Origin of the sequence: Dyadobacter frigoris (genome assembly GCF_005280585.1) — a bacterium.
GTDB lineage: Bacteria > Bacteroidota > Bacteroidia > Cytophagales > Spirosomataceae > Dyadobacter > Dyadobacter frigoris.
This window is the reverse complement of record NZ_SZVO01000003.1, coordinates 461370-519040: the sequence shown is the minus strand read 5'-3', so window position 1 is coordinate 519040 and position 57671 is coordinate 461370. Positions and strand designations below refer to the sequence as shown.

Here is a 57671-nt window from a genome sequence, read left to right as displayed (position 1 = left end):
TTGAATGAATGGGCCTGTGTGTCCCTGGAAATCAATTGATTCTTCCGGGTTGAAAAGCATTCTTTTCTTAGGATCAACTTTCAAAAGATAATATTTCAATGCGCCAAGCGCCAGGGTATGGTACAAAGCCGTTGCTTCTTCACTGTCAAAATCATCAATTTTCCCTAGTTCCTGCGTACGTTTAGCAGCCGTTTCAATCATCTGGTTTACAAGATCATCAGCATCCACAACCGTACCTTCGCGGGATTTCATTTTTCCGGATGGCAAATCTACCATACCATAGCTGATGTGATAACAACCGTCTGCATACGGGCGGCCAAGTCGTTTCAAAATGGCAAACAAAACGTTGAAATGATAATCCTGTTCGTTTCCAACAACCCACAAATAACGGTCATTATGGAAATCAGCGAATTTCAATTCCGTTGTCCCGATATCCTGGGTGATATAAACAGAAGTTCCGTCACCACGCAGAACCAGTTTTTCATCAAGTCCTTCTGCCGTAAGATCAATCCAGATAGAATCATCTGCTTTTTTAAAGAAAACTCCTTTTTGTAATCCCTCCTCAATAATATCTTTCCCTAAAACATAAGTATTAGACTCATAGTATGTTTTGTCAAAAGTAACACCAATCTGTTTATATGTCTGATTGAAACCGTCATACACCCAGTTGTTCATTTTTTTCCAAAGCGCAACCGTTTCTTCATCACCTTGTTCCCATAACAAAAGCAATTTCTGAGCTTCCAGAATCCACGGTGCTTTTTTCGCGGCTTCTTCAGCTGTCATGCCGCTTTCTACGAGCTCACCTATTTGTGTTTTATATTCTTTGTCAAAAAGAACATAATATTTTCCGGCTAAATGATCACCTTTCAGACCCGAAGATTCCGGCGTTTCTCCGTTTGCAAGTTCACGGTAAGCAAGCATGGATTTGCAGATATGGATTCCACGGTCATTTACCAGACAGGTTTTTACAACATCATATCCGCAGGCTTTCAAAATCCTTGCAAGAGAATCGCCCAGGAAATCATTGCGTAAATGACCTAAATGCAAAGGTTTATTGGTGTTTGGCGACGAGAATTCGATCATCACAGATTTCCCGTTCGCCGGCGAATCACCATAATCAGCGTCAGAAATAATATCGCCGAATAAATTCAGCCAGGTCTCATCGTTAAGGCTGATGTTCAAAAATCCCTGAACGACATTGCAGCTGTCAACAATCGATGAATTTTCTTCAAGATCAGCGGCAATGATCTGTCCGATTTCCGCAGGAGCGCGGCGTGTAGCTTTGGTTAAGGAAAATGTTACGAAGGTGTAAAATCCGTCAAATTCCTTCTTGGTAGGCTGCAAAAGGATATCATCGACTGTGATATCGAAATTTTTCAGGATCGCTTTTTGAATGTCTGCTTTAATTATGGCTTCAATCGTCATGAATATTGTTTTTATAGTATTTCAGATTGTTAATCAAAATCGACATAACAATCATCTAAGTTTTTATTTGAATAAAAATATTTATATATTAATGATTATGTTATTCTTTTTGATGCAAAATTAGGGTAAATATTGAACAGACTTACACCCCGGAGCAAGAACTTATGAAGAACCGTTTACTATTTGTGATTCAAAGTTGTCTGATCATACAACTTTGGCTGGCCGTACCTTCCAGGGTTTGGGCACAATTAGAACAATCCGATCGTCTTGAAATTCCAACAAGCTCCTCGCGTTCCGAGGTTTTTGAAGTTTTTACTTTGGGAAACGGAGGGCTGATATCTCTTGTTCGAGGGGATGATTTTATTGGAAACCGTAACGAAACCTGGGAATTTACTAAATACGACATTTCACTGAATCCTGTCTGGAGAGTTAACTATAAGCTCGATAACCGTTATACTCCTGTCATGGCCCATCAGGGGCAAGATCATGGATACTGGCTTTTTGCGCAGCCGGATACAGATCATTTCCTGTTTATCCAAATGAATTTTATGGATGGGGCCATTGAAACTTTCAAGGGAGATCTTCTCTCTGGAATAGATGTGCATCAGTTTAAAGTAATTGGCAGTAAGGCAGTTATAGCCGGTTATCACCGTTCACGCCCTGTGGTTGTGATACATTCTTTTTTCGATCATACCTCCAAAGTTTTACCGGGATTGTATGAAAAAAATACGGAGCTGAACAATGTTGATATTAATGAACAGGATGGAATTATTAACGTTATCACTTACGCTTACCGCAAGAAAAATTGTGTTTTTGAAATAAAAACATACTCATACGAGGGCAGACTTGTAAAGAAAACTTCGCTAAGCGATCCAAAGAACAGCTTTATTTCGGGGCAGATTGTCCCCTTAAATCAGGATGATTCTTATTTGATCGGAAATTATTCTGTTGGTTGTACACCTTATTCGCAAGGTTTATATATTACACATATTACAGATAACGAACCGGATGCTCCGGAATTTATAGAGTTTTCGGAACTTCAAAACTTTTTCAATTTTATGAAGCCAAAACGCCGGCAACGTGTGATGGAACGTATTGGAAAACGTAAAAGTCTGGGGAAAGAAAACCGGTTCCGCTACCGTCTGTTGGTGCATGAATTAATCCAGACAGAAGATGAAATTGTGCTTGTTGCCGAAGTTTATTATCCTAATCAGCGTGCAGGATCGCCAATCATTACAAATGGAATAAACAGGCCTTATTCAGGCCGCAGCATTGAAGGCTATCGCTACACACATGCCATAGTCTGCGGGTTTGACCGTAACGGGAAATTTAAATGGGATAATTGTATCCCAATAAAAGATCTGAATAGTTTTGAGTTACAGGAAATGGTTCAACTGACGCCTGTTAATGATTATTTCATTCTGGCTTATCCGCAAGAGGGAACAATTCATACGGAAGTTATCAACAGGAGTAAAGTTGTTGTAGAAAATGAAAAATTTGAAATAACGGCCAAATCAGAATCAGATAAGGTACTGACAAACGAAAATGCATATCTGGCACCCTGGTACGGACAATATTTTCTGGCCTATGGCATGCAGCGTGTCGGACCTTCAACAGTTGGCTTAGGGCGTGAAGTTTTCTACATCAATAAACTGACATACAAAACAGAAGGAATTCAGAAAGCTGAAAACCGCGAAAGTAATGATGTACCAAGGTAATTGTTAATGATTAATTGTTAAGGGTTAATTTTTAATGGTTAAGGCTTTTGAGCGGAGGTACATTAACAACTAATGCCTATATTATAAATAATTAGACTTTTTGAAGTAAGGTTTTAAAGAGAATCTTGAAGATCCGGTACCAGGGATTCGGCTATGCATTAACCCTTAACCATTAATAATTAACAATTAATCAACCATCCAGATATGATCGGCTTCAAAACCCTGTTCTTTCCATTCAACCTGTACGCGCTGACTTTCAACCGTGCTGACTTTCATGCCAACATAATCCGGTTCTATAGGTAATTCGCGGTTGTAGCGACGATCAATTAATACCATCAGTTCAACCATTTTTGGGCGGCCAAATGCGGTCATAGCGTCGAGGGCTGCACGTACCATTCGTCCGCTGGCCAGGACATCATCAATAAGAATGACGCGTTTGCCTTCAATTAAAAAAGGAACATTTGTTTTATTGGGCAGAAGAGGGGAGTCACGGCGGCGAAAATCATCTCTGTAAAAAGTAGCATCAAGATGGCCCAACGGAATATTTTTTCCGGTTCTTTCCCGCAATTCAGCAACAACGCGTTCTGCAAAGAAAATTCCTCTTGGCTGAAGGCCCATGATAACGGAATTATCAAAATCCTGATGATTCTCAATAAGTTCCTGGCACAACCGGCTGGTCATGATCTCTAAAAGAGGGCTGCTTAAAATAAGTCGTTTGATGGACATCTTGTAATTTTACTGAATTAAAGCCTAAATTAAGCTCACAATTATGAAATGTAAAACTTTTCGGTGCAATATGTACAACATGTCAATAAAGAATCACTCAATATTATCCTTTGGTTGGCAGTAAAAAAACGTCATTTAATAAGTTATTTTCTTTCTTACGGCTTATTCATTTAATTTTGGCCACAAATTCTCCCTGTTCCGTTTCCGGGAAATAATTGATAAAAATAACGATCTGCCACATACTTATTAATTTTTCCGCAGATCATAATAATTTAATAAAACAACAATGAAATACCTGATAGCAGGACTTGGGAATATTGGTCCTGAATATGCATTTACACGCCATAACGTTGGTTTCATGGTGCTGGACAGGCTGGCTGCACAAAATGATTTTAAGTTTTCTTTCGAAAAACTGGCATTTATAGCTGAATGGAAACATAAAGGACGGCAGTTTTATTTTATTAAGCCTACCACTTTTATGAATTTGAGTGGTAAAGCAATCCGTTATTATATGGATCAGTTTAAAATTCCAAAAGAAAACGTGCTGGTTATTGTTGATGAACTGCAATTACCCTTTGGAACATTGCGCATTAAACCAAAAGGAAGCCATGGCGGACACAACGGTTTGAGGAATATTGAGGAAATTCTGGGCACTTCTGAGTATCCCAGACTGAGATTTGGGATAGGAAATAATTTTCCTCGCGGAAGGCAAGTAGATTATGTATTAAAAGCATTTTCCAAGGAAGAAATGGCTGAATTGCCTATTTTTCTGGATAGTGCTGGTGAGATGGTTATTTCGTTTTGTACTTTGGGGATACAATATGCGATGAATAATTATAATCAATGATTGTACTTTTTAAAGATATATAAATATTTTAAGAATGTAATTTATTTGGTTTTTTGAATGCAGATAAAATAATATTCTATTTATTGTTTCATAAAGTGCTAAAAATGATGAAGTAGGCTTTTTTTTTAATCGTTTATTCCAAACATTATTTTGTTTTCAAGTTTTAATAGAATTTGTAATATCAAAATTTATTGTGATATTTGTATATCGATTTAAGGCGATAGGAATTGAATAAATCCATGAAGTTTCGTGCGGATAGTATTATATTTGTGCTTGGTTTAGGAATTAGGATTACTAGTTTATAGGTTTTTGAAGCCTCTTGATAAAAAAAATGGGGCATAATTATTTAACTTGTGAACTGAAGTTCGATTTGCTTCGTATATTGAATCAGTAAATATCTGATTTTGATAAGAAAAAAAATTGGAGTATTATTGAGATGAATGTGACTTTGTCTAATAAGGTAACGTCAAAGAAGGGAATCTTTTAAACTGAGAAATTAAATTTCAGAAATCAGTTTAAAATAAATTGACAAGGCAAGTCGGAAGGTGAACGTTGATATTGGAAAAGAGCTTTGTTATTTGGAATAGAAAAAATGATTTAACCTGAGTAGCAGTATATGATTAGTATGCTTTAATTTAGGTAAATATAAAGATAAGAAAAGGTTAAGGGTTTAGGAATAGTCAGTATAAAGCCGTCTTTATGAGATGGCTTTATCTTTTTATAGGCTCCGCCCAAACTTCAACCCGCCGGTTTAGTTTTCTTAATTCTTCCGACTGATTTTTTTGACTGGGTCTGGTCGAGCCGTAGCCCACACCCTGAATTCTATCATTTGGAATTCCTCTTTCCAATAAATAATTTTTTACAACCTGCACGCGCTGATTGGAAAGCAAGAGGTTTTTATCAAAATCTCCGATATTATCGGTGTGGCCTTTCAACATAATTTTAAGATCATTTCTTTTCTGAAAGTAGGAGACCAGCGAATCAAGCTGTGTTTTTGCAGGATTTTCCAGTGTTTCTGTGCTTTGTGTAAACAATAAAGTTGCCAACGGACTGTCAAAAGTTTCCGGACTCAGGCTGATCAGAGATTTAACTTCTGTTGCCCTGCCTGTGGTTCTTACCGGGATACTCTTTGTTTGATAACCTTGGGCCTGCACGGAAATTTTGTATGATTCATGCGGCTTCAACTGAAATGCATAGGAGCCATTATGAACCTTACTTTGTGCAACAAGCGAATCATTATTCATTTTACGAACCGAAACATCTGCATTTTCAACAGCGGCAAGATTCTTTCCTTCAAACACTTTTCCGGTAACCTGCACAAGATTGGTATTAATGACTGGTGTTTCTTTTTCAACTGGGTTGGCTTCTTGTTTAACAGCTTCAATTTCAGCAGTCACTTCTTTGGGTGCCCGGCTTATCGTCTGGTAACTTCTTCTGATAAAAACAGGGGTCATTACGCGGTCATAAACCCGGATCAAAGCCACCGAACCGGCACTTGCCTCATGATTTGCTACCAGATCGTCCTGAAAGAAATTCAAAACCTGCTCATTATCTAAAATGCCTTCCGTCCCGGGATCTTTAAATTCAACTTTTGAAATACCATTTACATACATTTTAATGGCTTTGGTATCAAAGTCGCGGGAATAGACATAATGGATATATTGATTGGCTTTTACCGGTGCTTTTTCACCAATGGCAAAATCGTAAAAATTTAATTTCCCGTCGTAAATGTAGCTTCCGTAATCGCTTTTACGGTTTTTAAAATCCAGAACGCGTTTCCAGCTATCAAGTTCATTCAGTTTGAAATAGATTTCAATCGTGAAAGATTTGTTCAGAAATCCATTCGCTTCTTTATTGTCAAATTGTAAACCGCTATTTTTTTCAAATTGATAAACCGTTCTTATAATTTCCGGAACACCTTTTTCGCCGCTTCCAGGAACTTTCTCTTTTATAAATTGCCCTGACTGACCGAGTTTATGCAAAACCGGGCCACCTTTTTCCATCGGAGAAAGGCCGTTATTGAAATCATAAGTCCACTGGGTCTGTGAAAAAACGGGATCGCAATAGTGGCTAAGAAGAAGAATTACAAAAAGCCATTTCGCATTTTTTTTACTAATCATCTTCAAAAATATAAAAAAGAGAGATCGAAGCCGAAATGCTTCTTGTATTTTTGAAACATAATTATGGTTTAAAGTGAAAAATATTCTAATCGGTCTTGTCTTTTCCATTCTGTGGGCCTCTGCTTCGGTCGCAACCAAGTTTGGTGTTCAGTCTGCTTCTCCTTTGATATTAGCAAACGTTCGTTTTTTTATTGCAGGTATACTACTGCTCGGTTTTTCTTACGGATTTAAAAAAGATCCGACATTTCGTCTTCCTGGTCGAAATGAATTCAGGCAGCTTGCTTTGTTCGGGTTTATGAATACAACGTTGTATCTCGGCTTGTACGTGTGTGCGATGAAGTACGCAGCTGCCGGAATCGGAAGTCTTGCAGTTTCGACAAATCCTCTGATCATTGTTTTATTATCTGCCTGGTGGCTTCACAGAAAACCGGCAAAAGCAGAATGGATGGGGATTGTACTTGGAATGGCTGGAGTGGCCGTTGCGACTTATCCCTTACTAAAAAACAGTTTCACAACATTGACAGGCATTTCCTTGCTTTTGATCAGTATGGTTGCCGTTTCCGCTGCCAGTGTATACTATGCAAGCGTGAAATGGGAATTGCCTAATTTGCTTATTAATGGCTGGCAGGTTATGTTGGGAGGTATATTTTTACTTCCATTCACTATTTCTTTTAGTGATTTTAGCGCAGCACATTGGGACATAACATTTTGGGGTTCTGTTTTATGGCTGAGCCTTGCTGTATCTGTAGTGGGTTTGATTTGCTGGTTTTATCTGCTTCGCCTTGACACTGTCCGTGCATCGTTATGGCTTTTTTTATGCCCGCTTTTCGGGTTTTTCTTTGCCTGGTGGTTAATGGACGAGCCGGTTACCATTTATACGGTTATTGGTACTGTATTGGTTATAGCAGGCTTATATGCGGGACAAAGATCAAAATTACAGGCCATAACAAAATAGTCATTTATCGTCCCAAAGAACAATAGATGATTATTTTAGAATTATGTTAAATCGAATTATTCGGTCTCGATTTCACCTTTCAAATAAAGGCGAGCCTGCCCGCCAATATTGACGCGGTCGCCATCCAGATCACATTTCAAAAAGCCGCCGCGTTTTGAAAGCTGTTTTGCAGTGAGGTCTGTTTTAGAAAGTTTTTCAGCCCAATAAGGGATCAGTGTTGTATGTGCAGAACCGGTTACAGGATCTTCATCAACACCGGATTGCGGAGCGAAAAACCGTGACACAAAATCAACATCGTCACCAGGTGCCGTAACAATAATGCCACGTGCCGGGATCGTAGAAAGTACGATTATATCAAAATCAAGGTCACGCACTTCTGCTTCGGTATCAAGAACAACCATGTAATCCGTTTTTCCTTTATAAACTTCCAAAATCGTAGCGTCGCTTAATCCTTCCATCAGGGCAGGAGGCGGTACAGCAATATGGTAGGGGTCGATAGGGAAATTCAGCGTCAGCCAGTTGTCTTTACAATGTACAGTTAACTCTCCGCTAAGCGATTCGAATTTGATAAGATCACCTTTGTAGCCCTGGATGTTAAAGATCACGTAACCAGCAGCCAAAGTGGCATGTCCACAAAGTTCCACTTCCAGTATTGGTGTGAACCAGCGAATGTGAAATCCATTTTCAGTTGGAACGTAAAAAGCAGTCTCAGCAAGGTTATTTTCGGCTGCAATACTTTGAAGTGTTTCATCCGGAAGCCAGTTTTCCAACGGTATTACCGCGGCAGGATTTCCTGAGAAAAGCTGATCCGTAAATGCGTCTATTTGGTATATATTAAGTTTCATGTAATTGGGCTCGAGGTGTTAATTTATTCCAAGGTATTAATTTTTTTTTCGATTAAACGTAGTCGGGTATGGAATTTTTCAAGATTAATATTAAAATCAGATAAATTATGCCCTAATTCTGGTTGGAACTTATTTGCCCAGAATTTCTTTAAAACTTTCTTTTCCTGCCGGTAATCTTTTAAGATTTTCAATTAATGTCACAGCACGCTCAATTCGCAGCTGACTGCTTTTGACCGCTGTAATATGACGAATGATAAAACGTCGTTTTCCGGCAACCAGCAGATTGAAACGTCTGTTTCCTTCATCGTCCTGGTCCAGTAATTCTTTCAATTCTTCGGGTACTTCCAGGCCGTATTCACTATCATCTATTTCCAGAGCCACTGTCAATGACTCACCTTCTTTCGCTTTTAATTGTTTGATCCGCTGTGCATTGATACTGATGTAAGCATCGCCAGTACCCAAAGCAACCAAACCACATTGCCATTTTACTTTTTCATTTACAGTGCACCAGAGCCGGACAGAAAATGAGCCGCCAAGCTTTTCAACAATTTCATTGGGAACGAGTAAATACCTTGTTCCGGCCAGGTGTTCAAGATGATGAATAGTTGACTTAAAAAGGACAGACATATTTATTTTCTCCTGTTTTTCATACGTAAATATACGCCGTTTGTCCAGCCAAAACCTTCCTGAACATCGTATTCTCCACCGCCAGCTTCCAGATTCGTATCCGAAACGTTGTATTTTTCCATCATTTTGCCTGTACGCTTAAATTCCTTTTCATTCAAAGAAAGCCATTCGTCACTCAGTTCATTAGCTGTTTTATGAAAATTATAATTGCGCAGACCTTTGTAAGTAATCCATTGCAGCGGTGCCCAGCCGTTTGGCGCATCCCATTGTTGTCCGCTTTTTAATCCCGTCGTAAGCAAACCGCCTGAACGCATAAAATTGAGACGGATATAAGCCCGAACATAATGCGACTGCTGTTTGCCTGCCAGTTTAAAAAATAAAGGAAAGGCTCCAGCCAACGTTACTGCTTTTGATTGCTCTTTTTTTGCGAAATTGTAATCCATATAATAATTCCGGGTGCTGTCCCAGAAATAGGTATCAATCGCTTCACAACGTTTTTTTGCCCGCAACTCAAAATCCTGGTAACATTCAAATTCTTCGTTTAACAAATAAGCTTCGGCCAATGTTTTTTCCAAATGATGCATTAAGCAATTCAAGTCAACCGGAAGTATATCAGTTGTTTGAATGGTAGAAAAATCGTTTTCATCCGCAAACCACCTTGTGCTAAAATCCCAGCCAGACTCTGCGGCTGCTCGTATGTGACGATAAATTGATTCTCTGGATACGTCATGTTTTTCAAAAGCTTCCTCGGCCAGTTCTACATCTTCCCGGAAAGCTTCCGGCCTTGGTGTGGCCTTATCATCCCAATATCTGTTCAATAAAACACCATCTGGAAAGCGAACAACACGACGGTTACAATTAAAGTCACCACTTTCGCAGTTTCCTTCATCCATCCAGTAGTCGTACTCTTTTCTCATTTGGGGCAAATATTTTTTCAGGATTTTTTTGCCTTCCATCTCGCTGTACAATCTCACCATCAATGAAAAGAACGGAGGCTGAGACCTGCTCAGATAATAAGTCCGGTTTCCGGTAGGAACGTGACCAAAAGTGTTAATAAGATAAGCAAAGTTGTTGATCATATTTTCGATCAGATCAACCCGTCCACATTCTTTCAAGCCGAGCATTGTAAAGTAGCTGTCCCAATAATAAATTTCCCGAAAACGGCCGCCTGGTACCACGTAGGGCAGCGGTAAAGGAATCAGCGAACCGCCCCGCTCCTGATCTTCTGGCTGGCGGGTAAGGTATGGCCACAATTTACGGATATGTTCTTCTGTTGTCAGCGTATTGTCCGTCACATAATCAACCTTGATTTCTGCGGGAATCCTGAAATTCTGCATAACAAAATCTTTCAGGTTGAAATCAGGATCATTTTTTTGCTGATAATATCTTTCAATGATCAATACCGGATCTTCCGTAGGAATACAGTCGGCAAAGGTTTTGGAGTCACTAAAAATATGACTGTTTTGAATATCGTTAAACAACGAGCCAAACAACTCTTCCGGAGATGTCAGTGATTGACCAAAAGTAACTGAGGGTGCAACAAATCCGAACAAATCCTGAATAGTTAAAGGTTCACAGTTTATTTATGTTATCAATATCAATGGATCAAAACATATTATTTGACTTCGGTAAATTCCAGTTTTGGCAATTTTATGGCGTTTTCAATGAGTTTTATTTCAACATTAAGAATACCAGCTTCTGATTTTACATCCACTTTTTCCGGGTCGTCCGAAGGTTTGTGATAGTCGTCATGGCCTCCCGTATGAAAAAACAGAACCGGAATTTGTTTCGCGTAAAACGATCCATGATCCGATCCTCCGCTTCCGGCAGTATCCGTAAAAAACTTGACATTACCTTTAACTTTCTCGAAAATTCCAGACCACTGCGGACTGGTACCAACGCCGCCAATTCCTACACCCCGATCCGGGTTATAACGCCCGATCATGTCCATATTACACATGAAATTAATCTTGCTTAATGGCAGTGTGGGATTGTTTACAAAATGTTTTGATCCCAGAAGTCCCAGTTCCTCAGCACCAAACGCGATGAAAAGAAAATTGTAAGGCTCCTTGACATTGTTACCTGAAAAATAACGTGCCAGTTCAATCAATCCCGCTACGCCGGAAGCGTTATCATCCGCTCCATTGTGAATTTTCCCCTCAGGATGATCATCTTTGGAACTTCCCTGTTTTCCAATACCGAGATGATCAAAGTGTGCTCCGATTACAATCGTGTACTCAGCGCCATTGTCAAGAAAGCCAATGATATTCTCCGTTTTTCTTAAACTGTCCGGAACGAGCACTCGTTTTACTTTGGCAGTAAAAGGTTGTTTAAATCCATCCGTTCCCAGCGGTTTTAGATCATATTTTTTGAACTGTTTGATGACATATTCCGCAGCTTTGAAATTTTCCTTACTGCCAGTTCCACGCCCTTTCATTTTGTCGGAAGCCAAGAAATTAACATGTTTTGAAATGTTTTCAGGAGAAGGAGTGAGGTTTTGGGCAAATGAGTTGAATAATAACGATGTAAGCAGGAGTGCAAGGAAATATTTCATTTGGTAAAATAGTATATTAGAAAGTTATCAGATTTGATAATTTTCCTGAATTGAACAAAAATTAGGTAATTTATTTTGGTGGGAAATTCTTATAAACAGTACCTCGACTGAGTAATCTTAATAATGTAATATCGGGATTAATATATTCGACTCCGATGCGCCAGTCTCCAACTCTTATGCGGTAATAACTTTCACCCGGTTTTTGACCTTCCATTTTTTTATAATCAACTTCGGCCGTTTCAAGGGAACTTGCGGCCTGGAGTTTTTCAACGATTAAGATTACTCTTTTTTGAATATCTCTCGGAGCATTTTTTAATTCCTTTTCAAATCTTTTAACAAACTCGACTACCATCCGAGACTCTTTTTCAAGTCTGAAACCGGAAAGCGAGGTTCATCTTTTTCGCTCCGCATAAGTTCAAGCATAAAAAAATCTTCCAGCCTTTCATTCTCGATAATGGCAAGTATTTTTTGAATTTCTGTTTCGGTCCAATTACCTCTTTGCTTTTTTACGCTGAATGTGGGTGCAGGAATTCCAATTTGTTCTGCCAGATAAGCATTTTTATAACCAGACTTGTTAATCAGTGTGGCCATATTTTTTTTTAGCTCAATATAACTTTCAACGATATTTAACATTATCAGTAGCGTTTCATAACAAAATCATTAATTTTTCTATTCAAATATAGCACTAATTGATTTAAAAACAGCAGAGGAGGCCATAGGACCTCCTCCAAAATAATTGTAAAAAGTTATTTTATTTATTTCTCAAAGCCTCATAAACAACGTCCATGATCGCCGTTCTGATATTAAGCTGGGAGATTTTTGGATTTTCTCTGGTTGGGTAAACCCGGTTTGAAAGAAATACATAATTCAGGTTATTGGACGGGTCAGCCCAAACCATAATCCCGGTAAAACCAGTATGGCCAAAACTCATCGGATGTGCATATTTTGGCGCGTTTCCTGAATATTTAAACGTTGGTTTGTCAAATCCAAGTCCACGGCGACTACCCATTTCCGGATATTGATAACGTGTAAATTCAAATAAAGCATCCTTGCTTAGTAACTGTTGACCGCCATAATAACCATTTTGCAAATACATTTGCCAAACTTTCATTACATCATTTGCATCTCCAAAAAGTCCCGCATGACCGCTCAGTCCTCCCATCATCGCAGCCGCTTCGTCATGAACCTGACCGTGAATTAAAGTCTGACGGAAAAATGTGTCCCTTTCCGAAGGAACGATATCTTCCAGTTTGTAAAAACGTTTTGGATTGAAAGTTAACGTAGTCGCACCCAGTTTGCTGTAAAAGTTATTTTTTAGATAATCTTCAAACTCAACACCGGTTAGGCTTTTTACGATTTTCGGATAAAGAAGGAAAGACAAATCGCTGTACACATAGCCTTCATCCTTATTAAGCGGAGAATCCTTGATGCCTTTGTAAAGCTTTTTAACGTAGTTTTTACGAATAAAAAGACTGTCACCTACAACGGACGTCGGATATTTGGATGACTGTTTGGTACTGAAAACTTGTTTTTTTAGTGTTCCATCCGGATTTTTTGCCTCTTTCCAGAACATGATATAAGATTTCAAACGGGCGCTATGCGTCAAAACCCTGCGCCATGTCAGATCTGCTTTATTTGATTTTTTGAAATCCGGAAGATAATCTTTCATCGTCGCGTCCAGATCAAATTTCTTCTGATCGTACAAACTCATCAAGGCAAGTGTTGAAGCCGTGATTTTCGTTACCGAAGCCAGGTCATATAAATCGTTCAGTTTTACATTGGCAGTTCCTTCATACGTATGTTTTCCATATGCTTTTCTGAAAAAAACTTTTCCATCTTTGGCAAGTTGAACAACACAGCCAGGCGTTGCCTTTTCATTAATAGCCAGGTTTGCAATCGAATCAATTTTAAAGGTTATCAGTTTGGAATCCAAACCAAGTTCTTCCGGAATGGTATATTTTAATCGTCCCAAAGCCTGCGTTTCAATTCCGGCCAGATAAGGAAATTGAGTATTAACGGTAACCGGTAATTTCCCTTTTGCCGGAATTGCGCCAAAAATAAGCTGGGCTGATAAATCCTGGGTATAAGGCGTAAGCTGATAAGCCATTACCAGCGCTTTGGCATTTTCAGCGTTTGGTATTTTGTTTAAAACATAAGGATTGCCAAAAATCGAAATTACAGCCTTTTTTGTGGCCATTAATTCCTGCAGCATGGAGCTCATCTGGTCGGTCAATCCGTAATTCACTTTTGGAGAAATACTACCCAAATGCACGCCAACCAGAAGTATATTATAGTCTTTCAACTTAGCCCGAACGATTTCCATTTGCGCCGGTGTCGCTTTTGACGGAATATAATAATGATCAACCTTGGTATACAGGTCGAGCGTTTTCTGGAAAGTAGTGATTGTATCAGCGCCGAGAGAAATCGAAGCAATTTTCATTGTATCAATTTCTCGCAGTGGAAGAACATTTCCATCATTTTTCAAAATTGTTAATGCTTTTTCAGTCAGCAAACGATTTGTCAATTCAGCTGATTTTGGATTAAGATCTTCGTATAAGTTAGTAAGATCGACCGGTTTGTAATGATTTAAACCAACCCAGGCTTTTGCTTCCAGGACTTTTTTACAGCGAAAATCAATTTCTGCCTGTGTTATTTTTCCTTCGGCAATACTTTTTTTGATTTCGGCGACTGCTTTGGAAACATCTTCTGTAAATTCCAAAACATCCATGCCGGCTTCTATTCCCATTGCATCCGCTTTGCCGTCAGCGAAATATTTCGTTACACCTTTCATATTCATGGCGTCGGAAAATATCAAACCCTGAAATCCCAATTTGGTCCGAAGCAAATCTGTAACAATTGGTTTAGATAAGGTTGATGGTAAATTCGGGGTATTATCTAATGCAGGAATACTAAGATGCGCGATCATCATGCCGCTCAAACCATTGTTCATTAAAACTTTGAAGGGATAAAGTTCAAGCGTATCAAGTCTTGTAAGATTATGTGGAATCACCGGAAGGTCAAAATGAGAATCTGTACCGGTGTCACCGTGGCCGGGAAAATGCTTGGCGCTGGTTAATAAACCATTATCCTGCATTCCTTTCATATAGGCAAGTGCTTTTTCGGCAACTTTATATTTGTTCTCTCCAAAAGAACGGAAGCTGATAACGGGATTGTCGGGATTGTTGTTGACATCGGCAACAGGTGCAAAATTGATATGCATACCCAGGCGTTTGGCCTGCTGCGCAACTTGTTTCCCCATTAGATAAATTAAATCATCATTTCCCTGAATTGCGCCCAGCGTCATTTGATAGGGATAACGAACAGTACTGTCAATGCGCATGGCTAAACCAAATTCTGCATCCATGGCTACCAGCAGCGGAACTTTCGAGATGGACTGGTAATAATTGGTCAGCTTCGCTTGCGGTACAGGTCCGCCCTGAAAAAATACTATTCCCCCGATTTTATTTTCACGGATCAGTTTTTCTATAAAAGCAGGATTACTGGTTTTGGGATCAATCACCGCTCGTTTCACATCCGAAACTGCGGCAACCATGATCAGTTGTGAAATTCGTTCATCCGGCGTTAAGGTGGCAAAAACGGAATCTACCCACTGCCGGTTTTTATTTAAAAATTGAGGCGGCGTCGTAATCTGGGCTTTTGTAAGGCTGAAAGCGAATAACGAAAGGTGAAAAACGAAGAAAATTATAGCTTTTTTCATGAAATGGAAAAGAATGGGATCAAGTGTCCAAAGTTTGGAAAACAAATGGATTAAAACAAAGCTTATGATTTATTAGATTGGATGCCGAAAGCCTGCCTTCGGATTGTAATTAAGAAATAAATAATCCCAGAAGAAGCCCCAGAATGATGAGCAGGTAGGAGGGGATTTTGGTAAAAAAGAGAATCAATAATGTAATAGCAACCGTAAGTACCGACTGCCAGTCGACGGCCATTGGTTCAAAAAGTGATATCGCGGCGGCAATAGTAAGTCCGCAGCTTGTGGCATGAAGGCCGTCCAGAGAAGCACGGATTCCGCGGTATTTTTTTAATTGTCCCCAAATTGGATAGGCGAAAAAGATAAAAAATGTTCCCGGTAAAAAAATGCCGGCTGTTGAAACAAAGCCGCCAATTATTTGTCCCGTTATGCCATAAGATTGCATCGACAAACTTCCGACATACGTAGCGACCGAAAAAACAGGGCCTGGAACTACCTGTGTCAAAGCCATTCCGGAAAGAAATTCCTGGTCCGTCAGGTAATGTTTAAATTCAACAAACTCATTATAAAGGATTGGAATCAAAACCTGCCCACCGCCGAAAACCATACTTCCGTTACGATAAAAATTCTCGAAAAGCCGAACCGGTAAAGATTTTGTAACCGTACCAATCCCGGCTGCCACCAGCAAAACGGATATCCAGAAAATGAGTGGCCGCCAGGTGATTTTAATCGGGCCTCTTTCCATTTTTTCATGCTGCCTGAAATTTAAAGATGCCGCTACACCGCCGGAAACGATAAGAAGCGGCGTCATATAAGGCGATGGGAATAAATAGGCCAAAATCGTAGAAATGATAAGAAAACTCCATCCCTGCAAATTATGGATTACTTTTCGGGCAATGGCATAAGCTCCATGCATCAAAAACGCAACGGCCATCGGGCCCACAAAACGGGTAAAGGAAAGTGAGATTTTCTTCTGTTCCAAAAGGTGAACACCGATTGCAGCAAGCGTCATCAGGAACATCGCTGGTAATGACCACACCAGCAAACTAAGATAAGCCAAAGGCTGACCACCAATTTTCAGGCCAATGGCTGTAACTGTTTGTGTGGAACTAGGGCCGGGAAGAATCTGGCAAAGTGCCTGTAATTCAAGTAGTTCTTCTTCGGTGATATATCTTCTTTTCTTGACCAGCCTTTCGATCATCATCATAAGATGTACCTGCGGGCCTCCAAATGCCGTAAACGATAGCAAAAGGATGTCCAAAAGATAAATGATATAACGAAACCTGCGGATGGGGTTACTCAAAGGTATTTTTGATAAAGGGTTCAGGATAAGCCAGTTTGTGATTTGCCATTGTCCATATTCAAATGTGGACATTGCTTTATGCGAACTGTGATTATTTTTTTAGTCCCAATTCACGCAAACGCTCATCCAGAAATTCGCCTGCGGTCATATTTACATACATTTTGGGGAATTCAGCACTTACGCAGCTTTCCAGGCAAGCCAGATTCATGTCAGCTCTTGGATGCATGAAGAAAGGTATTGAGAAACGTGAAGTTCCCATTTTTTCACGCGACGGATTTACAACCCGGTGAATGGTCGACTTTAATTTGTGATTGGTAAGGCGGTCCAGCATATCGCCCACATTTACAACAATCTGATCCGGCAGGGCAGTAATGGCAATCCATTTCCCATCACGACGTAAAACTTCAAGTCCTTCGGCACTGGCTCCCATTAGTAATGTGATCAGGTTAATATCACCATGTGCAGCTGCACGAACGGCTCCCTCTGGCACCAGATCAGGATTCTCAATCGGGAAATAATGAAGTGCACGAAGAATACTGTCGCCATTTTTAACTTTATCTTCAAAGAAATCTTCTTCCAGACCGAGGTAAATTGCGATGGCTTTCAGCAAGGTTTTACCGGCGTTTTCAAAAGTTCTGTACACTTCTGTGGTATATTTTTCAAATTCCGGGAATTCGTCAGGGAAAATATTGGATGCCATGTCACCCACAGGTTCCGGCTGTCCTATGTGATAAAATTCTTTAAGATCAGCGACCTTAAAACCTTTCGCGGTTTCTTTTCCTTTACTGATATATCCGCGTTGACCAAATAATTCAGGATGTTCGTATTTCTTCTTTTCAGCTTCCGGTAAAAAGAAAAAACGCTGAACGGCGTCATAGAGTTTTATTCTCAGATCATCGCTGAGGCCATGGTTTTTGATCGCAACAAATCCTATATTGGTAAAGGCAGAGCCCAGGTCCGCCACAAATTTTTCCTTTGTTGTCGCATCTCCCGAGGTGTAGTCTGCCAGGTCCAGCGATGGTACTTCGTTTAATAATGCAGGTTCCATAATGCTTTTTTATGCAAAGTATAAAACAATCTGTTGTTCATGCAACTAATTAACGTGAACATTCAATCTAATCATACGCAGATAAGGGGTACTTTGTTATTTTTGGATTTGTCAGTTTTTAACAGTTTCCGGGAAACAACCTGTTAGCTGTCAGACTATAATAGTAATATTGTTTCGGTAACCTTTTAATAGAAAAAATACGTGCTAAATTTAAAGAAATACGATATTTAAAGAGATAACTCTATATTTGCCCCCGCGTAAAACCCGAATTTGGTGCAGTTTTGTCTTGATTTGGATTGGATATTAACATTTACAACAAAGCAAATGCTCTTTAATTCATTACACTTTTTACTATTCTTTATTTTCGTTACCACACTATATTATACCATTCCATGGAAACTTAGATGGGTGCTTTTGCTTGCAGCAAGTGCTTACTTTTATGCATCTTTTATTCCGGTTTACTTAATAATTCTCGGTGTGGTCATTGTCATAGACTACTTTGCCGGTATCTGGATTGAAAACTCAAAAGGTCGAAAAAGGTTACTGCTTCTTGTATTAAGTCTTGTTGCCAATGTCGGGTTTCTGGCCTTTTTCAAATATTTCGATTTTCTGAATAACAATATAACGCACGTTCTTCAACTTATGGGCCAGAAGAACGAAATGCCTCCGCTCAGGGAAATGTTTCCCGCTTTAATTCTTCCGATCGGATTGTCTTTTCATACTTTTCAGTCGATGAGTTATACGATTGAAGTTTACCGCGGCAATCAGAAGGCTGAATATAATTTTGGGATATATTCACTGTACGTTCTTTTTTATCCTCAGCTGGTAGCGGGCCCTATCGAGAGACCCCAAAATGTGCTTTGGCAGTTTCGGGAAAAATTTGATTATGACTGGGAAAATATAAGAACGGGATTGACGCTCATTGCATGGGGTATGTTCAAAAAGGTAGTAATCGCGGACAGACTTGCTTTGGTTACGGACGTCGCTTATTCAGATGTTTCTCATCAAAGTGGTTCAGCACTTTTAATTGCCACTTTTTTCTACTGTTTTCAGATTTACTGCGACTTTTCCGGCTACTCTGACATTGCCATCGGAACGGCCCGGGTGATGGGTTTTAAACTGATGACAAATTTCAACGCACCTTATTTTGCCGAATAAATCTCGGAATTCTGGAAACGCTGGCATATTTCACTTTCCACCTGGTTTCGTGATTACGTTTATATTCCCTTGGGAGGAAACAGGCGGGCAAAAAGCAGAGTTTACTTTAATATTCTCGTTGTATTTTTATTAAGCGGATTATGGCACGGTGCCGACTGGAAATTTATTATCTGGGGTGGTATTCATGGTGTTTATCTGATCCTGGCACAAGTTTTCAACACGCATACCATCTTCAGACGCGAACATGTTGGAAAAGGAGGCCCGTTGCCTGTCAGGATTTTCCATATTTTATGGACTTTTTTGCTGGTTGCTTTTGCCTGGATATTTTTCAGGGCAAACAGCGTTTCCGAAGCTTTTGAAATAATTAAAAAGATCTTTGATCTTTCTGATTACGGGCTTCCTGATCTTGCTATGAATGTTGGGGAGTTTATTTTTTCCCTCGGATTGCTTCTTCTTTTAGTGATCAAGGATAAATATTTCGCAAGATATATTCCTGACACCCGACTGTTCTGGATTTTGTTTCCACTAATCTGTTTTTGCTGTTATTTGTTTGGTGTTTTCACAAGCAATCAATTTATCTATTTCCAATTTTAAGCCATGGGATATATTAATAAGTTGATCCGATATTCATTATTATTCGTTTCCGGAATAATATTCGTTGTAAGTCTTTCACCTGCAATTCAGCGTAAAATCGCTGCCAAAGGCCTGATTCCGGATCAATACCGCTTTGGTGACCTGTACAATACTTCTAATTTGTTGAAATTTAAAGAAGTGGATTTTGCAAAAAATACGTCTTTGGTTGAATCCGATAAACCCAAAGTAAAGTACAATGATGTTGATTTATATACGATTGGCGATAGCTTTACACCAATGGATACAAGTTATTATGCGGGAGCTAAAAACTACCATATCTGGATGGGCGTTAATGTCGATACTGTAAAACTGGATACTGCCAAAAAATCTATTTTGGTAGTAGAAATCATTGAAAGGACCATTCAGGAACGATTATTAAAAGAATACGAAGCATTATATATCAAAAGAGGTTTCCAGATTAAAGGTGATACCTATAAAACGGAAGTGGCAAACTCAGGAGCCGGGAGTTCTTTCTGGTGGGATAAATTTGGCGATCAAATTAATCAGCGGATAGAATTTCTTTTATTTAATTTTAATGCGTTTTTGAAGCTAAAAGAACTGAAATCCAGTATAATGCTCACCTGGTTTGATCGTACACATACCGGTGCAATCATTTCGAGAAATCATCAATATCTTTTTTATAGTGTTGAAGCAGATAAAAAAAGCGTTCTTTCTCCGTTTCATGAAATTACACCGGCCTCTGTCGATTCTGTTGTAACACACATCAACACAATTAGAAATTACTATAAAGGCCGGGGTTTCGCCGAAGTTTATTTTTGCCTTATCCCCAATAAAGTAACAGTCTGCGAAAACGACAGATTTGAGCATAACAATCAGATTTCTCTTGTTGAAAACAACCCTCTGTTACAAACGCCCATAATTTCAGTGCAGGCAACGATCCGAAAGCATCCGGAGTGGTTCCATAAAAGCGATGGCCACTGGAACGTTGCGGGCAAGCGTTACTGGCTCCAAAAAACCAATGAGTTGGTTAAGCAATGGAGTGAAGAGTAAATGAGTTAGATTCAGATCGAAAAAATAAAAAATTTCCAAATTCATATTTTGTCCCCTCGGTGTTTCTCAAAGGTCTTGAGATATATTAAGTCCTCTGTTAGAGTATATTAAACTAATTTTTTATAATGTTACAGGCGCTATTAGTGCTTGTAACATGAGTCTGGTAGAAAGTATACTAGTATATTGTAGAATACATTCTATTGTATTTTAACATATAGTTTTATATTTGCTTTTATAAATCCCTCCAAAGGACAGCTTAGCCTGTTTTAATGTATCGAATTGATAATGACATTTTTAACAAATGTTGTCCAATTCTGTATTTCCTGAAATTTCAGTTTTCAATTTCCATACGTCAGCGAAAGCTGATTTAAACTTATTGTGTTAATTTTTTTACTTATCAACTCCCACTAATTTGACTATGAAATTTTTACAAAAATTATTTTATGTATGTGCGTTTTTTTCGTTGGTGGCGGCAACACCTTATGACAGCCTGCAATCAAACCGGGTAGCCGCAGTGCAAGTAAGCTGCGGTGGGAGAATTTGGACTGATGGAGAATTGCTGGGGGAGGATAATCATGAAAAAGTCTGGACTGTTATTTTTGAAAATCGGGTTTACATCAGGAAGGAGAATAATCCTGCCAAGGTTCACAATAATAGTCAGGTTCTATATAATGTCTATAAAGATGGCATCCGTGTTTTTCCACCAGATCAGGCTACTAATCTAATTAATAGCTGTGTTAATGAAGAAGATCCGAGCACCATATCAAATGGCTATCTTCAGCCCCAGATAGGGAATGTAATTCGCTGCAATAATAAGCCCATAACAGACAAACTTTTCCTGGGTGACTACATCGGTGGAGATCGTGTAATATCTAGGCAGTATGCAAGAATCATTAATGGCCGCCTGAGAGTTAACTTGCAACGTGAAGGAAATCCTGTCAATTTTGATGGATTGAGTATGGCATTGATTCACCAGACTATTGATGGTGAAAATGGAAGTTATATGAACCCTGACATGGGTTTTACATTAAATCATGAGGAAATAAACAGCTGTTTCTGGAAAAACGAGCCGTTGCCTGCTACGCTCATTACAACAACGCCGGCCTGCACATCCGGCCCAACTTTGCAAGGCATTTCAAATATTACAAAAACATCACTTCGCTTTTCTTTTGCCGGAACTAATATCCCAAATGTTACCTGGAGAATTAAGTCAAATGGTACCACTGTAAGATCAGGTACAACGGGTGCCTTATCAAATGCAACCACCGTTGATCTGTCTTTTGCCTCACTCGATATGGGAAATTATACGTTGGAAATTGAAGGCGGCGATTGTTCATCAAGTGTTACCAGCCAGGCTTTCACGGTTACAGCGCCTGCATGTACAGGCGGACCGACAATTTCTTCGATCACAAATATTAACTCAACCGGCCTAAGTGTAAATTTTGCAGGAACCGGTATTACTTCTCTTAACTGGGCCATAAAAAATAGTGCAGGCACATCATTAGCCAGCGGAAAAACAGGAACCCTTACGTCTAATACAGCCGCTTTGACTTTCGGTAATATTGTAAATGGTACTTATACACTTGAAATACAAGGTGGTGATTGTACCTCCACTGTGAGTTCTCAAAGTTTTGTGATTAATATAAATTGTAACCGCGGACCTGTGGTGCAGGATATTGCTTCTGTTACAAATCAAAGTCTCAATTTCCTTTTTGACGGTGACGGAGTTTATGCTATCAGCTGGAAAATCATGAAAGCAGGTACAATGATTGCCCAAAATAGTGTCAGTCCGCAAAGTAACCGTCCAACAATAAATTATTCTTCTCTGGCCGACGGGGTTTATGAGCTTCAGATACAGGGTGGTTCGTGTAATTCGGCAGTAAGTGCAAAAGCTTTTGCTTTAAATGTACCGCTTCCAATTGAAGTTGCAGGTTTTCAGGCTACTTCTGTTTCAAAAGGTATAGATCTTTCCTGGAAAGTGTTGAGTGAGAAAAACGGTGAGGGATTTGAGATTATTCGTTTTAATGACAGTAAATTAAACGCATCTCAGACAATTGGAAAGGTCGCGCTGACGGAGCAAAGAATAGGCGATTATCATTTTCTGGACGAAAATCCTGAATCCGGAATCAATTACTATCAATTAAAACAAATCGATTATGACGGCACATTCACGAAAAGCAGAATTATTTCCGCTAAATTCGATCTGTTATCTGAAGCATTTGTTTCTCCGAATCCGGCTGTTGATTTTGTCAATGTTCAGTTCACTTCAAAAACTTCGGGCAGCAGTGGGATAGAACTGTATAACATGGCGGGAATTAAATTGTCCACTTCCAATATCAACATAACACAGGGCCAGAATTCGTATCGCATCAATGTTGGTAAACTTGGGCAAGGTTATTACTTTGTGAAAGTGTTACATGGCGATCAGAACGCCCATCTTCGCTTTATTAAAGCCAATTAGAATCTAACAACATAACAAAATCGAATGCCGTATCATAGTGCTCACCTTGATACGGCATTCGATTTTTTTTATACCTGCTACTTTAAAGAAAAGCTTGCGGACACCCGTTTTGAAAATTCAAAAGGTTATTCCTTCAGTCCTTTAATATAAGCAATAGTTTGAGGCACTTGTTTCATGAACGAAGGACTTTCATCTTCAATAAAATAATGTTTTATACCTGCCTTTTTAGCAGCTTTTAAAATAGCCGGAATATTGATCTGCCCTGTTCCAAGTGCCACATCATTTTCTACCGGGGTTCCTCCGGTATTATCTCCTTTAACACCTTTTCTTAAATCTTTAAGGTGCATCAGTTTCCAGCGATTTCCATATTTATTGAGTAACGCTACCGGATCCTGGCCTGGAAAGGCGGTCCAGAGCAAATCCATTTCAAAGGAAACATATTCAGGATTTGTATTTTTTACGATATAGTCAAACAGTGTTCCGTTTTCATAAGGAAGAAATTCGTAACCATGGTTATGATAACAAAGTGTGATACCGCTTTCTTTCAGTATTTTCCCTGCCTTGTTAAAATCAGCGACTGCTTTTTTTGCAGTTTCAATATTAAAATTATTTTTTTCATGAGGTATCCATGCGACCATCACAAAGTTGGCTCCCAGGATTTTTGCATTATCAATAGTTTCCTGTGGATTACTCACCAGCGATTCATAGCCTGCTCCGATCGATGGCATTTTTATATTTCTTTTATCCAGCTGTTTTCTTAATTCTTCGGTAGACATGCCTTTTTGTGGGCCGCCTTCCAATTCGGTGATTCCAAGAGATTGAATTGTATCGAGGGTTGCTTCAATTCCTTTCGGAAAACTTGATCGGAAAGTATAAGCCTGGGCTGCGACAGGTTTTGTGTATAGTGGCTTACCCGACTGAGCTATAACATTAATGTGTAGGAGCGCGGAGGCAAATATTACGCCTGTATAAATCGATATTTTATTCATAGATGACAAAACAAAAGGTTAAAATATGTAATGATGTGATTGATTATTCAAATGAAGAATATTTTTACAACATAGAAATCAAAAGGTAGGACTGAATTAAAAATACTGTTGATTGTTTTGTTTTGCGAATATGTTCTCGATATGTATCTGGCGTATACTTAGATTGTTTCGTCCTATTAAACGTATAGGATATGTCGGAATGTCTTTAGAAATTCTACATATGTATCAGTAATTTTATGATATGATGAAAAAACGTTTTATGTCACTAATCTAATAAATACTACATAACTGTGAATAAGTCATAATGCCGTTTTTTTTTAAAATTTTGCAATAGGTGTGAGCTAATAGATAGATTCTCTGCGGAAATTTTATTTTTCGCTAAAATTAATGAGAAATTTTAATTTTTTTAATTTCGATTTAATTGTCAGATACTAATAAAAAATATGTCTAATCAGGGTGAATACGCATTTGTTTATTGCACCTAAGTGATATTTATTGGTATATAATGAATATTTTGGTATTTGGCAAATAAAATATTGCAGATTTGACACTTATGGCAAATTATATTCTAAAAAAAAACCTTTTCGAAGAAGCTTGTATTAGTTATTTCTTTAATTAAATTTGGTTTTCAGTGCAGTATTATTTCTACCTAACTAACTAATTTGAATGAAGAAATTTTTACTACTGAGCATCCTATGGGTATGCTCATGCTCATCTCTTCTATGGGCTCAAGACAGGCAAGTTACGGGTACTGTAACATCTGCTGACGACGGATCGCCACTGCCTGGTGTTAACATTCTGGTAGGCGGTACAAATGTGGGAACAACTACAGACACCGAAGGAACTTACAAGATTTCGGCTCCTACCAAGGGGAAACTGGTTTTTAGTTTCGTAGGTATGCTGCCTCAGGAAGTTCCGCTTGGAAATTCTGCCATTATGGATGTGAAGCTTGTTGCGGATGCGCGTATGCTTAGTGAAGTTGTGGTAACAGGTAGTGGTGTTGCAACAACAAAGGCGAAACTTGGTATTTCTGTTGAAAGTATTTCAGGTAAAAATTTACCACAGACACCAACTGCATCCATTGACCAGGCGTTGATCGGTAAGATTCCGGGTGCTCAGATATCATCTGTATCAGGTAACCCGGGTGACCCTGTAAACATTGTACTTCGCGGTATTAATACGGTACAAGGTGGTACAAAACCATTGATCATGGTGGATGGGGTTCAGCTTGCTTCTACGGATATCAACTCGCTTGATTTGAGTAATGTTGAAAGAATTGAGGTAATCCAGGGTGCGGCTTCTGCTTCTATATATGGAGCACAGGGTGCAAACGGGGTAATTCAGATCTTTACTAAAAAGGGTAAAAAAGGTGCTCTTTCTGTAAACTTCTCAACAAGTTATTCTGCTAACACTTTTTTGAACACAGGTGATGTTCACAAAGCAAAATTGCATCCTTATTTGACTGATGCTAATAACAATATTGTAGATGCAAAAGGAAATGTTCTTGATTACAATGACATTGGATCTATTTCAGGTATCTCATATACAAATGGTGGGGCTGCGCGTCTTGCATTGTTAAACCCGTTGAACATTGCTGACAAGGCTTACAATGCTAATTTGAAATATTATGACCATTTCAAACAAGTATTCAAAACAGGGACAACTTTGAACAATAGCCTTAGCCTTTCAGGCGGATCAGACAAAAGTGACTTTGCAATCTCGGCTGCAAATAACCACACGGTTAGCCCGGTAATGAAAAACGGTTCAGTTGACAGAAGTAACCTTACTGTAAACGTAGGTACTGAATTATTTAAAGGATTTAAAATCCGATCTACCACACAATTGGTGTATACAAAAAATGACCTGGTACCAGGTCTTGGTGGTGCTGGTGGTGAAGATTATGGCAAAGGAAATTCCCTGGGTAGCAATGGTGGTGTTTTTAGCTTTCTTAATACGTCTCCTTTCTTCGATTTGACAAGAAAAAATGCGGACGGAACTTACCCTGGCTACCAAACCGCTGACTTTTTGAGTATCAACGCCGGTAACCCTTATTACCGCCAGGCTTATGCAAGCAGCATTGATAACAAAATCGATATTATCCAGAACTTCGATGCCAACTATAACGTCAACAAATTCCTTGAACTTGACGCTAAATATGGTATCAACTATCGTACTGAAAATTCAAGATGGACTTACAAAAACCAGTCTGAAAACTCAAACTCACAATACTACGACAACTATGTAGGAACTTATGCTCCTGATTTGTTAGGTGAAATTGATGAGTGGCAATACAGCTCGACGTTCCAGAACTTTTTGGCAACGGCTTACATCAGAACAGATTTCGAAAAAGATTTCCATATCAAAGTTCCTATCCAGACAAGTACTCAGGTTTCGTTCGATTATCGTAACAAAATGTACAAAGAGTACGATACTTACGGATTGGGTCTTTCACTTGCTCCTCCTACTAACTTGTCTGCAACGTCTTCTCAGGCTGTTGACAGAGATTATAAAGAGCCATTTGTTACTTATGGTTATTTAGTAAACCAAAAAGTAGATTTCGGTGATTTCGGGGGTATTACAGCAGGTTTCAGAAGTGACTGGTCTTCTGCTTTCGGTGGTGGTTCAAAACCATTTACATTCCCTCACTTTGACGGACACATTCTGCCACTTTCATTTATCAAGAATACCAGATTAACTGACATTCTTCCTTATTTCAAATTGAGAGCAGCATATGGTGAAGCGGGTATTCAGCCGGGTGCTTTCGACAGATATCCTGTTTTAAGTCAGCGTAACCTTGGAAGCCAGTTGATCTACACAATTCCAACTACGGCTAACAATTCAAACTTACAGGTGGAAGTTTCAAAAGAAACTGAATTTGGTACAGATTTTACCTTTAACGCTATTGAAGGAAGTCCCTGGTTGAACAACATCAACGGTTCGTTCACTTACTGGAAACGTAAAAGCGCTAATGTAATTTACACTGTAAGTGTAGCACCATCAAACGGTTCAACAGGCCAGTTGACTAACGCAATCGACATGTCGTCCAATGGTGTTCAGTTCTCTTTGAACTTACCGGTTTACAGCTCTAAAACTTTCAAATGGGATTTCACAACGAACTTCGGACATCAGATCTCAAAAATTGATGCGGTTGCGGGTGGTGCGGATATCATCCTTACATCGAATGCGGGAAGTACAGGTTTAGTGCTAACAGGTGGTCAGCAAATTGGCCAGCTTTATGGTTACAAAGCTTTGACAAGCCTTGATTTCAAAAGAAAAGACGGAACAAGATACATCGAAGCAGCTAACGAAGGCAATTACGAAGTATTTGACGGACGTGTGGTTAGAAAAGACAATTACCAAATCCAGTTTACAAATGAAACGTATGCTTTGACTAATCCAAACCCAAAATTCAACGCTTCGTTTATCAACTCTTTCACTTACAAAAATTTCCTGACACTTGGTTTCCAGTTTGACTGGGTTTACAAAAGCCATCTTTACAACCAGACAAAAGAATGGATGTATCGTGACGGTATCAGTGGTGATTTTGAAAAACCTGTTACAATCAACGGGAAAACAGGCGCATTCTCTTCTTACTATGGTAGCGCATACTACGCGCTTTGGGGTAGTGCAAGTGGTGCAGGTAACAATGCTACAAAAGATTACTTCCTTGAAGATGCATCTTTCATGAGATTGAGAAACGTTTCGCTTGGTCTTGACCTTGCCAAACTTTTCAACATTCCTAAGTTGAACAGATGTCAGCTTGTATTTACAGGAAGAAACCTTCTAACGTTTACAAAATACACAGGATATGATCCTGAGGTAAGTTCTGGATCTGTTAACTCATCTTTCGACAGAGGAGTGGATCATAGTACTTTGCCTAATACAAAATCGTATCAGGTTGGGTTGAATATTGGGTTTTAACAAGTAGCGGACGACCGCTCGGGGCGATAGAAGATGATGTCAGCAGAATCGCTGAAGCATTACTAAAATTTAAAACGCAGGATTCAGTAGTGGCCGGATTTATTGCTCACTACTATTTGTAAACTTTAAAATTTAAAAAAATGAAAATCAGGAATAAAAATAGATTTGTTCAAACGATTTTTGCAGCAACACTTATGCTAGGAAGTTTTAGCTGCAAAGACAAACTGGACGTTGGAAACCCTAACGCACCGACAATTGATGCCAATGTAAATACCGAAACCGGTTTGATATCTCTTGCTCAGGGAGGTGTTTACATCAACGGTTTCTATAACGGAGATAACTGGCTTGGAAACAGCTATTTTTCTTTACCCTGGGGATATAGCGAGCTTTTGGCTGACAACGTTTCAGCGGATGCATCCAACAACCAGGTTGCAACCATTGGTGTAGCTAATTATTTCATTCTGGACGACGGAACAAAAGTAACCAATGGTTCACCCAACATCAGTTTGATCAGAACCTACAATACACGAGCTGCTACCGGTGCTGGTAACAATGCCATCTATTATCAGTGGCTAAATATGTATGCACTTAATAATGCATGTAACACAATTCTCAGTCTGGTTGATAAAATTCCGTTTTCGGGTGATGCAGCTTCAAGAATTGCTACCGTAAAAGCATGGTGCTACTGGTGGAAAGGATACGCATATGCTTCCATTGGCTCACAATATTATGCTGGTTTGATCATTGACGAGGCAGGTACAACAAACAGTAATTATGTATTACACGATGCGATCCTTGCCAAATCGGAAGAGTATTTCAAACTGACAGCTACTACGCTTGACGGTATTTCCAGCCAAACTGATTACGAGGCGGTTCTAGGACAATTGATCCCTGAATTTACCCAGGTTGGAAATGGTGGAATTCCAGGCAAGGATGTTTGGAAAAGAAATATCAATACAATGTTGGCGCGTAATATCGTGGTAAACAAACTTGCTCCTTTTGTTAACGGAAATCCTGATGCAAAAATCACAAAATCATCGGCAACCACGATGACTGCTGCTGACTGGACTAATGTTTTAACATTGGCTACTGCCGGTATCAAAAAGGGTGATATCGTATTTACAGGAAGAAGTTCTGCAAATAATGTCATGTTTACTGCTACCGGCGGTACCGCGGCTTCATTGGCAACGGGTGTAAATACAAGTTCTACTTTCAAAGTTCAGGAGCGCTTTATTCAGAATTTTACAGCTGGAGACAAGAGGTTTACAAATAATTACAGTACTGCAACTACCTACAAAAATAACTTCTCATACACGACCCGTTACAACCAGATTGATGGTGGTGCAGGACAAGCCGGAGTTTATGTTTATGGAAGTAAAACAGTAGGCGCGTACGAAGTTATCATTGCCGGTAGCTACGAAGAAAATGCACTTATGCTTGCAGAGGCTAATATTCGCTTAGGTAATATCGAAACAGGTCTTGGTTATATTGATGCTGTGAGAACTTACTTTGGTGCAGGTGTTGCTCCTGTTGCGGGAACGGGATTAACATTGGCTGGAGCGCTTACGCAACTTGTTAAAGAAAGAAGAGTTGCGTTGGTTTACAAAGGATTGTCATTCTACGATAACAGAAGATGGGGATGGACTTATGACATCACAAATGGCGGTGGAAGTTACAACAATACTATCGTTACAACAGCGGGTGTGGTTAATACAAAAGCTACCATCAACTACAACTTCCTTGATTACTGGGATGTTCCGGCAGATGAATCTGTGCTGAATCCTTCAACTGGCGTTGCTACGGTAAACCCGAATTTTTAATTGAAGAATTGGGAAAATGTTTGATCTCAATGGATCAGTAAGGTAACAGGAAGGCAGTTCGCTGCCTTCCTGTCTTATTTTAAAAGGCTTATCTTTTCAACTCTGCTCAAAATGCAGTATTTTTTATTTTGATTTAAAACCCATACTTATGAAAAAAATCAACCTCGGTTTTCTGGCTTTACTAAGTCTGAGCGCTGTTTGTTCTTACGGCCAGGCGACGGTTACCAAAGAGCAGAAAGAAGTAATTGCGAATCTGGACAAGAAAAAAGACCATTATGGCGATGTGTCGAAAAAAATCTGGGATTTGGCGGAAGTTGGATATAAAGAAGTCAAAAGCTCTGCAATTCTGGAAGAGGAACTGGAAAAGGAAGGTTTTACGCTTGAAAAAGGAGTTGCAGGTATTCCCACTGCTTTTGTTGCAACCTATGGAAAGGGAAAACCGGTGATCAGTATTTTAGCTGAATATGATGCGCTTCCGGGTATGGCACAGGAAGCAGTTCCGGAAAGAAAAGTAATAGAAGGACAAAAAGCAGGTCACGCTTGTGGGCATCATCTTTTTGGAACCGCTTCGACCGCAGCCGCCATTGCAGTGAAGGACTGGCTCAAACAAAATGGAAAAACAGGTACTATCAAATTAATGGGCTGCCCGGCTGAGGAAGGCGGTTCGGGTAAGGTCTATATGGTAAGAGAAGGTGTTTTTAAGGATTCAGATGTTGTTTTACACTGGCATCCGGGAGATAGAAACTCGGCGAATCCTGCATCATCTTTGGCAAATATTTCAGCGAAATTCCGTTTTTACGGTGTAGCTGCTCATGCAGCAGGAGCACCGGAACGCGGACGTTCTGCCTTGGATGGGGTGGAAGCAATGGATTATATGGTGAACATGATGCGTGAGCATATTCCTCAGGAAACCCGTATTCACTATGTAATTACACGCGGAGGTGAAGCGCCAAACGTGGTTCCTGCCTTTGCAGAGGTTTATTACTACGCCCGCCATAACAACCGTGAGGTGGTAAAGGATGTTTGGGCTAGAATTGTAGAAGCCTCAAAAGGCGCCGCAATGGGAACCGGAACAAGGGTAGAAATGGAAGTTACCGGAGGTGCTTATGATTTGCTGCCAATTGAGTCGCTTTCCCGTGTTATGTTTAAAAATCTGGAAACTGTTGGTGGTGTTAAGTATACACCGGAGGAAATAGCATTTTCTGAAAAGATTATTGCCACATTACCTGCATCAACAGAGACCAGACCAAAATATACAGAAGCTGAAACTGTACCTGCTTTTTCAACAAAAATTGAAGGAATGGGCGGTTCGACGGATGTTGGTGATGTAAGCTGGGCAGTGCCGACGGTTGGTCTTTCAACAGCAACATGGGTGCCTGGCACTCCGGCGCACAGCTGGCAGGCAGTTGCAGCGGGAGGTACTGAAATTGGTAAAAAAGGAATGATGGTAGCGTCAAAAACACTTGCGTTAACTGCTATCGATTTATTTAAAGACCCGGCTTTAATCCAAAAAGCACATGCGGATTGGGAAAAAGCAAAAGGCGCTAATTTTAAATACGACGCCATGGTAGGAAATCGTAAACCTGCATTGGATTACAGAAACTAATAATTCGTACATCGGCTTTCGGCATTCAGCGATCGGCTAAAATGGCAATGACAAATTTTAGCCTTGAACGCACCACCGAAAGCCGATGATTATTTATTCATATCAAACTCATTTCCGGCAACCAACTGATAGCCGACTGCCGAAAGCTGAAGTCCTTTCAATATCCGTCTACCTTAATCTGCTTCTCAGTAACCTCTCCGTATTTCTTAATCTGCTCTTTGATATCTGCTGCCTTTCCAATCATAATAAATTGCAGATTATCTTTAGGGAAATATTGCTCAATGATCGTTTTGGCCTGAGCCGTTGTTAATCCATCCACTTTTGCCTGAAAAGTATTGATGAAGTTTTCGTCAAAGTTGTACAAAAACATATCCGTAAGTAAGCCAGCCAATGCTCCGGCAGATTCATAATCCGGTGGGAAATCTCCTTTTACATAAGATTTTGCAGACGCTAAAACCGTTTCGCTGATACCTGTTTTATGCAGACTGTCCAATACACTCAAAGCCATATCAACCGCAGGAACCGTTGTTGAATTTTTGGTAAAAGTGCTGATGTAAAAAGTCCCCGCCATTTTATACCTGCTAAACCGGCTGCTGGCGCCATAAGTAAGGCCGGAATTAACGCGTAATGCATCATTCAGCCAGGAAGTAAACCGGTCTCCCAGAATTGTATTTACAACCAGAACCGGAATATAATCTGGCGAACTGTATGGAATTCCTTTTCCACCAATGAAAAATGTAGTTTCTCTTGCATCATCTTTATTCACCAGTAAAACGCGGCTTTTTGTAAATGCAAGTTCAGGCACAGCACGTTTAACCATTCTGGCTTCGGCTGTTTTCCAGTCGCCAAAAAGTGCAGTGATTTTTTTCTTCATATCCACCGTTTTGAAATCACCCACAACGGCGATTGCAGCTTTTCCGGTTGTGTAATTATTTTGGTAAAATTTCTTTACCTCGTCATTAGTGATTTTTTCTACCGTCGATTTGGAACCACCGGTTGGCGTTGCATAAGGATGTTTATCGAACATGAACGCATTGAAATAATTGCCGATCACGTTACGTGGACGTTCTTTTATTTGTGTTAATTCCAGTAACGTCCGCTGTTTATGTTTATCAAATTCAACAGCATCAAAAACCGGATGAATGATGATTTGCTGCAAAACATCGAAAAGCTTATCTTGGTCTTTTACAGCAAATGAAGAGCGGATACTTGCTCCTTCTTTTCCAGCTGTGGTCGATAAATTTGCGCCGACATAATCCGTTATTTCTTCAATCTGGGCTTTTGTGTATTTCTGGGTGCCGAAAACCAAAGCGTCAGCCGTTAAATTGGCCAGGCCATATTGTTCGCCGTCATTAATGGAACCCGCGTCAAATACCGCAGAAACATTGATCAGCGGAACTTCATGCTGCTCCATCAGATACACGGTAAGCCCGTTTTTTAGTTTAAACTTTTCGTATTTCGGGACTTTAAAATTGTTTTGTGCGGCAACCGACAAAGTCGTTAGGGTGAGTAGCACAAGGAATATATTTTTCATCTTGAAATTTTTTAGATCATTACAAAAGATTTGAAACAAATGCTGAGCCGGTTATCAAGCTTTCTTTTCCGGTAACAAATAGCCAACCGTTCTGTTTCTGTCTGTAAAATATTTGGCAGCAACACGTTTAATATCGTCTACGGTTACTTTTTCATACAATTTGGGTGCATCAAACATTTTACGGTAATCACCGAAAAACACATCATAGGTTCCCATACTGTTTGCTTTGCCATTGATGGTTTCCATACTTCTGTAAAATTCCATCAGTTTCTGGTTTTTCACTTTTTGCAATTCGCTGTCGGTAACGCTACTTTTAACGATAAGATCAATTTGCGCCAAAATAAATTTTTCAAGCGTTGGTGCCGATACACTATCTCCCGCAACAGCATAAATATTGAACAGGTTAGGATCAAAACCTTCGCCCAGAAAAGTGAAAACCTGCGAAGCGATTGTTGTATCCATCACCAATGATTTTACCAATCTGGATGAATTTCCGGATGTCAGCAAGCTGCTCAACAAATCCAATGCATAATAATCTTCGTGACCGGTTTGCGGTGTGTGGTAAGAAAGCAAGACATTTGGCGTTGTAATATCCTTGTAGGTTGTAACGCGTCGCTCGCCATTTTGTTCGGGCTCAACCGTACGGATTTTTGGAGGAAGGCCTCTCGCAGGAATTGGCGCCATATATTGGTCAGCCAGTTTTTTAACCTGATCTACCGTAATATCACCAACCACAACAACCGTTGCATTGTTGGGCGAATAATAGGTTTTAAAATAATTTTCAAGATCGGATTGTGTCCAGGCTTTAATATCAGATTCAAATCCTATCACCGGAAACATATAGGGATGTTCCTGGAAAGCAACCGATTGTACCAGTTCGCTAAGTAAACGGTAATTACTGTTCTCCAATCCTGTGCTTCTTTCAGACAAAACTACGCCACGCTCGCTTTCAACCATTTTCGGATCAATCGTCAGATCGGCGATCCGGTCAGATTCCAGTTTGAAAATAGTTTCCAAAGCGTCTTTTTGGAACCAGTCGGTGTATACGGTAACGTTTTCAGAAGTGTAAGCATTATTCGATCCGCCATTGGCTTCCATAGTCCGGTCAAATTGTTTCGGCCCATAATTTTTTGAACCGTTAAACATCATGTGTTCGAAAAAGTGGGACAAGCCGGTAATTCCATGCACTTCATTCCGGGAACCAACTTTCCAGAACAGATACATATTGGCATTCGGGATGGAATGATCTTCGAGTACCAGGAATTTCATGCCGTTAGCCAGCGTGAAAGTTTTGACATCTTCGGGCTTACTTTGGGCATTGGCAAAACCAATTCCAGCCATTATTGCCGCTCCCAGCAATAGTTTGCGTAGCTTCATAGTTACGATTCAGTTTTTTGTTTTGTAATAATAAACAAAAAACCGGGACGGAAATCAGCATTTTGATGAATGGCAAAGGATGTATCGGTGGAGTGCTCCATAATATTTGTGGCAAAGCATATTTCAACGCAACCGAAAGGTGCAACGCATCATAATATTTGTGGCAAAGCATATTTCAACGCAACCGAAAGGTGCAGCGTATCATAATATTTGTGGCAAAGCATATTTCAACATAACAGAAAGGTGCGGCGTACCGAAATATTTGTAGCAATGTATATTTTTGTATAACCAAAGGTGCAGAGCACCGTAATATTATCGTCCTGAATCATGAAATCGATCCTATCCCTTTACTGTATTTTAATTGCATTTTCTACATTTAATGCGCGGGTTTCAGAGACTAAAAGTGAAGATCCGAAGCGAGCTTTGAGGATTATGAGTTATAATATTCATCACTGCAATCCACCAGAGTCTGCTGGTGGAAGAATTGACGTTGAGGCGATTGCGAAAGTTATTAATAATGCGAAACCCGATTTTGTAGCTTTACAAGAGGTAGATATCAATACGGAGCGTTCAGGGAAGGGATTAAACCAAGCAAAACAAATTGCAGATTTAACGGGTATGAAATTCTATTTTTCCAAAGCGATTGATCATCAGGGCGGCGATTATGGTGTTGCTGTTTTGTCTAAATTTCCCATTGTAGATTCTGCCCGGTTTTCACTTCCGATTAACAGGGATCTGGTTGAAGAAATGAGAACAATTGCAGCTATCACAGTGATGCTGCCATCAAAACAGAAAATTATCTTTGCCAGTACGCATCTTGGTTTAACTGAGAGGAACAGACTGTTGCAGGCAGAAACGATTATAAAATATTTTGGGGAAGAAAAATTACCTATGATTCTGGCCGGAGATTTTAATGCAGAACCGGGAAGTAAGGTCATAAATTATTTCGATAAGTATTTTAGCAGGACCTGCGCGGAAAGTTGTCAGCACACCATTCCTGTTGACAAGCCGGAAAAGACGATTGACTTTATCATGTCAAAACCATCGGGTATCTTCAAAGTGCTAAGCCATAAAGTGATAGACGAAAAATACGCTTCCGATCATTTGCCGGTTCTTGCTGAGTTGATGTTAGTCAAATAGTTTTATTTGAATTTTTAATAGCAAAAAGTAATAGAATTTATTCTATTACTTGATAATCAGTTTTCTATAAGAAAATCCCGTTGCCGGATGGATCCCGGTATCGGGATTTTTTGTTTCTGTAAGCGTATTTCGATTAATTAAAATAATGATAAAAGTCTTTGTTACCAAAGTGATTTTTGTGCGTCTGTAATGTTAATGTGCCGTCTTTAAACCCGGCTCAAAACAGATTTTACCTCTACAACGATCACTCACTTTTATTCATTGGTTTATGAGAAAACATTTTTTACTTAAAATCTTTCCACTGATTTTATCCAGTTTTCTATTCTCCGTTTCTTACGCGCAGGATATGAAAACTTCAAGTTGTCCGAACCCTGCCGGTGGGTGTGATACCGTAGGAATTGAACATCGGGTAAGTCCCTGGCGCGTTGGCGGCTTTATAGGGCCTGCCGTTGCATTTTGCGGAAAATGGTCAAGCACATTTAATTCGAATAAATATCGTGACAAATCGCTTTTCAATGGAATTGGCTACCATGCGAATTTAAATGCAGATTATTTTTTTCACACTAAGAAAAACAAACAGTTGAAATTCGGTGTCGGCGCCATTGCCGGTTTGCAGACTTTCTTTTTAAGAAATGACCTGGACGATTTTCTGGACAAAATTATTGCAGAATCGGGTTCAGGTAACGCCGTGATCAGAAAAGGCGCTTCCGAAGATCATTATCTCGTGGCCGGTCCGGTTCTGAGTTACGCTTTTGGTAAAAAATCAAGATCGCCTTTTATTGAAGCATCTGTTCGGGGTGGGCTTTTTAGGACAACGCCTGCGGCTATTTTTGTTTATGATCAGGCTACTTCAAATAATATTTATTCAGTTACTGCTACTGACAAACGTTATCATGCCGGTCTTCTAGCAACATTAGGACTGTTCTTTCCAAGTAAAAAAGGACTTTGGTCATGGGGTGTAGAAGCTACCGGTTTTCGTACAAAAGTGAATTACATTTTTCCGGGTGCTACCATTTACAGTTACCAAAGAAAACACGGCGGCTTCTCAGCAGGTTTGGCTTTTCGCCGTAATTTTGTACGTGATATTCCGTTCAGAAAAGATCCTACGCCGCCTTTGTTGTGTGAAGCACCTGATCTGGAATTGATGATGGGTGGGAAATCAATCAAAGGACTTGTTTTTAGTACACTGGATTCTACAAAGGCAGACAGTATCCAAATCAGCTGGAAAAGTCGCAGTGTTTTGGATAGTACCAAAAGTGAAGCTTTTACGGCACGCCTTCATCAGTTGAATGGAGGAATGGACAATGTAATTGCTCAGGTTGTTTGTCAGAAAGAAACAAAAATGGCCTGGCCGACAGGGTATTTAAATCCAACAACGGGCCGTCCGGTGGAAGGTCAATATTATTTGACTGTTCAAAGTCAGCAAATTTCTTCTTGTGCATCATGTACCAGCGAGGCCAGCACAACAGGTTTTTCTGTTCAAAAACCAGACAGAATTATCGATTCTGTTGAACGTTGTTTCAAACAATGTTTTCTGGAAGTTTATGCTTACAAAAAGGTTAAAGTCAAAAGAGTTAAATATGGCAAATCGCCAACATCTTGTGTAGGCTGTATTTGTCCGATTGATACAGTATCAAAAACCATTTCTCAATATCATCTTTTAGGAACCGTTAAAAGAGATAATTGCGATGCATCGAAGCTTGATTTGAATACTGAAACTTCTGGTATTATTATTCCGAAATGGGCTACAACAATTTATACCTCGGTTGAAACCATTGTGGCTGGTGACTGTGCCGGAATTCCTCAGGGAAAAAATAAAATCAATTATTCTGCTCCTGTGAAAAAAGGGAAAGCCGGGGTTTTCAACAGAGCTTATCAGAAAAAGTAAATCTGAATTTGGGTGTAAATGAAAAAGAACCTTTCAATTTTGAGAGGTTTTTTTCTGGTTTTTATATTTCTTCCTTAATCCATTTAACCCTGACAATTCTGCTTTTTATATCAATATTGGCAAAAAAGTGAAGCCAGTGCAATTGCCTGGAAGACAAATGATCGGTTGGGGATTTTATTTCAATAAAGGAGTATTCAGTTTCATCCCAAACCAGCAAATCCGGAAATCCTCGGGTATTTTCTCTGAGGTTTTGAGCCATTTCCAAAAGTACTGCATGGATCTGCTCAGGTGTGAGCAGCGCAACCAGTTTCAAAACAATTTCAAGCATTCCGGGATACCAGCTGACAAGCACATTGGTTGTCCCGAATTTTTCATGAAAAGTTTTCTCAACAATTTCGGATATGACCTCTTTTGTATCCGCATCTTTCATTCTGGCCAAAAGCTGTTCAGACCTTTTGTAATAAAAATCAGGCAAAAAGAAATCGGATGGAACGCGTTGTAAAGGATTGTGAATTGCTTTTACATTGGTATCATAAATAATATCCCAGAATAAAAGTCCAAATACCGCCCGCCAAGGTTCATTTTCACTAAAAACGGCTTCTGCACCCAAATCCTGATAATATTCAATAGCACCGCGTTCAACACGGAATCGGTTGGAAATTGGAATGTCAATGCTGCTGGCATCTTTCAAAGCCTGCGTCGTCCGTTTTACCGCACGTTTCTTTTTGTTAACAATCCTCTCATGGAAATCATGTGAAAAATAACGTTCATCTGCGTTTTGGGGATTTTCGGCAATTTCTTCACAGAGTGCCAATGCTTCTTCAATTTCACCCAGATTATACAAAAGCCGTACGCGTCTTTCCCGTGAAGGCGCATCGTTCGTTAGCTGATAAGCCGTCAAGGCCTGAGATAGCATTTTTTTTCGTTCAAGCCAGGCTCCAACACGAAGCACGAATAGATGATAGGAGGGAACTGACTTGGGACTGAGATTTCCGGAAACACCAACCTGCCAGTTCATAAACCAGTCGAAGATTTCTTCTGGCGGTAATTCGTTTTTCAGTATATCGAAAGTTTCCTTCATGAGTGAAATCATCAACGTATCATCTACATCTTTTCGGGTTTCAAACTGAACCGACAGATGTTCCTGATCAAAAGACTGAAAACGGACATGACCCAGATCACGGACGACAAATTCTGTCATATCAGCATAACGATTCCCGAAAAACAAAAACTTCATCATCATCACTTCCGCTTCATAAGCGACTTTGACGACTGGTTCGGTTTCCAGAATGATCTCACAGATTATTTTAAAATCATATTCATATAAAAGCCAGCGAATCAGATCCTGTTTTTTGATCGATTTAGAAGGCATGATTTCCGGTTGCAGAATTTTGGTAAATTCCAGATGCTCCGGTTTTGTAAACAAGTGCATCACTTCATCGAAGCGGTCCTCATGAAGTTCACAAAGCTGCTGAATGAATTGTGCGTCATGAAGCTCATTCAAAGCCGCTGGAATGTCCGTGATTTCTGAATAAGAAAGTGAATTAACGCGAAAAAAAGATTTGCTCCGGTTACTGAATCGGATAAAAAGACATTGGGCTTCTTCCGAAAGCGCATTGTAGGAATTCAGGAATTCAAGCTCATTCTCATTCAATAAGGTTTCATACATTTTCCGTACGAAATTCAGTACATAGCCAAAGTAATCATGGTAATATTTGGGGGGAAGATCCTTTGGAAACTCGTTAATTTGCACAGTGAATATTGTAGATGTTACAGTCAGTTTGCCACTAAACTTTATTCAAATATAACGAGACAAAAGAAGAATTATTCAACAACCGGGATATTTAGTCGGCAGGTTTTATAGTAAGAACTTCAATTGCTTTACCTTTTATGAAAAAGATGGAAATTGAGCATTAAAATTAAATTAATTGGAAAAATAATTAGTAAAAATTGTACTATACCAATTCAAATTATTCCCATTTTTCATTAACGTAGTATTTTATAAAGAATTGACTTACATTTGTTTCCTATGGAAAACAACTTTTAGAGCCCATGACAACATTAGATTCTTACAATTTTTCCGGCAAAAAGGCCTTGGTGCGCGTTGATTTTAACGTACCGCTTAATGACAAGTTTGAGATTACGGATGATACCCGGATCCGTGCCACTATACCCACCATCAACAAGATTCTTAGTGAAGGAGGATCTGTGATTTTGATGTCCCATCTTGGACGTCCGAAAGATGGACCCACTGAAAAATATTCTCTAAAACACCTGGTTAACCCTCTTTCTTTAATTTTAGGTAAAACAGTAAAGTTTGCTGACGATTGTATCGGAGCAAGTGCTACGGAAATGGCGGCTGCTTTGCAACCTGGTGAAGTATTGTTGTTGGAAAATCTTCGTTTTTACAAAGAAGAAGAAAAAGGGGATGAAGCTTTCGCCGAAAAATTGTCAAAACTTGGAGATGTCTGGGTTATGGATGCATTCGGAACGGCTCACCGTGCTCATGCTTCCACAGCCGTTATCGGTAAGTTTTTCAAAGACAAAGTTTGTGGTTATGTAATGCAGGCTGAGCTTGATAATGCAGAAAGACTTCTGGAACATTCAGAGCGTCCTTTCACTGCGATTATGGGTGGTGCTAAAATTTCTGATAAGATTTTGATTATTGAACGTTTGCTTGACAAGGTTGATAACCTGATCATCGGAGGCGGAATGTCATATACTTTTACAAAAGCACTTGGCGGAAATATCGGGAAATCTTTACTTGAAGCAGATAAAATGGATTTGACACTTGAATTGCTTGAAAAAGCAAAACAAAAAGGTGTAAATCTTGTTTTGCCGATTGATACGGTTATTGCTGATAAATTCAGTAACGATGCAAATCGCCAGACTGTACCAACTGCGGAAATTCCTGATGATTGGGAAGGTTTGGATATTGGTCCTAAATCAATTGAATTGTTTAAAAGCATTATTGCCGCTTCGAAGACAGTTCTTTGGAATGGCCCTATGGGCGTTTTCGAATTTCCGAATTTCGCAACAGGAACAAATGCCATTGCTGAATCAGTAGTAGCTGCGACAGAAGAAAACGATGCTTTCTCACTGATTGGTGGTGGAGATTCGGCTTCTGCTGTGAACAATGCAGGTTATGGAGATCGCGTAAGCTACGTTTCAACAGGCGGTGGTGCATTGCTTGAATACATGGAAGGTAAAGTGCTTCCTGGCGTTGCAGCCTTGGATTAAGTATTAATGGTTAGTTGTTAATGGTTAATGATGGAAATTAGTTGTTAATGGTTAATGATGGAAATTAGTTGTTAATGGTTAATTGTTAATGATGAAGAATTGAGAATTGGACGCTTGTCGTTTGGTTCTCAATTTTTTGTTCCAAATGAGCTAGAATCTGACAGCCGATCGCCGGCTGCCTATAAAAAGAAATCCATTCCTCAAATGAAGAATGGATTGTCCGTATTATTAACCTAACTAATTATAAATAAAGTCACAACCTGACCGTCATTATCTCTTTTGATTAACTTTTTACACGTGACTGAATATCGTCAGAACCTGTGTTACGTTGTCTTGTTTTTACGTTTTGATTACCGAAACGGTAGGTGAAAACAAGTCTGAACTGGCGGCTTGGCCATGTGCTTTTTACTCTTAAATCAATATCTTCAAACTTCGTTGTACCTCTGAATTTGTTTGTCCAGAAAGGATCCTGAACGCTAAAACGGATCGTTGCTTTTTTATCCATCAATGATTTTTGTAAACCAAGATTGATAGCGCCTTGTGATTTCGCTGATAGCAAACCGTATATCGCCGGACTATTAAACCATCCTGAAAGTTCTGCTGTCCACGTTTTGGAAAGCGTAAAAGTGTTGTTGACAAAAGCGTTATAAGTGAAAATTTTCATATCAAACGGTGCGTTCCGGTAAAAGGTCTTATAGTGATTATAAGCGCCTGATAAGTTGGTTTGCGCATTCCACCATTTCGTAATTGGAATAGGCGCTGAAATTGTTAAACTTATATAGTTCTGATTGTCAAGGTTTTCTGATGTTACATAGGTTTGGTTTTTCTCAGGAACCAACATGGGTACTTCATCAGCAATCATATCTTTCACGCGGCTGTAAGCCAGTGTTGTGTTCAGGAAGCTTTTATAAACGTGCACCAACTGAAACGAATGCGTATACTGCGGACGAAGGTTTGGATTACCTTTTTGGAAAGTATACGGATCCAGATAATATTCAAATGGATTCAATGACTGGTAATTAGGACGATCGATCCGGTAGCTATATGACAGATTTAAAACGTTACTGCTGTCAAGATTTCTCGATAAGAAAACACTTGGGAACACATTCAGATATTTACGGTTTCTGATACTGTTCAGCGTTATCGAATTGCCAACAGCATGGGTGTATTCAGCACGCAAGCCAAGTTGATATTTAGTTTTTGCATTAAACTGGCCATTGTAATTGGCGTAACCTGCATTTATATTTTCAGTGTATTTGAATTGATTTGTACGCGATGGATCAAGAGCCCAGTCATCAGTTTTTGTTTCGAAAATCATGTTATTGTTTGATCGTACATAACTCGACTTCAATCCGGCTTCGAATTTTCCTTTCCCGATTGGTTGCGTATAATCCAGTTTCGCTACACCTATATTGATCAATGCCGGCATATTATTTCTTACTATGTCAGGATTTCCGTTTGAAGATCCGTCCGGTTTAAAATATCTTGTGTCCAGAAAGTTGTATCCTTTGCTATCATATTGAACGTAATCTGCATCAAACGTCAATTCTTTGCCTTTGTCGTTAAATTGATGTTTCAGGTTAACATTCGCGCTGATATTATTCATGTGATTGTTCGCTTTCATGTCCGTGTGATAGGTTTGCTGAAGGCTCAGATCATCATTCAATATCTCTGCATTTGTCGCTCTGATCGGGTTTTTCCAGGCATTGTAAAAACCGGAGAAAAGAACACCAATCGTTGTTTTATCCGTAGCGAAATAATCCATTCCAACACGGTAGTTATAGTTTTGCGATTTCCAGTCACTTTTTGAAACCATGTTAAAAGTCGTCGTTTTACCTTCGTATGGAATAGCGCGGTATATGGTTTGGTTATTGAAACCTTCACCTTGAAAAGCACTTCCGGTTCCAAAAAGGCTAACTTTCCCTTTTCTGTTATTTAATGCCAGCGAACCATTTCCGCGTCCGTAACCCGGTGTAGCAATACCGCCACCAACTGAAAAGTTACCATTGGTTCCGAAATTTTTATTTTTCTTAAACTTGATATTGATAATTCCCGAGTTTCCTGCCGCATCGTATTTGGCTGATGGATTGGTGATTAGCTCAATTTTCTCAATATTATCACTTGGCGTATTTCTTAAAAGATTTACAAGCTCAGCCTGACTCAGGTAAGTCTGTTTGCCATCGATTTGCACAATGACACCATCTTTTCCGCGAAGTTGCAGCTTATCGTTTTGCTGATCGACAGTTATGCCTGGTGAACGTTCCAAAACTTCCAGTGCAGTAGCTCCCGCAGAAACGATGCTGTTCTCAACATTGATTACCGTACGGTCGATTTGCTGCTCTATAAAGGGTTTTTTTGCCACAACGGTCACTTCATTCAATGATTGTGATTCCGGTTGTAGTGTAAAAGAGGGAAGGTTTACAGCATTTTCTTTTACCGAAAAATTTTTGCTGTAAGCTTTTTGATAACCAACCATGGACACCATCGCCATGTATTCGCCGGTATCGACCTGATCGAAAAGAAACTTTCCGTTTTCGTCAGCTGCAAGTCCTTTTGATAAGGTCGAGTCTTTCGCTTTTAAAAGCAAAACATTGACAAAAGGAAAAGGCTGGGATTTCTCATCCAGAATTGCCCCGGACACTTTTCCTTTTGTCAATGTGGTTTGAGCAAGCACAAAGCTACCGCTAAGCAGCAGTGCTACTGTCAGATTAATAAAGAATTTCATGGCTAATAGATAGTTATATTATGGGCCCGATATTTTTCAAATATTCAGAATTGTATTAACTCAGGTATTCTTGAATATCGGGTACATTGCAAAGATAAGTACTTGGTATAGCATAGAACCTTAGATTACATAAAAGGTTATTTTGTTGGATGAACGGAAACCAAGTATCCGGCTTTCTCTTGATAGATACAAAGTGAAGCAAGAATGTTGCATGATGAAAGAAAAAAAGTTTGAATGGTAAAAATTCGACGATGAAATCAGTAATTGATGTAATGAAATGGTTTTGGCCATTTTTAATAAAATGGAATAATATCCTGAATATTCTTGTTAGAAAATAAATGATAAATTATTCCGGTATGAGGTAGGGTTGTTTCTTAATATTTTGTCTTAATTATATAAAGGGTATTAAAAGTTTTGCGATGTGAGGAAATTGTTGCTTAATAATTCTTTGGAGGCGGATGAAATGGCTAGTCAGGAAATAAGACTTATTCCTGACGAAATAAATTCGGATATATCAAATTCGATTCAGACAGATAAAGAATTTTTTATTCGTAAAGCTTTTGAACAGGATTCTGTAAAAGGATATGAATTGCTTTTCCGGCAATATTATAGTCCGCTTTGCAGCCATGCGGTGAGGTTTGTTTATAACCGGGAAGTTGCAGAAGATCTGGTTGCGGAAGTTTTTTATACTTTTTGGAAAAAGAAATTACACGAACAAATCACCACTTCTTTTCGAGCTTATCTTTTTACCTCAGTCCGGAACAAAAGCCTGACTTATATAAAGTGGGAATTTGATAAAGAAAGGTCGGAAGAACTGGAAGAAAACGACAAAGCTTCCTCCACGCTGGAACCAGACGGAGTTATGGAGTTTGATGAGCTCTATTTACACATTGAAAAAACAATAAATCTGCTACCGCCGCAATGCCAGAAAGTCTTTTTGATGAGCCGTTTTGAGGGAAAGAGTTATAAGGAAATTGCTGAAAAACTGAATGTCTCCGGGAAGGCAGTTGAGGCGCATATCAGCAAAGCATTAGTCACTTTAAGAAAAGCATTACAAAATTACTGGTTGTTTATATTATCTGCTTTTTTGCCGAATTGGTAAAAGAACTTCCGCTCATTTAAAATAATAAAAGTTTGAGCTAGGGGGAGAGTAAAAAAACTGGTCATCATTATACTAACAGCGTTTTACATCAACATGAAATCCGAATTGCCAAAAGATATACTTTTTACTTATTTCGCTGGAAACGCTACGGCTTTGCAGAAAAAACTTATTGAAGAATGGTTAAGCGGTCCTGAAAGCCTTGAATTGTATTTTGAATATCTTGAAGAATGGGAAATAAATCGTCCCCAGTTTTTACCGGACAATGAAATCGCCTTTGAAAAATTCTCACAACGTATAGTGGATACGGACATTGAAGAGAACGATACTGAATTTTATCTTTCTGATATAAAAACAAAGAAAAAAAACCTGAACCTGAATGTTTGGAAGTGGGCCGCAGCGGCTGTTGTTGCACTTGGGACAGGAATATTTTCAAAAGATTTAATCCTTTTTGAAAATTATAAAACGGCTAATGGAGAATTAAAAGCGATAATTTTAAACGATAGCAGCCGGGTAACTTTGAATGCAAACTCGTCCTTAAAAGTGCCAAGGTTTGATTTTGTGAATGCGAGCAGAGAAGTTTTTTTGGATGGAGAGGCGGAGTTCAACGTAACACATACTGTTGATAACAAGCAATTTATAGTGCACACGACGGATGATAGCGAAATTCTGGTTTTAGGAACTGAGTTTGTTGTTTATACCAGAAAAAAAGGAACGAGGGTTGTTTTGAATAAAGGAAAGGTCCAGCTTTCGTCTGCTCAGGAAAGTAAACCATTGACAATGAAACCGGGAGATCAGGTTACGATTTATCAAAATGGTAAAATGGAACTTGAAAAACTGACAAAAACCGAAGTGGAACTTCAATCCGTCTGGAAGGAACACAGAATGGTTTTTGACCATACAAAACTTGGCGAAGTAGCCACAAAACTGAATGAAATCTACGGTGTTGACGTAGAGATAAAAGATAAACAAACGGCTGAAAGAGAACTTACAGGATCATTTAAAGCTGAGAATGTTGATGAAATTTTGGATGTACTTTCAGAAATGCTGGACATTGATATATCCCACCGCGAAAACAAAGTTTATTTTAACCCTAAACCAGTTGATCTTTTTTAACTGTAATAACCCAATTTCTTTACGATGAATCTAAAACTACCGTCGGCAAGGACGCTGTTCCTTTATGTTATGGTGAGTATTTCTCCCACGTTTGCCTTTGCCCAATTATTTGCATATTCTCCCCAAAATCAAAAACAGCAGGAAACAAAACCTGCACAGTCGATGAAATTGCGGGATGCTTTGCTTAAACTGAAAGATGTTTATGCCGTCGATATTTTATTTGAGGAAAGACTGTTAACAGAACTAAGCGTACCGTCCAATACCATAAAACCGGGTGCAAGTCTGGAACAAAATCTGGATCTGTTGTTACAAACAACCGGTTTGAAATACAAAAAAGTGAAGGCTGGTACCTATGTTTTGCTTGCATCGAAAAGTAAAAAGGCGAAGGAAACTTCTGGCATTGTTTCTGATCTGAAAACCAGTGAACTCTATGCAAAAGAAGGTTCTTTCAATCGGGTTGTGATTGATGATCCAAAAGTCAATAGCAGAACTTCGATTGCTGAAAGTGTAATCAAAGGGAGTGTGATAGATGCAAAGGGTGAGGCATTAATTGGCGTGAGTGTTTTGGTAAAAGGAACAACACGCGGAACCGCAACGGATGTTAACGGGAAATATGAAATAGCGGTTGACGATGCAAATTCCACACTGGTTTTTTCTTTTGTCGGTTACGTGCGAAAGGAAATCATTGCAGGTGCGCAGTCCGAGATCAAAGTGACATTACTGGAAGATACACAGAATCTTTCGGAAGTTGTGGTTACCGCGCTTGGTATAAAAAGAGATAAAAGAGCATTGGGATATTCGGTTCAGGAAATTGGCGGTGAGATGCTTTCAACGGCCAAAGAAGCAAATTTAGCGAATTCTCTGGCCGGGAAAATGGCGGGTGTACAGGTTACACGATCGGCTAATGGTGCAGGTGGTTCTTCCCGTGTTGTGATCCGTGGTTCCAATTCCTTGGTCGGCAATAGCCAGCCATTGTATGTAATCGATGGGATTCCGATGGATAACAGCAATCCCAGCTCGCCCGGAAGTGCTGGTGGAATTGACTATGGTGATGGTATTTCAAACATAAATCCGGAAGATGTTGAAAGTATGTCGGTGTTGAAAGGGCCAAATGCAGCGGCGCTTTACGGACAGCGTGGAAGTAATGGCGTTGTTTTGATCACGACTAAATCAGGGAAATCCCGTAAAGGAATTGGTATTAAATATGGTATCGATTATTCATTAGGTGATGCGTTGGTTTTACCTGATCTGCAAAATGTTTATGGCCAGGGTTATGATGGAAATTTTACAAATTTCAGAGGTACGGACGATAAAATATATACCTGGGCAGCGGCGCAAGCGGCTGGCATTGCAGGAATGCCGAAAGCCAGCGGTGGTCGCGACCGTTTTACAAGAGCAAGCTGGGGCGCAAAAATGGAAGGTCAGCAGTATGAAGACCAGTGGGGAAATGTTCTGAATTTTACACCTCAGCCAAATACTTTTCAAAAGTTTTTCAAACAGGAAAGACAAGTTGTGAACAACCTGAGCCTGGAAGGCGGAAATGATAATATCAGCTATCGTTTGTCTTATGGAAATACCAATATTGATGGTTACACACCAGGAAATACATTAAAACGGAATAATTTCAACCTTCGGACAACGGCTAAACTGACGTCAAAACTGGAAATGGATGTGAAGGTTAATTACATTGACCAGAAAGGTGTAAACCGTCCGACCGTTTCGGATGCAAGCGACAATCCGGCTTATCTGTTTATCAGTCAGCCTCGTAGTATTCCAATGGATATTCTTTCCAATTCTTCATGGACGGCACAGGATGTGAGCCGCCAGCTTGGCTACGGAGGCACGCCTGTTGTGGGTATGGAAAAGACGTATGCTACGAATTCTTCGACGGCAAATCCTTACTGGACGGTAAATCATACCAGAAATTCAGATGACCGCCAGCGTATTCTTGGTTTGATCCGTTTGAGTTATCAGTTCAATGACTGGATCAGATTAACGGCGAAGACCGGTACGGATTTCTATACAGATGAAAGACTTCGTTACCGTGAAAAGGGAACCTATCAGTCATTGAACAAAAATGGAGATATCAGAGAAGAAGTTTCCCGCGTGCGTGAAAACAACAGCGATGTTTTGCTTTCATTAAATCCGCAGCTTTCAAAAGATCTTTCGTTTTCTTTGAATTTAGGTGCGAATCACCAGAAATTCTCATCCAGAACTACGGGTAATACCGGAACAGAATTTGTCGCGCCGAATCTTTATGTGATCAACAATACACTTACCAATTCTTATATTTTCGGATTAACGGAATCGTCCATCAATTCGGTTTATGGTTCTGGCCAGTTGGGTTATAAAGAATTTGCTTTTCTTGATTTCTCAGCAAGAAATGACTGGTCGTCCACTTTATCGCCTGCCAATAATTCATTCTTTTACCCGGCTGTGAGCGGAAGTTTGGTATTAACGGATGCGCTAAATCTTCAAAGTGACGTTTTAAGCTTTTTAAAAGTAAGAGCTTCATGGGCGCAAGCCGGTAGTTCAGGTTCGCCATACCAATTGACAGGTACTTATTCTTTGGAACAAAATGCACACGGAGGTGTACCATTGGCATCTTTTGCTTCGATCATTCCTGATCCTAATTTGAAAAATGAATTAACAACTTCAACCGAATTTGGTGTTGACGCTCGTTTCTTCAAAAACAGAATGGGTTTGTCCGCTGCTTATTACAATGCAAGTACCAAAAACCAGATTCTTGACGTGCCGTTGCCACCTTCAAGCACATTTGCTTCGCGCCGTATCAATGCAGGACAAATCCGTAACCGTGGTGTGGAATTAACTTTAAACGGAACACCGATTAAAACGGATGACGGTTTTAGCTGGGATGCAACTTTCAACTTCTCAAGAAACCGTAACAAAGTAATTTCCCTGGCGGAAGGTGTTGATACTTATTTGCTTGGAAGTGACCGCGGTGTTAACGTTGTGGCTGAGCCCGGAAAGGCATTTGGTACGATGATCGGAAATGGTTTTCAATGGTTGAGAGATGATCAGGGAAATCGTTTGATTGATCCGGTGACGGGTTTACCGCTGAAAAGTAATGCCAAACTTTTGTATGAAATTGGTAATGCGCTGCCAAAATGGATTGGCGGATTTAATAATAGTTTCCGTTACAAAGGTTTTGCTTTATCGGCTTTGGTCGATATCAGTCAGGGCGGTAAAATATATTCTCAGAGTTTGAGAGAAGAACTGATTTACGGTACCAATAAAATGACGTTGGATGGAAGAGATGGTACTTACGTTGCCAAAGGTGTTGTTGCTACAAAATCGGCTGACGGAACTTATACCAGCAGCGGACAGCAAAATACAAAACAAGTCCGCGCTCAGGATTACTGGAACGTGGTAGCGCCTGATAAAGACAATGTAGTTTCGGAAGAAATGCTGAATGACGCAAGTTACGTCATGTTCCGTGAGATGACTTTCAACTATCAGCTACCTTCAAGTATTGTCAGAAAAACGCCTTTTAAAGGAATTCGCGCTGGTATTTACGGACGGAATTTGTTTTATCTGCAACGCCACACCGAAGGGTTTGCACCGGAAGCATCCTCGTTTAACGTGAACAATTCTTCTCTTGGTCTGGAATCGACTGCGCTGCCTTTGTTACGCTATTTTGGATTCAGCCTTAACGTAGAATTATAATTTTATCACAGGATGAATTTCAACAGATTTCCGAAAACTGAAACGATCCGTACAACTTCTTATACGATGAAAAATAGTATTAAATCACTCATATTAACAGGTGTCGTTTGCCTGATGCAGTCTTGTACTGATGATTTTGAAAAAATAAATACACCGCCAACTTCAGTGACGACAATTGATGCCGGGCTTATTTTGTCAAAAGCACAAAAAGACGCAGCCTTTGCCGAAGGACTTGAAATCCCGAACAGTCAATACGGTTCCTGGATTCAACAATGGGCCGGGGGCGCGGTAGTTTCCAGTTCACGATATGTGGAACAAAGCGATAATAATGTCTGGGATGCGCATTACACACTGATCCGGAATCTGGCTCAGATCAGAACAGATATTTTGAAAGGGAAGGAAACTGATCCTAGTGGAAGAACAAAACTGGCGATTGCAAAAATCGTTGAAATCTCTGTTTGGCAAAGACTGACCGATCTTTTTGGTGATATCCCCTTTTCTGAAACGGCTTTGGGTTCAACGGATGTGAATAACAAACCAAAATTTGATACGCAGGAATCAGTTTATAAAACACTGATTACAGATCTCGATGCGGCGATCGGCCAGCTGAATGCTTCTGATGCAAGTTATGGAACCGCAGATTTTTATTTCAAAGGTGATGTAACAAAATGGAAAAAGTATGGCAATTCTTTAAAATTAAGATTAGGAATGCGTATCCGTTATGCTGATGCAACTTTGGCACAAAAAACGATTACGGAAGCAATGGGCCAGCCATTATTGGAAAGTAATACCGATAACGCAACCATCCCAACTTATAATAATGCCACTAATGCTAATGTACATCCTCTGTTAAATCAATGGCTTACCGGAAGTTCTGATTTAAGATATCTGGCTAATACATTGGTTTCCCAGTTGGCAACAACCAGTGATCCGCGTCTTCCTTTTATCGCACAGCCAAGCGTCAATTCTGTAAAAGCAGGTGCGCCGTCCTACAAAGGAATGGGAGTGGCGCTGACTGATGCGTTGCTAAAAGCGCTTGTAAAAGACGATTATTCAACGGCCTCGCAGTCAACTTTTTTCAATAAAGATTATAGTCCGGCGATTCCCTGCATCGTGATGTCTTTTTCTGATGTAAGTTTTTACAAAGCAGAAGCGGCGCTGGAAGGCTGGGGAGCAACGGCAGATCAGGCAGAAAGTTTTTATCAGGCAGGCGTTAAAGCTGCTTTGGCGCAGGCACCTTTCAACATTGCTACGGTTCCTGCAACATTCTCAAAAGAGCTTTCTTTCACAGATTTAAGCAAAGAACAAAAGCTGCAAAAAATCGGGACTCAGAAATGGATTCAACTATTCGGGCGTTCCTATGAAGCATTTACGGAATGGCGCAGAATGGGCTATCCATTACTTACGCCGGGTCCGAATGTGGGTTCAACGGCTGGTACAATTCCCCGCCGCACCATTTATTCATCGCGGGAAGCGTTATTGAATGAAACTAATTACAAAGATGCGGTAAGCAAATTGTCAAAAGGAGATTCTTATATTTCAAAAATATGGTGGGATAAAAAATAGTTTTTTGAATTCTATTTTATCAAAAAAGGCAGAAGACTTTCCAATTTGGAATAGTTTTCTGCCTTTTGTTCAATACTTACCACCTATCTAATTATAACCAATATTCATCAACTAATTATTTTGAACTGCTGATACTGCATTCAGCTGTACCATATCTCCGTTTGTGTTGTTCAGAAGTGTAACAATATCAATTTCAAGAATTGATGTAATTTCAAGTAATCTTTCTACAGTTAATCTGGTATAACCCAATTCGATTTTACTGTAAGCATTCTGACTGATTCCCAGTTTCACTGCCAGATATTCCTGTGGGTAACCTCTGTATTCCCTGATTTTTCTAACATTCGTGGCTACCGCTTTTAATTTTGCTTCCACAACTACTTTCATAACGCCTTAAAAGTTAGGTTGATCTCAATTGTTGTTTTGATGAAGTTCTGTTTAGATATACGATGTAACAAGCTTGTCAGATCATATCAGAATAAAAATAGCTATGACCAAAAAAGATAAATATTAAGATATGTGGAAACAGGAATTTTCTTTTGTATTAATAAAAACTACTTTCAATAAATACAAACCGGGTATTTTTTAGTAATTAGTCATTCTGTTTCAACCAAGAAAACTAAGAATGATTAATCGCCTATATGATACCTCGTTAAGTCTCCTGACCGATTTGTACCAGTTAACGATGGCTTATGGCTATTGGAAATCAGGAAAGGCGGAACAAGAAGCAGTTTTTAATCTTTATTTTCGCAAACATCCGTTTCAGGGAGGTTTTACAATTGCCTGCGGCCTGAGCAGTGTGATCGATTATCTGAATGAATATCGCATTGATGAGGAAGATCTTGAATACATCGGTTCGCTTACAGGAAGTGACGGGAGAGTGCTTTTCGAAAGTGAATTTCTTGATTATCTGCGTGCCATGGAATTCAAATGCAGTGTCGATGCGATTCCTGAGGGCACTGTTGTTTTTCCCAATGAGCCGTTATTACGTATACAGGGGCCGGTTTTACAATGTCAGTTATTAGAAACTCCGCTACTAAATCTTCTGAATTTTCAATCGCTGATTGCTACAAAAGCTGCCAGAATGCGCCTGATTGCAAATAATGATGCACTTTTAGAATTTGGATTGAGAAGAGCGCAGGGGCCGGATGGCGGAATGACCGCCAGTCGCGCTGCATATATTGGTGGTTTTGACGCGACGTCAAATGTTTTGGCGGGCAAGCTTTACGGTATTCCGGTAAAAGGAACTCATGCGCATAGCTGGGTTATGTCGTTTGACAGTGAACTGGAATCTTTTGAAACGTATGCGAAGTACATGCCTAATAATGTGACTTTGCTCGTTGATACCTATGATTCCATCAAAGGTGTTGAAAATGCAATTATTGTTGGAAATCAGCTTCGTGAAAGAGGTTACGAGCTCGGAGGAATTCGTCTGGATTCCGGTGATTTGGCTTATTTAAGTATAGAAGCAAGGAAATTGTTGGATGAGGCCGGATTTGAAAAGACAAATATCGTCGCCAGCAACGATCTGGATGAATACATCATGGATAGTTTGAAAATCCAGGGTGCAAAAATTAATGTCTGGGGAATTGGAACAAAACTGGTAACGGCATTTGATCAGCCGGCATTAGGAGGCGTTTTTAAACTGGCCGCAATAAAAAATGAATCCGGCGATTGGGACTATAAACTGAAATTATCAGAACAAGCCATTAAAGTTTCGACACCGGGAATCCAGCAGGTTCGTCGCTTCAAAGATGCAAAAGGTTTTATTTCTGATATGATTTTTAATATTGAAACACCGCTTTCCGGGAAACCAACGATGGTGGATCCTTATGATTTTACTAAAACCAGGTCGTTTTCAGAAACATTATCTTTTGAGGATTTGCTTGTGCCCATTTTTGCAGAAGGTAGATTGGTATATAGTCTGCCGTCCATCCATGAAACCCGTGAACGTGTTGAACAACAGCTGACACATTTCCATAAAGGAATCAAGCGTTTTGTCAATCCACATACTTATCCTGTTGGACTTGAAAAGCAACTGTTTGATTTGAAAACGGATCTGATTGTAAAGTTAAGAGCTGCCAAATGATTTTAAATCGATAGTGGAAATGAGCGATGAAATACCTAAACCTGATACGGAAATACTGAAAGAACTGATTGTTTACAGAATGCCTTTCGGGAAATATAAAGACTGGCTGATCACAGACTTACCGGTTTCTTACCTTGAATGGTTTGAACGGAAAGGTTTTCCGACAGGTAAACTTGGTATGATGCTGAGCACGATGTATGAAATCCGGCTGAATGACCTGATGTTTTTGATTGATGGATTGAAAAAAATTTATCGGCGATAAATTTTCGGGGAATCTTTTGAAGAAAATAGAAACTTTGATTGACATATTAAGTCTAATTGACATGGACGGTTTCATCAAAACACACTGCTATGTCTTATGTCAAAATCTGGGTTCATGCCGTATGGGCAACAAAGAACCGTGAACAGGTTCTAAAACCTGATATCTTAAAGAAAATCTGCAATCATATCTTTGGCAATGCGAAGGAACACGGGATTTACATTGATAGAATTAACGGTCATGATGATCACATTCATGTACTGATGCTTCTGAAACCTGAATTAGGAATATCCAAACAAGTCCAATTGCTAAAAGGTGAAAGTTCAAATTGGGCAAATAAAATACAATTGACAAAAGACCGGCTTTACTGGGCAGATAAATATTTTGCATCTTCTGTAAGTAATAATAAAATTGATTTTGTCAGAAGGTATATTGATAATCAACAAGAACATCATCAGAAACAGACTTTTGGTGAAGAGTATAAAAATTTTTTGAATAGCTTGGGGTATTCGGATGATGATTTTGGCTAAAGCCGGAAACTTCTGAGGGTTTCTGCCACACCCAAGGTTAAAACCTTGGGTTAGTATTCTGTCGAGGGATGTTCCTGATGATTTCGGCTAAAGCCGGAAACTTCTGAGGGGCTCCGAGACCCAAGGTTAAAACCTTGGGTTAGTATTCTGTCGAGGGATGTTCTTGATGATTTGGCTAAAGCCGGAAACTTCCGTGGGGCTCCGAGACCCAAGGTTAGTATTCAGTCGAGGGATGTTCCTGATGATTTTGGCTAAAGCCGGAAACTTCTGAGGGGCTCCGAGACCCAAGGTTAAAACCTTGGGTTAGTATTCAGTCGAGGGATGTTCCTGATGATTTGGCTAAAGCCGGAAACTTCTGGGGGTTTCTGCCACACCCAAGGTTAAAACCTTGGGTTAGTATTCTGTCGAGGGATGTTCCTGATGATTTTGGCTAAAGCCTGAAACTTCTGAAGGGCTCCGAGACCCAAGGTTAAAACCTTGGGTTAGTATTCAGTCGAGGGATGTTCCTGATGATTTGGCTAAAGCCGGAAACTTCCGTGGGGCTCCGAGACCCAAGGTTAAAACCTTGGGTTAGTATTCTGTCGAGGGATGTTCTTGATGATTCGGCTAAAGCCGGAAACTTCTGGGGGGGGCTCCGAGACCCAAGGTTAAAATCTTGAGTTAGTTTATCTCAGCCTAAGGTTGATATTAAGCTATTCCAGGTTTTCAATTCTTTAGACTACCAGACAGACTTTTCCCATCATGATGATTTTTCAGTCGATAGTACTAACCCAGGGTTTCAACCCTGGGTGGCAGAAATCTCAACCAACTTTCGGGCTTTAGCCCGCGGCATTATCGAAAACTTTTCCCGTGAAATGAGGGTATCGCTACACTCGATTGTCTAAAATACATACCGCAAACAGAAATGAATTGAAGGCCTGCAATATCTACATTCTGTCTGCTATCGTTTTAGCTACCATTTAATTTCGACACAATGAATATCTATTTCAATTCTCGTAAAATATTTTTGGCCCACAGTTTCGTATTTATTTGCTTTTCACTTTCTGTATTAGCACAAAATGAAAAAACACGTTTGATGCACGTCGGCCTAATTTATCCGGTTAGTTCCAATGGTCTGAACGCAGCTGAATTCACAAACAAATTTTCTCTCCACGCCATTAGCGGTATTTCAAAAAATGAGATCGGAGTTGCAATTTCAGGTGTGGCCACCGTTATCAAAGAAAATGCGAAAGGTGTTCAAATCAGCGGCGTAGCCAATATAATCCAGGATTCTGCTGATGGCGTTCAGATAGCCGGTTTTATGAATCTTGTTCGTCACAATGCCAGGGGATTACCGGTCGCTGGTTTTTTAAATCTTAGCGAAAGTGCAGGTGCTGCACAGGTTGCGGGATTCGGTAATATTACCCGTGAATCAGTGAAAGGCGTACAAGTATCAGGATTTTTGAATAAATCCAAAGATGTGAACAGCCAGATTTCCGGATTTATTAATTTGGCAAAAAACGTTAAAGGCGTTCAAATTGCAGGTTTGATCAATATTGCAGATAGCAGTGATTACCCAATTGCCTTACTGAATTTTATAAAAAACGGAGAAAAATCAATCGGTATTACCGTAGATGAAACTGCAACAACCATTGCTTCATTCAGATCAGGCGGAAGAGTTTTATATGGAATACTTGGTGCGGGCTATAATTTCAAAAGTGATAACAAATCGTTGTACGGTTTTGAGGCAGGTTTGGGAGCACACATCCCAGTTGCAGCAAAATTCAGGGTCAATACCGAGTTGGTAAATCTTATGTTGTCAGATTTCAAAAGCGGGGATTATTTTAAAAATACTTTGCGTATACTGCCCGCGTTTAAGATTGCTGATAGGTTTGAAATATTTGCAGGGCCGTCTATTAATTATGTGAAATATTCCAAAGGCAAAGGGAATGATCTGATCAGTCATTATATATGGAAAAAGGAAAATGAAAAGGATTTTAAAGGACTTTATCTTGGTTTTAACGTTGGTGTTCAGCATATTTTTTAGCAGAAGAATCAGAAACTTATTAGTTCAGAAATTATAACGGGTAAAATTTTTCATTTAAAATCTCCATAAATTTTTAAGTATTCAAAAGTGTCGCTTTATTCGCCAAAAGGGGAACTTAGTCTACAATTTACTGATTGTCAGATATTTGCTTAAACCTTAGCCTTACGTACTTAGCGTTTTTCCGGGAATTGGTATAGTTTTTTGCTGATCACCCGTTGATAACCAATTTTCCACTTAATTCAACGAGTATGAACAGATTGACAAGTATGAAGAAATTTGCGTTTATAGGTATTTGCGTATTAGGCGTTGCGTGGGGCTGTAAAGATGATGACGATGATGTAACACCACCGGTAGATGTTCTGCCAACTTTAAAAGTTACAACCACACTTTCCGGAGCAAACGAAAGGCCTGCAAACACGTTAACAGCTACCGGTACGGTGGACGGAACGTTGGATCAGGAGACCAACATTTTGAAATTAAACATTGCTTATAGCGACACCGCTGCCGTGGATTCAACCGCAGGAGATTCGACGGCTGCCTTTATACCAACCGCCTGGCATATCCATAAGGGAGCTATTGATACCACCGGTGCTGTCGTGATCGATTTCGGAACAACTTTTACTACTCCATTTGCATTCACAGACACGCTTACCGCAGATCAGGCTGCTGATTTAAAAGCCGGTTTGTACTATGTCAATATTCATACAAAAGAATATCCAAATGGAGCTATCCGTGGACAATTGTCTGCAAAAGAATAATTTAGATTTAAAGCACAAAAAAAGCGGAACCCGTTCGGGCTCCGCTTTTTTTGTATATCGGTTGTTGTCAAAATAATCCTTTGGCTTTTTCAAGTGCATTATCAAGACCGCTCGCATCCGAACCACCCGCTGTTGCGAAGAAAGGTTGCCCCCCTCCGCCTCCCCGGATTTCCCTGGCAAGATCCTTCACAATATTACCAGCATTTAAGCCTGAACTTTGAACAACATTTTCGGCAATAAAAACGGAAATCTGAGGTTTTCCAGCTACTTCGGTACCAAAAACAGCGATAAGGTTTTCCACCTGCTCACGAAGTTCGTAAGAAAGTTGTTTCAATGAATCAGCACTTGGTACGTTTACTTTTTCAATAATCAGATTGAAACTTTGGTAACTTTTAACCTTATCCAGTAAATGCAGTTTTAAGCTCTGGATTTTTTCGTTTTCCAATGCTTCAATGCGTTTTTGCAATTGAGTTCGCTCTTCAAGTAAATTTTCAACAGCCTTTACAATATCTTTCGGACCTTTCAACAGATCTTTCAATTGCACAAGTGTCTCTTCCTGCTGACGCATTATTTCCAAAGCTTTTTCACCTGTCACGGCTTCTACACGACGTACACCGGCAGAAACAGAACCTTCGGAAATAAATTTGAAAACACCAATTTCACCGGTCGAAGGAATGTGCGTTCCCCCGCAAAGTTCAAAAGAGAACTCAGGATCAAAGATGATCACTCTTACAAAATCACCATATTTTTCTCCAAAAGTTGCCGTTGCACCCATAGCAATTGCTTCCTGGATTGGCACATTGGTCATTACTTTTAATGGAATATTCTCGCGGATTTTTTCATTAACACGATCTTCAATTTTTTTCAGTTCCTCATCGGTAACTTTTGAAAAATGCGAGAAGTCAAAACGTAATAATTCGTCGTTCAGATATGAACCTTTTTGTCCGATATGTGTACCCAATACTTCACGCATGGATGATAACATCAAGTGCGTTGCCGAGTGGTTTGCCTTTATTTTATTGCGACGTTCTTCGTTAATATGGGCGACAACGATACCAGCATTTTGCAAAGCTTCGTCCAGGTTCTTATCTTTTGAAATATGAACAAAAAGATCGTTTTCCTTTTTAGTATCTATAATATTGACAACCCTGGATTCGCCAT

Annotated in this window: 39 protein-coding genes and 1 pseudogene (2 of these 40 cut by a window edge); 21 read left to right on the top strand and 19 right to left on the bottom strand. The window is 39.7% G+C overall.

Annotated features, from left to right (window positions below):
* On the bottom strand, positions 1-1425 hold the 5' portion of the coding sequence (argS, locus tag FDK13_RS09215; RefSeq protein ID WP_137339673.1) for an arginine--tRNA ligase. It extends 354 nt beyond the left edge of the window; the window shows 1425 of its 1779 coding nt (coding positions 1-1425); it begins with the start codon at positions 1423-1425; its stop codon lies off the left edge, out of view.
* Between the two features lie 164 nt (positions 1426-1589).
* Here argS and FDK13_RS09210 point away from each other — a divergent pair, with 164 nt between their 5' ends.
* Positions 1590-3143 carry a hypothetical protein gene (locus FDK13_RS09210; protein ID WP_229215978.1) on the top strand — a complete coding sequence of 518 codons (1554 nt, stop codon included), beginning with the start codon at positions 1590-1592 and terminating at the stop codon, positions 3141-3143.
* A gap of 186 nt (positions 3144-3329) precedes the next feature.
* Here FDK13_RS09210 and pyrR read toward each other — a convergent pair whose 3' ends face one another.
* Positions 3330-3869 (bottom strand): bifunctional pyr operon transcriptional regulator/uracil phosphoribosyltransferase PyrR, encoded by a 540-nt coding sequence (gene pyrR, locus FDK13_RS09205; protein ID WP_137339672.1) that lies wholly within the window; start codon positions 3867-3869, stop codon positions 3330-3332.
* Between the two features lie 286 nt (positions 3870-4155).
* Between pyrR and pth the strand changes: the two genes are divergently transcribed.
* Positions 4156-4716 (top strand): aminoacyl-tRNA hydrolase, encoded by a 561-nt coding sequence (pth, locus tag FDK13_RS09200; protein ID WP_137339671.1) that lies wholly within the window; start codon positions 4156-4158, stop codon positions 4714-4716.
* Positions 4717-5426: 710 nt separating this feature from the next.
* Here pth and FDK13_RS09195 read toward each other — a convergent pair.
* Positions 5427-6836: an OmpA family protein gene (locus tag FDK13_RS09195; RefSeq protein ID WP_137339670.1), complete on the bottom strand. Its 1410-nt coding sequence runs from the start codon at positions 6834-6836 to the stop codon at positions 5427-5429.
* A 73-nt stretch (positions 6837-6909) separates the two neighbouring features.
* On the opposite strand from FDK13_RS09195, the gene FDK13_RS09190 reads away from it, so the two are divergent.
* Positions 6910-7791, top strand: coding sequence for a DMT family transporter (locus FDK13_RS09190; RefSeq protein ID WP_137339669.1), 882 nt, complete (start codon positions 6910-6912; stop codon positions 7789-7791).
* Between the two features lie 56 nt (positions 7792-7847).
* Here FDK13_RS09190 and FDK13_RS09185 read toward each other — a convergent pair whose 3' ends face one another.
* The 9 genes from FDK13_RS09185 to FDK13_RS09145 form a co-directional block, all read right to left on the bottom strand.
* Positions 7848-8636 (bottom strand): PhzF family protein, encoded by a 789-nt coding sequence (locus tag FDK13_RS09185; RefSeq protein WP_137339668.1) that lies wholly within the window; start codon positions 8634-8636, stop codon positions 7848-7850.
* A 129-nt stretch (positions 8637-8765) separates the two neighbouring features.
* Positions 8766-9263 (bottom strand): YdeI/OmpD-associated family protein, encoded by a 498-nt coding sequence (locus FDK13_RS09180; protein WP_137339667.1) that lies wholly within the window; start codon positions 9261-9263, stop codon positions 8766-8768.
* A gap of 2 nt (positions 9264-9265) precedes the next feature.
* Positions 9266-10816: an alpha,alpha-trehalase TreA gene (gene treA / locus FDK13_RS09175; protein ID WP_137339666.1), complete on the bottom strand. Its 1551-nt coding sequence runs from the start codon at positions 10814-10816 to the stop codon at positions 9266-9268.
* 62 nt (positions 10817-10878) lie between these two features.
* Positions 10879-11817, bottom strand: a complete 939-nt coding sequence (locus tag FDK13_RS09170) for a M20/M25/M40 family metallo-hydrolase (RefSeq protein WP_137339665.1) — start codon at positions 11815-11817, stop codon at positions 10879-10881.
* A gap of 70 nt (positions 11818-11887) precedes the next feature.
* The gene (locus FDK13_RS09165) at positions 11888-12169 is read right to left on the bottom strand and encodes a type II toxin-antitoxin system RelE family toxin (RefSeq protein WP_137339664.1); all 282 of its coding nucleotides are present in this window, start codon (positions 12167-12169) and stop codon (positions 11888-11890) included.
* Complete coding sequence (locus tag FDK13_RS09160) at positions 12163-12450, bottom strand: hypothetical protein (RefSeq protein WP_137339663.1); 288 nt, start codon at positions 12448-12450, stop codon at positions 12163-12165. The genes FDK13_RS09165 and FDK13_RS09160 overlap by 7 nt, the downstream gene beginning before the upstream one ends.
* A gap of 118 nt (positions 12451-12568) precedes the next feature.
* Positions 12569-15535, bottom strand: a complete 2967-nt coding sequence (locus FDK13_RS09155) for a serine hydrolase domain-containing protein (RefSeq protein ID WP_137339662.1) — start codon at positions 15533-15535, stop codon at positions 12569-12571.
* A 109-nt stretch (positions 15536-15644) separates the two neighbouring features.
* Positions 15645-16904, bottom strand: a complete 1260-nt coding sequence (gene chrA, locus FDK13_RS09150; protein WP_137339661.1) for a chromate efflux transporter — start codon at positions 16902-16904, stop codon at positions 15645-15647.
* A 19-nt stretch (positions 16905-16923) separates the two neighbouring features.
* Positions 16924-17880: an isopenicillin N synthase family dioxygenase gene (locus FDK13_RS09145; RefSeq protein ID WP_137339660.1), complete on the bottom strand. Its 957-nt coding sequence runs from the start codon at positions 17878-17880 to the stop codon at positions 16924-16926.
* 324 nt (positions 17881-18204) lie between these two features.
* Here FDK13_RS09145 and FDK13_RS09140 point away from each other — a divergent pair.
* The 3 genes and pseudogenes from FDK13_RS09140 (at position 18205) to FDK13_RS09130 (ending at position 23143) form a co-directional block, all read left to right on the top strand.
* Positions 18205-19632: pseudogene (locus FDK13_RS09140) on the top strand (MBOAT family O-acyltransferase).
* A 3-nt stretch (positions 19633-19635) separates the two neighbouring features.
* A complete protein-coding gene (locus FDK13_RS09135) occupies positions 19636-20682 on the top strand; it encodes a hypothetical protein (RefSeq protein ID WP_137339659.1) in 1047 nt (348 codons plus the stop codon).
* Positions 20683-21100: 418 nt separating this feature from the next.
* Positions 21101-23143: a T9SS type A sorting domain-containing protein gene (locus FDK13_RS09130; protein ID WP_137339658.1), complete on the top strand. Its 2043-nt coding sequence runs from the start codon at positions 21101-21103 to the stop codon at positions 23141-23143.
* 125 nt (positions 23144-23268) lie between these two features.
* Here the strand turns inward: FDK13_RS09130 and FDK13_RS09125 are convergent, their stop codons facing one another.
* Positions 23269-24132: a sugar phosphate isomerase/epimerase family protein gene (locus tag FDK13_RS09125; RefSeq protein WP_137339657.1), complete on the bottom strand. Its 864-nt coding sequence runs from the start codon at positions 24130-24132 to the stop codon at positions 23269-23271.
* A 666-nt stretch (positions 24133-24798) separates the two neighbouring features.
* Here FDK13_RS09125 and FDK13_RS09120 point away from each other — a divergent pair.
* The 3 genes from FDK13_RS09120 to FDK13_RS09110 all read left to right on the top strand — a co-directional run bounded on the left by FDK13_RS09120 (position 24799) and on the right by FDK13_RS09110 (position 31479).
* Positions 24799-28053 (top strand): SusC/RagA family TonB-linked outer membrane protein, encoded by a 3255-nt coding sequence (locus FDK13_RS09120; protein ID WP_137339656.1) that lies wholly within the window; start codon positions 24799-24801, stop codon positions 28051-28053.
* 140 nt (positions 28054-28193) lie between these two features.
* The gene (locus FDK13_RS09115) at positions 28194-29873 is read left to right on the top strand and encodes a RagB/SusD family nutrient uptake outer membrane protein (RefSeq protein WP_137339655.1); all 1680 of its coding nucleotides are present in this window, start codon (positions 28194-28196) and stop codon (positions 29871-29873) included.
* 148 nt (positions 29874-30021) lie between these two features.
* Positions 30022-31479, top strand: coding sequence for an amidohydrolase (locus FDK13_RS09110; protein ID WP_137339654.1), 1458 nt, complete (start codon positions 30022-30024; stop codon positions 31477-31479).
* A 157-nt stretch (positions 31480-31636) separates the two neighbouring features.
* Here FDK13_RS09110 and FDK13_RS09105 read toward each other — a convergent pair whose 3' ends face one another.
* Both FDK13_RS09105 and FDK13_RS09100 read right to left on the bottom strand, forming a co-directional pair.
* Positions 31637-33013: a M16 family metallopeptidase gene (locus FDK13_RS09105; protein ID WP_137339653.1), complete on the bottom strand. Its 1377-nt coding sequence runs from the start codon at positions 33011-33013 to the stop codon at positions 31637-31639.
* A 54-nt stretch (positions 33014-33067) separates the two neighbouring features.
* Complete coding sequence (locus FDK13_RS09100) at positions 33068-34390, bottom strand: M16 family metallopeptidase (protein ID WP_137339652.1); 1323 nt, start codon at positions 34388-34390, stop codon at positions 33068-33070.
* A 327-nt stretch (positions 34391-34717) separates the two neighbouring features.
* Here FDK13_RS09100 and FDK13_RS09095 point away from each other — a divergent pair, with 327 nt between their 5' ends.
* Together FDK13_RS09095 and FDK13_RS09090 are read left to right on the top strand one after the other, a co-directional pair.
* Positions 34718-35530 (top strand): endonuclease/exonuclease/phosphatase family protein, encoded by an 813-nt coding sequence (locus tag FDK13_RS09095; RefSeq protein ID WP_137339651.1) that lies wholly within the window; start codon positions 34718-34720, stop codon positions 35528-35530.
* A 268-nt stretch (positions 35531-35798) separates the two neighbouring features.
* Complete coding sequence (locus FDK13_RS09090) at positions 35799-37418, top strand: hypothetical protein (protein WP_137339650.1); 1620 nt, start codon at positions 35799-35801, stop codon at positions 37416-37418.
* Between the two features lie 61 nt (positions 37419-37479).
* Here FDK13_RS09090 and FDK13_RS09085 read toward each other — a convergent pair whose 3' ends face one another.
* On the bottom strand, positions 37480-39171 hold the full coding sequence (locus FDK13_RS09085; protein WP_229215977.1) for a VRR-NUC domain-containing protein: 1692 nt from the start codon (positions 39169-39171) through the stop codon (positions 37480-37482).
* Positions 39172-39470: 299 nt separating this feature from the next.
* On the opposite strand from FDK13_RS09085, the gene FDK13_RS09080 reads away from it, so the two are divergent.
* A complete protein-coding gene (locus tag FDK13_RS09080; protein WP_137339649.1) occupies positions 39471-40658 on the top strand; it encodes a phosphoglycerate kinase in 1188 nt (395 codons plus the stop codon).
* 283 nt (positions 40659-40941) lie between these two features.
* Here FDK13_RS09080 and FDK13_RS09075 read toward each other — a convergent pair whose 3' ends face one another.
* Positions 40942-43383 (bottom strand): TonB-dependent receptor, encoded by a 2442-nt coding sequence (locus tag FDK13_RS09075; protein ID WP_137339648.1) that lies wholly within the window; start codon positions 43381-43383, stop codon positions 40942-40944.
* A gap of 421 nt (positions 43384-43804) precedes the next feature.
* On the opposite strand from FDK13_RS09075, the gene FDK13_RS09070 reads away from it, so the two are divergent.
* The 4 genes from FDK13_RS09070 to FDK13_RS09055 all read left to right on the top strand — a co-directional run bounded on the left by FDK13_RS09070 (position 43805) and on the right by FDK13_RS09055 (position 50851).
* On the top strand, positions 43805-44485 hold the full coding sequence (locus tag FDK13_RS09070) for an RNA polymerase sigma-70 factor (protein WP_229215976.1): 681 nt from the start codon (positions 43805-43807) through the stop codon (positions 44483-44485).
* A 93-nt stretch (positions 44486-44578) separates the two neighbouring features.
* Complete coding sequence (locus tag FDK13_RS09065) at positions 44579-45598, top strand: FecR family protein (RefSeq protein ID WP_137339647.1); 1020 nt, start codon at positions 44579-44581, stop codon at positions 45596-45598.
* Positions 45599-45622: 24 nt separating this feature from the next.
* Positions 45623-49285: a SusC/RagA family TonB-linked outer membrane protein gene (locus FDK13_RS09060; RefSeq protein ID WP_229215975.1), complete on the top strand. Its 3663-nt coding sequence runs from the start codon at positions 45623-45625 to the stop codon at positions 49283-49285.
* A gap of 12 nt (positions 49286-49297) precedes the next feature.
* Entirely contained in the window at positions 49298-50851 is a 1554-nt protein-coding gene (locus FDK13_RS09055; RefSeq protein WP_229215974.1) for a SusD/RagB family nutrient-binding outer membrane lipoprotein, read from the top strand.
* A gap of 111 nt (positions 50852-50962) precedes the next feature.
* On the opposite strand, the gene FDK13_RS09050 is transcribed toward FDK13_RS09055, so the two are convergent.
* Positions 50963-51235, bottom strand: coding sequence for a helix-turn-helix domain-containing protein (locus FDK13_RS09050; protein ID WP_137339646.1), 273 nt, complete (start codon positions 51233-51235; stop codon positions 50963-50965).
* A 238-nt stretch (positions 51236-51473) separates the two neighbouring features.
* Between FDK13_RS09050 and FDK13_RS09045 the strand changes: the two genes are divergently transcribed.
* The 5 genes from FDK13_RS09045 (at position 51474) to FDK13_RS09025 (ending at position 56510) form a co-directional block, all read left to right on the top strand.
* Positions 51474-52937 carry a nicotinate phosphoribosyltransferase gene (locus FDK13_RS09045; protein WP_137339645.1) on the top strand — a complete coding sequence of 488 codons (1464 nt, stop codon included), beginning with the start codon at positions 51474-51476 and terminating at the stop codon, positions 52935-52937.
* Between the two features lie 19 nt (positions 52938-52956).
* Positions 52957-53199 (top strand): DUF3820 family protein, encoded by a 243-nt coding sequence (locus tag FDK13_RS09040; protein WP_137339644.1) that lies wholly within the window; start codon positions 52957-52959, stop codon positions 53197-53199.
* Positions 53200-53288: 89 nt separating this feature from the next.
* Positions 53289-53726, top strand: coding sequence for an IS200/IS605 family transposase (tnpA, locus tag FDK13_RS09035; RefSeq protein WP_137339643.1), 438 nt, complete (start codon positions 53289-53291; stop codon positions 53724-53726).
* 973 nt (positions 53727-54699) lie between these two features.
* Complete coding sequence (locus tag FDK13_RS09030) at positions 54700-55752, top strand: hypothetical protein (protein WP_137339642.1); 1053 nt, start codon at positions 54700-54702, stop codon at positions 55750-55752.
* 248 nt (positions 55753-56000) lie between these two features.
* Complete coding sequence (locus tag FDK13_RS09025; RefSeq protein ID WP_229215973.1) at positions 56001-56510, top strand: CHRD domain-containing protein; 510 nt, start codon at positions 56001-56003, stop codon at positions 56508-56510.
* 67 nt (positions 56511-56577) lie between these two features.
* Here FDK13_RS09025 and alaS read toward each other — a convergent pair whose 3' ends face one another.
* Positions 56578-57671, bottom strand: the final stretch of a protein-coding gene (gene alaS, locus FDK13_RS09020) for an alanine--tRNA ligase (RefSeq protein WP_137339641.1). It continues 1555 nt past the right edge of the window; 1094 of the gene's 2649 nt are visible here — the last part of the coding sequence; its start codon lies beyond the right edge, outside the window; it ends in the stop codon at positions 56578-56580.

Bases quoted from the DNA above. Each gene is read 5' to 3' on its own strand.
- FDK13_RS09120 (WP_137339656.1), top strand. From the start codon at position 24,799: ATGAAGAAATTTTTACTACTGAGCATCCTATGGGTATGCTCATGCTCA.
- FDK13_RS09135 (WP_137339659.1), top strand. From the start codon at position 19,636: ATGGGATATATTAATAAGTTGATCCGATATTCATTATTATTCGTTTCC.
- FDK13_RS09110 (WP_137339654.1), top strand. From the start codon at position 30,022: ATGAAAAAAATCAACCTCGGTTTTCTGGCTTTACTAAGTCTGAGCGCT.
- chrA (WP_137339661.1), bottom strand. From the start codon at position 16,904: ATGTCCACATTTGAATATGGACAATGGCAAATCACAAACTGGCTTATC.
- FDK13_RS09065 (WP_137339647.1), top strand. From the start codon at position 44,579: ATGAAATCCGAATTGCCAAAAGATATACTTTTTACTTATTTCGCTGGA.
- FDK13_RS09060 (WP_229215975.1), top strand. From the start codon at position 45,623: ATGAATCTAAAACTACCGTCGGCAAGGACGCTGTTCCTTTATGTTATG.
- FDK13_RS09165 (WP_137339664.1), bottom strand. From the start codon at position 12,169: ATGGTAGTCGAGTTTGTTAAAAGATTTGAAAAGGAATTAAAAAATGCT.
- FDK13_RS09075 (WP_137339648.1), bottom strand. From the start codon at position 43,383: ATGAAATTCTTTATTAATCTGACAGTAGCACTGCTGCTTAGCGGTAGC.
- FDK13_RS09050 (WP_137339646.1), bottom strand. From the start codon at position 51,235: ATGAAAGTAGTTGTGGAAGCAAAATTAAAAGCGGTAGCCACGAATGTT.
- FDK13_RS09195 (WP_137339670.1), bottom strand. From the start codon at position 6,836: ATGATTAGTAAAAAAAATGCGAAATGGCTTTTTGTAATTCTTCTTCTT.
- FDK13_RS09025 (WP_229215973.1), top strand. From the start codon at position 56,001: ATGAACAGATTGACAAGTATGAAGAAATTTGCGTTTATAGGTATTTGC.
- pth (WP_137339671.1), top strand. From the start codon at position 4,156: ATGAAATACCTGATAGCAGGACTTGGGAATATTGGTCCTGAATATGCA.
- FDK13_RS09180 (WP_137339667.1), bottom strand. From the start codon at position 9,263: ATGTCTGTCCTTTTTAAGTCAACTATTCATCATCTTGAACACCTGGCC.
- FDK13_RS09105 (WP_137339653.1), bottom strand. From the start codon at position 33,013: ATGAAAAATATATTCCTTGTGCTACTCACCCTAACGACTTTGTCGGTT.
- FDK13_RS09160 (WP_137339663.1), bottom strand. From the start codon at position 12,450: ATGTTAAATATCGTTGAAAGTTATATTGAGCTAAAAAAAAATATGGCC.
- FDK13_RS09090 (WP_137339650.1), top strand. From the start codon at position 35,799: ATGAGAAAACATTTTTTACTTAAAATCTTTCCACTGATTTTATCCAGT.
- FDK13_RS09100 (WP_137339652.1), bottom strand. From the start codon at position 34,390: ATGAAGCTACGCAAACTATTGCTGGGAGCGGCAATAATGGCTGGAATT.
- FDK13_RS09030 (WP_137339642.1), top strand. From the start codon at position 54,700: ATGAATATCTATTTCAATTCTCGTAAAATATTTTTGGCCCACAGTTTC.
- FDK13_RS09115 (WP_137339655.1), top strand. From the start codon at position 28,194: ATGAAAATCAGGAATAAAAATAGATTTGTTCAAACGATTTTTGCAGCA.
- FDK13_RS09080 (WP_137339649.1), top strand. From the start codon at position 39,471: ATGACAACATTAGATTCTTACAATTTTTCCGGCAAAAAGGCCTTGGTG.
- FDK13_RS09155 (WP_137339662.1), bottom strand. From the start codon at position 15,535: ATGAAAAAAGCTATAATTTTCTTCGTTTTTCACCTTTCGTTATTCGCT.
- FDK13_RS09045 (WP_137339645.1), top strand. From the start codon at position 51,474: ATGATTAATCGCCTATATGATACCTCGTTAAGTCTCCTGACCGATTTG.
- FDK13_RS09095 (WP_137339651.1), top strand. From the start codon at position 34,718: ATGAAATCGATCCTATCCCTTTACTGTATTTTAATTGCATTTTCTACA.
- FDK13_RS09210 (WP_229215978.1), top strand. From the start codon at position 1,590: ATGAAGAACCGTTTACTATTTGTGATTCAAAGTTGTCTGATCATACAA.
- pyrR (WP_137339672.1), bottom strand. From the start codon at position 3,869: ATGTCCATCAAACGACTTATTTTAAGCAGCCCTCTTTTAGAGATCATG.
- FDK13_RS09040 (WP_137339644.1), top strand. From the start codon at position 52,957: ATGAGCGATGAAATACCTAAACCTGATACGGAAATACTGAAAGAACTG.
- tnpA (WP_137339643.1), top strand. From the start codon at position 53,289: ATGTCTTATGTCAAAATCTGGGTTCATGCCGTATGGGCAACAAAGAAC.
- FDK13_RS09185 (WP_137339668.1), bottom strand. From the start codon at position 8,636: ATGAAACTTAATATATACCAAATAGACGCATTTACGGATCAGCTTTTC.
- FDK13_RS09130 (WP_137339658.1), top strand. From the start codon at position 21,101: ATGAAATTTTTACAAAAATTATTTTATGTATGTGCGTTTTTTTCGTTG.
- FDK13_RS09170 (WP_137339665.1), bottom strand. From the start codon at position 11,817: ATGAAATATTTCCTTGCACTCCTGCTTACATCGTTATTATTCAACTCA.
- FDK13_RS09125 (WP_137339657.1), bottom strand. From the start codon at position 24,132: ATGAATAAAATATCGATTTATACAGGCGTAATATTTGCCTCCGCGCTC.
- FDK13_RS09145 (WP_137339660.1), bottom strand. From the start codon at position 17,880: ATGGAACCTGCATTATTAAACGAAGTACCATCGCTGGACCTGGCAGAC.
- FDK13_RS09055 (WP_229215974.1), top strand. From the start codon at position 49,298: ATGAATTTCAACAGATTTCCGAAAACTGAAACGATCCGTACAACTTCT.